Consider the following 57,671-nt stretch of genomic DNA (forward strand, 5'->3'; position numbering starts at 1 on the left):
GTCCCTGGGCACCGCGGGCCGGCGGCGGCGCGGCGGCGTGATCCGCCAGGATCACGTAGGCAACCCCCGCCAGGATGGCCAGGGTCAGGATGCCCGGGGCGATCAATGTCTTTCCAGTCACCAAAATTGCGCGAGAAGCCCCCGGCTTCAGCCGTGAGGAGGGATAGCGCTCGCCGAAGGCGGATTTTGCTATAATGGAGAACAACCCAACTCCAATACAAGGCGATAACGCGGGGAGTTTGGTTTGAGGAAATCGACGAGTCATATACCACCTAAGCCTGTTCGTGCTGTAGTCATATTGGCAACAGTAGTCCGAAGGGTAGGACAGGACTTGGAATAAGAGAATGGACCTGTCAGGCGTGTGGTACGCGCCATGACCGCGACATCAATACCGCAAGGAACATTCTCGCGCTTGGGCACAAGCGTCTCGGAGGAGGAATCCCCCGACTTTAGACGTGGGGAGGGTGTCAAGTTCAGTCCTCGGCAAAATCGAACCCCTCCGCCAGGGACGGAAGGGGGCAATCAATCCTTCTCCCCCGAGGGGAGAAGTGAATCAATGCGATCACGGCCATGGGGCGCCATGAAATCCAGCGCCGGGCCGCGGGGGATGATACCACCGGGATTCAGATGCTCATGACTGCCGTAGTAATGGGTCTTGATGTGATCCATGTTCACGGTCTCCGCCACCCCCCGCACCTGATACAGCTCCCGGGTGTACGCCCATAGATTCGGATAGTCCACCAGTCGCTGCCGGTTGCACTTGAAATGGCTGTAATACACCGCGTCAAAGCGCACCAGGGTGGTGAACAGGCGCCAGTCCGCCTCGGTGATTCGGTCACCCACCAGATACCGCTGTCGGGACAGCCGCGCCTCCAGCCAGTCGAGGGTCTCGAACAGACGGTCGAAGGCCCGCTCATAGGCGGCCTGCTCGGTGGCGAACCCGGCCCGGTACACACCATTGTTCAACGTGTCATAGACCCTTTGGTTGACAGCATCGATCTGTCCCCGCAGGGCCTCGGGATAGAAGTCCACGTGCTGATCCGTATGCGCTTCGAAGGCGCTGTTGAACATGCGGATGATCTCGGAAGACTCGTTGTTGACGATGGTCCGGCGATGCCGGTCCCAGAGGGTGGGCACGGTGACGATGCCGGTGTATTCCGGATCCGCCAGGGTATAGGCCTGATGCAGGTATTCAAAGCCGTTGACGTGATCTTCCGTGGCCCCCGGCCAGGGCTGAAAGCGCCAGCCCTGCTCCAGCATGAACGGGTTCACCACCGAGACGCCGATGACATCTTCCAGCCCCTTGAGGGCACGGAAGATCAGGGTGCGGTGCGCCCAGGGGCAGGCCAGGGACACATAAAGATGATAACGGCCGGGTTCCGCGGGAAAGCCGCCCTCGCCGGTCGGCCCGGGCGCACCGTCGGGGGTGATCCAGTGCCGGAACAGCGAGTCCTTGCGAATGAATTCACCGTCCTCGGTTTCCTCGGCCAGCCAGTCGCTGCGCAGCTGGCCCTTGATGAGCAGGCTCATGACGTCTCCTGAAAATGGGGAATGGGAATCGAGCATCCAGTGCTCTCAGGTCTGACCCGGGCCGATCGGGTTCGTTCAGGCACCGCCGGGGCCGCCGGCGGATGACTTGCCGGTCACGGCAGTCTATAACTGACGGGAAATCCACGCGCGGAGTTTTCGGCCCCTTGTCCCGCTCACCGAACCGTCCCGGCACAGGGGCACTGATCCTGATCATCGTCCTGCTGCTGACCTGGCTGGCGGGCAGTTATACCGTGCCGCTGCGTTCCCTGGAACAGGATGTCCGCCAGGCGGCCACCCAGTTGTTGCCCCGGCCGGACCGGCTACCGGGGGTGGTCCTGATCGAGATCCGCGACGAGGACGTCCGCCGTCACACCCCCTACTCCCGGGCCACCCTGGCCCGGGCGGTGGATCGGCTGCAGGTCATGGGGGCCGCGGGCATCGGCCTGCATCTGGACCTGGATCACCCGGAAACCCCGCCCCTGACACCCCGCCCCGACCAGGATACCGATGCCCGTCTGGCCCAGGCGCTGGCAGGTCACGGCAGGGCCCTGGTGGCCGCCTCCCTGCATCGGGGCAGCGGGCCGGCCTCCCTGCCGGAAGGACGGCTGGACGGCACCACTCCGGCCTGGCCGCAATGGCCGGTCCTGCGGCTGCTGGCACGCCCGGCCGTCCTGCCCGGGGCCGACAGTCACCTGCGGGTGCCGATCCCGCCCCTGTCCGGGGCCGCCACCGTGGCCGTGACACCCTCCGCGGATCGTCCGCACCCCCCGGACCCGGCCCTGCTGCCGATACGTGGCGGCCATGCGCCGGGCATGGCCCTGGGGCTGGCGGCCATCCTGGCGGGACATGCGCCCGGTGATCTGGTGGTGACACCCGGCCGGGGTGTGCGGATGGGCGATGATGTCCTGAGCCTTGGCCCTGACCTGTCGCTCCTTGCCGTGCCGCCACGGCGGGATCCCCGGGGACAGGCGCTGGATACCTGGACACTGGACGACCTGCTGATGGAACGGGTACCGGCGAGCGCGATTGAGGGCCGGGCCGTGGTCATCGGCCTCAATCAGCCGCATCAGACCCCCTTCATCACCCACGGGGGCCTGAGCCTGCCCCCCGCCGCCTGGACCGCCTGGGCCGCCGGGGCCGTCCACGAAGGTCACCGTGTTCGTGTCGGCGGCGGATTCCACGCCCTGGAGCGATGGCTGCTGGCGGCGGCGGCCCTCTACCTGCTCTGGCCGGCAAGCCGCGGGCCGGACTCCCGTCGCGCCGTCCTCGGCAGCGGCGCCCTGGTTCTCGGCCTGCTGCTGTTGACGCTGACCACCCTGACGGCAACGGGCTGGTGGCTACCGCTCATCCTCCCCGCCCTGTTCGTCGGGCTGGGGCACGGGCTGCTGGTGGTCCAGGCCCGGCTCACGCGACGCCTGGCGCGGGATCGGCTGGATGCCGCCGAGGCTCGATTGCAGTTGGGGGCGCAGTTACGGGAGCAAGGGCACCTGGAGCCGTCATTCGCGGCCCTGCAACGCTGTCATGTCCCCCTGGAGCCGCTGTTCGGCGAGCTGTACCGACTGGGCCGCGACTTTGAGCGCAGACGTCAGTACGGCCGCGCGGTGGAGGTCTTTCAGTATCTGCGGGACCGGAATCCCGCATTCCAGGATACCGAGCAACGACTGGCCCGCCTCAAGCCCTTCGCCGGCTCCAGACAGCCCCGTCTCGGTGACATGAAGCACATCCGGGGCGGCAAGGCGTTGCTGCTGTCCGATGACGGCACCGACCAGCCCATGATCGGCCGCTACCGGGTGGAAAGACAACTGGGCAAAGGCGCCATGGGCATCGTCTACCTGGGGGTAGACCCCCATATCAATCGCCGGGTGGCGATCAAGACCCTGGCCCTGGACCGGGCCTTCGAGCCGGAGGTCAGGGAGGAAGCAAAGCAGCGATTCTTTCGCGAGGCGGAGGCTTCCGGACGTCTGGATCACCGCCATATCGTGACGGTCTACGATGTGGGCGAGGAGCACGACATGGCCTTCATCGCCATGGATTATCTGGAAGGCGAGCCGCTGGAGGCCTTTACCCGTCCGGACACCCTGCTGCCCATCCCCGAGGTACTGGAGGCCTGTGCCCAGGTGGCCGAGGGACTGGCCTATGCCCATGAACAGGGCGTCCTGCATCGGGATGTCAAGCCGGCCAACATCATCTACGACCGAGAGCGACGGACGGTGAAGATCACCGACTTCGGCATCGCCAGCATCATCGGGCACGACCGCGGCGGCGGTGGTCCGCGCCAGGGCACCCCCGCCTTCATGTCGCCGGAACTGGTCACGGGTCAGTCGGTGGATGCCCGCGCCGACCTGTTTGCCCTCGGAGTGTGCCTGTACCAGCTGCTGACGGGTGAACTGCCGTTCAAGGCCGACACCCTGACCGGGCTGATCTCGCAGATCGCCCAGTCGCCGCCCGGGGACATTCTGTCGCTGCGCCCCGAACTGGGTCCGGTGATCCAGGTGATGGTGAAAAAGGCCCTGCAGAAAAACCCCGACCTGCGCTACCAGAACGGCACCCAGATGGCCAAGGCCCTGCGGGACTGCGGTGACAGCCTCAGGAGAATGCCCCGGCAAGGACAGTACAGCCTGCATGGGAATGACGATGATCATCCACTCGGGTTTTGATGTGACTCGGCCCGGACCCGGCCGTTTTCCCGGACCCGGTCTCCCGGATGGGTGATGATGGGCTCCCCCGGATTCAGGCCGTCCAGGACTTGGGTCCACAGTCCGCTGCGACGACCGATCTCCACCCGTTGCAGGCGGGCACGCCCGTTCTCGATCCGGAACACGGCCCAGGCATCTTCGTGCCGGAACAGGGCACTGGTGGGGATCTGGAGTACGTCATCCCCTTCCCAAAGCATGAAGCGGGCCTCCACCCGGTAACCATCCCCCAGATGGCGCCATTGCTCGCGGGGGGATGACAGCGTGGACCAGACATGCACCCGCTGCTCCTCCACCCCCAGGGCGGACACCTTCTCAAACCCCGCCGGTTCCACCCGCCGCACCCGGCCCTCCAGGACTTCGCCGCCGCCCCAGCGTTCCAGGATCACCCGCATCCCGGGACGCAGGCGCACGGCCTCCATGGACAGCAGATCCACCTTGACCTCCAGATCATCCAGATTACCCAGTTCCAGTACCGCCTCCCCGGCCTGAATGGGGCCTTCGTCGTGCCGGTGCCGTTGGGTCACCAGCCCCGAGACCGGGGCGCGGACGGCCACGGCCGGGCTCTCCTCACCGGCGCGACGACCATCGGCCATCTCCAGTACCAGGCGGGCAGAGGCCAGATCGAAGCCCGCCACCTCCACCCCGTACCGGGCCGCCCGCTCCGCCGCCCGGGCCGCATCCCGCACGGCCAGGCGGCGGTCCCTTTCCTCGGCGGCGATCTGGGATTGCCGGAACAGACGCTCGCCGCGTTCATGCTCCTGTCGTGCCAGACGGCTCTCGGCCTGGCGGACCTCCAACTCGGCCCGGGCGGCCTCCAGCCGGGCAGCGGCGGCCCGGACGGCCTCCCGAGCCTGTTCCCGGCTGCGCAGGTCCAGTCCCGGGGCCGGGGCCGGCTCCAGCAGGAACAGGACATCGTCGATGTCCACCGGGTCACCCGGCTCCAGGGTCACCCGCCGCAGGTAGCCATGGATGGGGGCGGTGACGGTATAGGCATGACGCAGGCGGGTCCGACCCTCCTCCTCCACAAACTCGGCGAAGGGGCCACGGATCACCTCGGTGGCACTGACCGGGACGGGCGCGGGCCGCAGGGCCAGCCCCAACAGCACCAGGATGGCCAGGGCGACGAGGGCGATCAGGATCTTCTTGAGCAAGGGCATGATGTAAGGTCTGTCGGTTATTCGTTGCTCTTGAGTGCGCTCACCATGTCCAGCCGCGCCAGCCGGCGCCCGATCAGGAGCACCGACAATACTGCCGCCAGCAAGACCCCGGCGGCGGAGAAGGCATAGGTGGCCGGGGTGATGACGAACGGTATCCGGAACAGGTCCATGCTCAGGGCCTGGTTCAGCAGCCAGGCAAACACCGTCCCCACGGCCCACCCCAGGGGGATGGCCAGCAGGGTCAGCAGGGCCATCTCGCCGATCAGGACCCAATTGACCTCGCTCCGGCTAAGCCCCAGCACCCGCAGGGTGGCCAGTTCCCGCTCCCGTTCGGCAAAGGCGATGCGGGCGTTGTTGTAGACCACGGCGAAGGTGATGGAACCGGCCATCAGCAACAGGATACCCATCATGACCAGCACCGTGTCCTGGATATAGTCCCGGAACTGACGCTCCGCATCATCGATCATGCCGATCCCCGCCACCCGGGGCATCTCCCACAACCGTTCGAACAGCCGGTCCTGCTCGTGCTCGGCCACCATGAGCCAGGCCCCGGAGAAGGCCGGCCCTTCCCGCATCAGACCGTTCAATGCCCGCCGCTCCATGTAGGCACTGACCCCGATGGGTTCATCCACCGTGCCCGCCAGGGGCACCTGCAGGGTACGGCGGTGCCCCTCCAGCACCTCCACCGTGATCCTGTCGCCGGGTCGCACTCCCAGATATTCCGCCAGATAGCCGGTGAGCAGCAGCCCCTCCGGCGGCAGGTGGACAGGCCGGTAATCCGCGTCCAGCAGGCCCCGCAGCCGGGGCCGGGCCTCCATGCCCTGGATCACGGTGCGATAGTCCCGGCGTTCGTGGACCAGGCGCACCGGGACCGAGCGATAGCCCTCCACGTACTGCACGCCCGGCAGGGTCCGCAACTCGGCCAAGGCCCGCTCCGGGGTGGGATCGGTGAAGCTCAGGTGCAGGTCCATCTTCATCACCAGTCGGTACTGGATGTCCAGCAGATGGTCCACCGCATTGAACTGGTAACTCCCCAGCAGCAGCAACCCGCCGGAGAGGGCGATGCCCAACATGGACATGAAGGCCTTGAAACGGTGTCGGGAGAGGTTGCGCACGATGATGCGGGTGGGCTGGGACAACAAGCGCCCCAGGGCCGACCGCTCCAGGAGGGAGTGCCGGAACCGTTCCGGTGCCGGTGGGCGCATGGCCTGGGCCGGCGGCAGGCTGACCGCCTGTCTCACTGCCCGCCAGGTACCCAGCAGGGCCGCCCCGGCGGCCACCGCCAGGGCCAGCAGGATCACCTGGGGTCGAAGCCGGAAACTCATCTCGGGAAACCGGTAATATTCCGCGTAAACCCCGGCCAGCGCCTCCGCCGACCAGGACCCCAGCAGGATGCCCAGCAGGGTGCCCGTCACCACGATCAGGCCGGTGAGCAGACCGAAATGCAGGGCAATGTCCCGGTCGTGGTAGCCGAAGGCCTTGAGGATGGCCACCTGCTGGCGCTGGGTGCGGATGACGCGTCCCATGAGCACGTTGAGCAGGAAGGCGGCCACCCCCAGGAAGATGGTGGGCAGGACCACCGCCATCACCCGCAGCTGATCCAGTTCCTCGGACAGGAAGCGATGGGAGACCTGGTCCTCCCGCCCCACCGCGCCGATGCCGCCGTAGGGAGCCAGCCGCAGGTCCAGGGCCTCGATCACCGCGGCCTCGATCGCACCGGCCCGCAGGGACACCAGCACGCTGTTGAAGGCGCCATCCAGGTCCATGGCCTGGGCCAGGCCCCTGCGGTTCATCCACAAGACCCCGTAGCGCTGGTAGTCGGGCAACAGATCCGCCGGCCCCACCTGGTAGATGAACTCCGGCGACAGGGCCACCCCGCTGATGATGAGCCGTTCCAGGCGGCCGTTGATAATGGCGGTGAGCCGGTCGCCGGGGTGCAGGTCATGGGCCTGGGCAAAGGGCTCGCTGATGACCACCTGGTCCGCCCGACCGGACTCGGGCAACCCACCCCGGCGCAGATACAGCCGGTTGAGATCGGGCTGGCGGCCGTCGGGCAGCGACAGGATCATGCCCCGCACCGGTTCCTGGAATCCCGGCACTTCCAGGCGTACCGGCGCCTTGATCCGGGTCTGCACCCGGTTGACGCCGGGGATCGCCTCCAGGCGCGGGGCCAGCCCTTCCGGCGCCCGCCTGAGATCGGCAAAGACATCGGCAAACTGATGACTGTCGTAAAAGCGATCCTTGGACAGGGTGAGGGCATCCAGGGTGGTGACGGAGAGGATCAGTACCATGATGCCGGCGGCGATCACCACGGCAATGGCGGCCACCTGCCCCTTGAGCCGGGCCAGATCACGCCACAGCTTGCGGTGGATGGCCCGCATCACCACACCAGCTGATCGGGAGACTTGCGGATCGGGTTATCCTCCACCGACTGGACCCGGCCATCCGCCAGCCGGACCACCCGATCCGCCATCTCGCCGATCACCGCGTTATGGGTGATCACCGCCGTGGTCGTTCCCAGTTCCCGGTTGATGTCCTGGATCACCCGCAGAACCCGAATCCCGGTGCGGGAATCCAGGGCACCGGTGGGTTCATCGCACAGCAGCACGTCGGGCCGCTTGGCCACGGCACGGGCAATCGCCACCCGCTGCTGTTCCCCGCCGGAGAGTTGGGCGGGAAAGTGATCCATGCGGTCCTCCAGCCCCACCAGGGCCAGGGCATCTTCGGGCGACATGGGGTCGCGGGCGATCTCGGTGACGATGGCCACGTTTTCCCGGGCGGTCAGGCTGGAGATGAGGTTGTAGAACTGGAACACGAACCCCACATGGTGTCGCCGGTACCGGGTCAGTGCCCGGTCGTCGGCCCGGACCAGATCCTGGTCCCGGTAGCGCACCTCGCCGCCGTCGGCATGATCCAGGCCACCCAGGATGTTGAGCAGGGTGGACTTGCCGGAACCCGATGCCCCTAGCATCACCACCAGTTCACCGGCATGGAGTGTCAGGTCCACCCCCCGCAGTGCCTGGATACGGACCTCGCCCATCAGGTAGGTCTTGGTGACCCCTCGGGCCAGGAAGACCACTTCGCGCTTTTCGTCCATAGATAGTCTGAAGATAGCGGCTCTTGAATCACACAGCCCGTGGAGGCAGTATCCCAGGACATAAAGACCCCACTCAAGGAATGTTTCTGCATGACTCATCCTCGTGAAAGCCGGGACTCCGGTCATGGACCGAAAGTCCTGGACTCCCGCCTGCGCGGGAGTGACGATGATGAACAGGTCATGATCCAGTCAAGTGACGGCGCGACACTTTTTTGAAACTCAAACACCGGAGATCTCCATCTGTGACCACGGCAAATCCTGAAACCGCCGCCACCGGCATTCAGGGACTGGACTTCCTGCTGCAGGGCGGCCTGCCGCGCGGCCGCCCCACACTCCTGCGCGGAGGACCGGGGACGGGCAAGACCGTCATCTCCCTCACCTTTCTCTGCCACGGTATCCGGCAGGGGGAGAACGGGGTGCTGGTCACCTTTGACGAATCCCCCGAGGCCCTGATCCGGCATGCCGCCGGATTCGGCTTCGCCGCCGACCGTTTCATCGAAGAAGGACGCCTGCGGATTCTGGACATGCGCCCCGATCGCAACGAAGTGGTCGGCGACTACGTGGAACTCACCGCCGTCATGGCGCGTATCGATCACGCCCTGCAAAAGACCGGCGCCCAGCGCCTGGTGGTGGATGCCATGGACGTGCTGGAGGGGGCCTTTTCCGCCGAGATCTCCCTGCGCGGGGAGCTGGCCCGGGTGTTCGACTGGCTGCGGGAATGCCGGACCTCATCCCTGATCACCATTGGTGAACAGGAAGAGTTCACCACGCGCTACGGCCTGGAAGATTACGTGGCGGACTGCGTGATCTCCCTCAAGCAGGACCTGGACCACCGGGTCATGACCCGACTGCTGCGGGTCGTCAAGCGCCGCGGCGGTGGCCACGGCACCAGCGAGGCACCGTTCCTGCTGGATGGCGACGGGATTTTCATGATCCCGGTGACCGGATCGGTACTCCGCGCCCGGGTGTCCGATGAACACTTATCCACCGGCATTCCGGGCCTGGACGCCATGCTGGGCGGCCAGGGACCTTATCGGGGCTCCACCCTGCTGTTCTCGGGCCAGGCCGGCACCGGCAAGACCAGCATGGCCGCCGCCATGACGGTCAACGCCTGCGAGCAAGGCAGAAAGGTGCTCTACATCAGCTTTGAGGAGAGCGTGGACGAACTGGTACGCAACCAGTTGAGCATCGGCGCCGACCTGCGCCGACACACCGAGGGGAGCGAGGCCGACCGCCGCCTGATCCTGCAACCGGTGCGTGCCGTGGAGCTGGGGCTGGAGGAACACCTGATGCGCATCATGCGTTCCATTCGCCGCCATCAGCCCGATCTGGTGGTGCTGGACCCCATCAGCAGCCTGGCCACCCGTCGCACCGGCGACAGTGCCAAGGACATGCTGCTGCGCCTGATCCACCTCATCAAGGAGGCGGGCATCACCGCCGTGGCGACGGAACTGCTCACCGATGACAGCCAGGGCGTGAGTCACCTGGATGTCTCCTCCATGATCGACGTCTGGATCAAGTTACGGCGCCATGAGAACAACGGCGAGATGAATCGTCTGATCACCGTGGTCAAGGCACGGGGTCTGCCCATCTCCAGCCAGGTGAAGGAATTCCGTTTCACCGACCAGGGACTGGTGATCGAGGACCCGTACATCGGTGAAAGCGGCATTGCCTATGGTACGGTCCGCGAGGCACGCCAATCCGAGGACGAACAGGTGATCGAACAGCTGCACACCGAGCTGTCCCGGGCCATGCAGCGACGCCATGAACTGGATGAGATCAACGCCGCGGCGGAACGGCTGGCACGGGCGGAACGGGATACCCGGGCGCTGGACATCGAGCGGGAGATTGCCGGGATCGAACGCCGTCTGGCCAATATCCAGCGGGCACGCTCCGCCATCTCCAGGAGCCGTCAATGACCACCGGCCACTACCAGCTCAGACTCTACATCGCCGGCATGACCCCGGCGGCAAGGCGGGCCATCGAGAACCTGGAAACCCTGGCCAGGGAACTGGGACGGCAGGGGGAACAGGTGGAGATTCAGGTGGTGGACATCATCGAGCGCCCGCAACTGGCGGAAGACGAGCGCATCCTGGCCACCCCGGTGGTGATCCGCAAACTACCGCCTCCCATCCGCCGGGTGGTGGGAGACCTGTCGGAGCGGGAACGGGTGCTGGTGGGCCTGGACATCCGCCCACTCTGAAAGGGCCTATCGAAAATAACGCCGCAGATACTCGGGGAAGGACACGTCATCCTCAGCCTCCATGCGCTGCTGCCGCGCCAGAGACTCCCGGGCCTCGGCCTCCAGCATCGCCTCCCGCTCCGGGGCCAGCCCCGCTTCCCGCAGCCAGGCCGCATGGGCCAGGGACATCTGCCGGGCAAACTCGTGGAAGCCCTGCTCGTGCTCGCACATCAGGGCCAGCATGCGGGCGGAAGGCGTCAGCGCCGCATCGGCCACCTTGGCCTGTTGCTCCGCCAGGGATCGGGAATAGGGCTGTTCCGCATGGCCGTCATCCAGCACCCGGCACAAGGGCACCATCTGCTCCAGTACCTCGGCGGCCCAGACACGCAGCGGTACCCGCTCATCATTGCGCATGAGCTGCAGCGACGGGTCCCTGCCCCGGTGGGCGGTGGCACTCTGGTTGTGATCAATGGCAAAACGCTCCAGCTCGCCGATGGGCGGGCTGTCCAGCAGCAGGGCATGGATCATGAAAGCCTCCAGGAAACGAAGCTGGGACTCATTGACACCCAGGGGATCAAAGGCGTTCACGTCCACCGAACGCAGTTCCACATAGGCCACGCCGCGCCGCTCCAGGGCCACCGTGGGCCGTTCATCCCCTTCCGTCAGGGGTTTGGGACGCACGGTACTGTAATATTCGTTCTCGATCTGCAGGATGTTGGCATTGAGCTGGCGGTATTCGCCGTCCACCTCCACACCGATGCGGGCATACTCCGGCGACGGGGTATTGATGGCGTGGGACAGGCCACGGACATAGCCCTCCAGGCTGTCGTAGTTGGCCTTGATGCCGCTTTCTTCTTCCTTGCGGTTCTGATACCCGATGTCTCCCATGCGCAGGCTGGTGGCCCAGGGTTCATAGCAGGTGCTCTCGTCGAACTCCGCCAGGGTGGTGGGCTTGCCGGCGAGGAAGGATCGGCACACCGCCGGAGAGGCGCCGAAAAGATAAGGGATCAACCAACCCAGGCGCTGCAGGTTGCGGATCATGCCGAAATAACCGCGGTCGCGGAACCGGCGGGCATCTTCGCCCGGCACCCCGAGTACCTGCTGATAGATGGGCCAGAAACAGTCCCCCATGGAAAAATTGAAATGCACCCCGGCGATCACCTGCATCAGGCGGCCGTAACGGTGCCCCAGGCCCAGACGATAGACGGTCTTCATGCGCCCGGCGTTGGAATCGCCGTAGCGGGCCACCGGAATCCCCTGCTCCCCCGCCAGCACGCAGGGCATGCTGGTGGCCCAGAGGTATTCAGTGCCGATGCGGGGATAGGTGAAGGCGTGCAGATCCCGCAGGAAGGCCAGCGCCTCGCCCGGGGTGTCACAGGGCGGGGTGATGAACTCCAGCAGGGCTTCGGAATAGTCGGTGGTGATCCAGGGGTGGGTCAGCGCCGATCCCAACGCCCTGGGGTGGGGTGTGCGGGCGATGCTGCCGTCCGCGTCCACCCGCAGGCTCTCCTTTTCCAGACCGATGCGGGTACCCCGCAGGCATCGGGCACCGCCCAGGTTCAGGATCTGCTGCAGGCGTGTTTCACAGTGGGTGTACAACGTCGACGTCTCCATGGGGGCCTTCCTGAATACCCCATCATCATACTATGGTCATGGCTGAAAACTTCAGTGCCACACGCCATAATCCCCCCTGATCCGCCCCGACCTGGCGCAGCCCCGCATGATCCCCCTGTTCAAATCCTGGCGCAGACACCGCACCCTGGCCCGGGCGCCCATCCCGGACAGCCTCTGGCATGCCGGGCTGGCGGCCCAGCCCATGCTCGTCGGCTTCAATGGTACCGAGCGGGCGGAACTGCGCCGCCTGGCCACCCTGTTCCTGGACGAAAAGCACCTCCATGGCGCCCATGGCCTGGAGATCACGCCCGCCATGGCCCTGCATATCGCCCTGCAGGCGTGCCTGCCCATCCTCCGGCTGGGTATCGACTGGTACGACCAGTGGTCCACCATCATCGTCTATCCGGACGACTTCCTACCCCGACGGGAGATCATGGACGATGACGGCATCCTGCACCTGGACGAGAGCCCCTACAGCGGCGAGGCCTGGGAACGGGGACCGGTGCTGCTATCCTGGGCGGCGATGGCCGCGGGGGAGCCGCTGGCCATTCATGAATTCGTCCATACCCTGGACCTGCGCAACGGCGTGGCCAACGGCATGCCGCCCCTGCACCCGGAAATGTCCATCCAGGACTGGACCCGGGCCATGAGCAGGGCCTACGATGAACTCCATGCCCGGCTGGACCGGGACGAGCCGGTGGAACTGGATCCCTATGCGGCCAGTGATCCGGGTGAATTCTTTGCCGTGATGAGCGAATATTTCTTTGCCGAACCCTGGACCCTGGCGCAATCCTGTCCGGATGTCTACGGGCAATTCCGCCAATTCTACCGTCAGGACCCGTTGGCCAGGCTGCCGCGGGGTCCCGGCATCTTGCACGTTAAGGAGTAAGACATGACCCAGAGCCTCCGCGAGCAGTTGCTCCAGGCCGGACTGGTCACCGAAGAACAGGTCAAGCAGGTCGAACAGGCCAAGGCCCCCAAACCCCGTCAGGGCGAACGCGGGGGACCACGCAACGGCAAGCCGGGCAAGGGTGGCGGCCATGGGGCCGGGCCCGGACGCCGGGACCCGCGGACCCGGAACCGCGGGTCCGGCAAGTCCCGGGAGCAGACACCTCCCGGCACCCCCCGAAGACAACAGGCCTCGACGGCGGCACCTCGGGCCGGCGCCGCTCCCGATGCCCGCGCCCTCAAGCAGCAGCTACGGACACTGGTGGCCGCCCATCGGGTGAACAAGGAGGAAGCCGATGTGGCCTATCATTTCCAGGTGGGCACCACCATCAAGCACCTCTACGTGACGGCCGAACAACAAGCGGCCCTGGCGGAGGGGCGGCTGTGCATCGCCTTTCTGGATGGCCGACGCAACCTGCTGCCCGTGGAGCAGGGGCGCGAGATCCTGCGCATCGATCCAAGCCGCACGGTGATCTTTCCCGGCGATGACGACGCCACCCCATGACCCGGCCACTGAATCGACCGGGGCCGGGACCCTCACTGCTCTTCATACAGGCTCAAGACATGCGACGCCAAAGAACTAAGCCGACCGTTTTTCTCACGGCCCTGCTGCTGATCGCCCTGACGGGATGGCACATGACGGCCTGGGCCGCACCCTCCGGCGGGGGAGCCACCTGGCCGGGCTATATCCCCCTGCAGCCGGCCCTGGTGGTGAACCTGGACAACCCCCGGCGGGCCCAGTATCTACAGCTCAATGCCCAGCTCTATGTGGAGACGGCACAGGAGGCCCAACTGGTGGAACACCACATGCCGGTGATCCGGCATCACCTGATCCTGTTCTTCGGCGGCCGCGACCCGGAGCTGGTGCAGACCGCCGCGGCCCGGGAGCAACTGCGTACCGAGGCCCTGGAGACCCTGCGTCGGGTCATGACCGAGCACACCGGCTCACCGGCCGTCAATGGACTTTACTTCACCGGTTTCATCGTGCAGTAGATCCGCAGCCGCCGCCTCAAGGGCCTCGCAGGCCTCCAGCCAGGCGGATTCCACCTCGGCCAGCCGCCGGGCGGTTTCCGCCTGGCGGCCCAGCAATGACTGCAGGCGTTCCCTGGCGGATGCCTCATAGATCGCCGGGTCCGCCAGAGACTGATCCAGGGTCTGCTTTTCCCGCTCCAGGGTTTCGTGTTCCCGCTCCAGGCGCTTCACCTGGTCCCGCAGGGGCTTGAGCCGCTGCCGGAGCGCCGCCTCGTCCCGCTTGCGCGCCTTGCGCGCCGCCGCGCTCTGTTCGCCGCCGGTCTCCCGGGCATCACCGCCCCCCTGGGTTCGCTCCCGGGCCGCCAGCCAATCCCGGTAATCGTCCAGGTCGCCCGCAAAGGTCTGCGCGCCGCCATCGGCCACCAGCAGGAATTCATCACAGACACTGCGCAGCATGTGCCGGTCATGGGACACCAGCACCACCGCCCCCTCGAAGTCCTGCAGGGCCTGCTCCAGGGCATGACGCATCTCCATGTCCAGGTGGTTGGTGGGTTCGTCCAGCAACAGCAGGTTGGGTCGCTGCCAGACCAGCAGGGCCAGCACCAACCGGGCCTTTTCCCCGCCGGAGAAAGGTGCCACCGGGGCCAGGGCCTGATCCCCCACGAAACCGAAACCACCCAGAAAATTGCGCAGTTCCTGTTCCCGTATCCGGCTGTCCAGGCGCTGCAGATGCAGCAGGGGGCTGGCCTGGGGATCCAGTTGCTCCAGCTGGTGCTGAGCGAAATATCCCACCGCCAGATCGGGCGCCGGTTCCCGGGTGCCGGTCAGGGGCGCCAGGTCACCGGCCATGATCCGGATCAAGGTGGACTTGCCGGCCCCGTTGGGGCCGAGCAATCCCAGGCGAGCCCCCGGGTGCAGGGAAAATTTCACCGCCTGGATCACCGCCGTCCCGCCGTACCCGCCGGCCACCCGATCCAGCTTCAGCAGGGGATCGGGTAATCGCGCCGGTTCACGAAAGGCAAAGCGAAACGGCGAGTCCGCATGGACCGAGGCCACCCGGGTCATGCGCTCCAGGGCCTTGAGGCGGCTCTGGGCCTGGCGCGCCTTGCTGGCCTTGGCCCGGAATCGGGCCACGAACTTCTCCATGTGCTCGATTTCCCGCTGCTGGCGTTCATGCAGGGCCTGCTGACGGGCAAGGGCCTCGGCGCGGGCCAGTTCGAAGGCGGAGTAGTCGCCGGTGTAGAGCCGGATGCCGCCCTGTTCGATATGGGCCACATGGGTCACCACCCGGTCCAGGAAGTCGCGGTCATGGGAGATCAGCAGCAACGTGCCCGGATAGGCGGCCAGCCATTGTTCCAGCCACAGCACCGCCTCCAGATCCAGATGGTTGGTGGGTTCGTCCAGCAACAGCAGGTCCGACCGGCACATGAGGGCGCGGCCCAGGTTCAGGCGCATGCGCCAGCCGCCGGAAAAGGAAGCCATGGGACGCCGTTCGTCCCCCGGCTGGAAACCCAGGCCATGGAGCAGCCGCCCGGCCCGGCTTTCCGCGGTCCAGGCGTCAATGGCGTCCAGACGGGCATGCAGTTCCCCCACCCGGGTGCCCTCCCCGGCGGCCTGCGCCCGAGCCAGTTCCTCCTGTAGTCGACGCAACTCGCCGTCACCGTCCATCACGTAATCCAGGGCGCTGCGCTCGCTGCCTTCCACTTCCTGGGCCACATGGGCGATGACCCAGTCCGAGGGCAGACTGCATTCCCCCTGATCGGGGGCCAGTTCCCCCCGCAGCAGGGCAAACAGGCTGGACTTGCCGGTGCCGTTGGCGCCGGTCACGCCCACCCGCCAGCCCGGGTGAATGGTGAGGTCCGCGTCCTGGATCAGGACCCGGGTGCCACGTCGCAGGGAGAGATGTTCGAGTCTGAGCATGGCGACGGAGTGTATCAGTCCGGCCGGGCGGACCGCAGCACGACTTTCCGGCGCCGGTGGGGAAAATCCGGCCCACGGCGGCGTCATTTTTCCGCCACACATCCACCTTTAAAACTCAAGTATATGTTTTTACTTAAAAACAATTAGTGGCATGGAATTCGCTTAACTGTTTGCACAGAGGAACAGCGCCGAGACAGGACCCATGATCCGTCACATCATCCAGGCCCCGATTGAATCCCGCTACCAGGCAGGCAATGCCGTGGTCAAGACCCCGCGTTTCCTGGGTGGCCCCGTCACACCCCCCGGCCCGGCCGAGCTGATCGACACCCCCAGGCTGCTGCACCGGCTGCAGACCACCCTGGACCTGGACGAACTGATGGATATCTTTTCCAACTCCATCGCCTGGCGTATTCCCCACGACGGCCTGACCTTCGACCGCGAAGACCGGGGCATCCATCTGAGCCGTGGGCGCCTGTCCCGGCACAGCTGCCGCTACCACCTGATGGTGGATCAGCATGAACTGGGAGAACTCAGGCTGCTGCGGGGACGCAAGTTCCGGGAATCGGAGCTGGCCGCCCTTGAGGAGGCCCTGACCGCGCTGATCTATCCGCTGCGTAATGCCCTGCTCTATCACGAAGCCCTGCAGGCCGCCCAGACGGACCCGCTCACCGGTCTGCAGAACCGGGCCGCCATGAACCGGGCCGTGGAGCGTGAACTGGCCGTGTGCCGCCGTACCGCGCAGCCCCTGGCCATGCTGGTGCTGGACGTGGACCATTTCAAGCGCATCAATGACCATCACGGCCATCATTCCGGCGATCAAGTGCTGATGGCGGTGGCGCGGCGTCTACAAGAGGTGACCCGCAAGAGCGACATGGTGTTCCGCTTCGGGGGCGAGGAGTTCGTCATCCTGATGGCCGGCACCGACACCCAGGCCGCGGCCCAGGGTGCCGCCCGCGTCCATGAGGCCATCCGCAACCACCCCCTGTCCCTGGGGGACGGGGGCCACGTGGAGGTCACCGCCAGCATCGGCGTGACCGCCTACCGGGAGGAAGATACCCCCCACAGCCTGTTCCAGCGGGCAGACCAAGCCATGTACCGGGCCAAGCAGACCGGCCGCGACCGGATCGAATGGGCGGACTGAGCCGACTCAGGCGACGCCCCTGATACGCTCCAGGCAGGGCACATGGGTCTCCAGGATGGCCTGCCGGATCACCTCGATGGCACGCGGGCGCGGGAAACTGCTACGCCAGGCCAGGGCCACCTGGCGCTCGGGTACGGGGTCATTGAAACGCCGGATGGCCAGCAGGTGCTGGGCATAGCGATCGGCCCCCGCCGCTGAACAGGGCAGGATGGTGACCCCCATGCCGGTCACCACCATGTGACGAATGGTTTCCAGGGAACTGCCCTCCACCGAATGCTGAATGCGGTTGCCCGACGTCACCGCGGAATGACAGGCGGGACAGGCTCGCAGCACCTGCTCCCGGAAACAGTGCCCCGCTCCCAGCAGCAGCAGGTTCTCCTCGGCCAGTTCATCAATGTCCAGCTTCTGCCGGCGGGCCAGCGGATGATCCGCCGGCAGCACGGCGACAAAGGGCTCGGCATACAGGGGCAGGGTCACCACCCCCGGCTGCTCGAAGGGCAGCGCCACGATAATGGCGTCCAGATCCCCCTGCCGAAGTCCCTCGGCCAGCCGGGAGGTATAGTTTTCCTCGATGATCAGGGGCAGTTGCGGCGCCCGACGGTGCACCTCCGGCACCAGATGAGGGAGCAGATAGGGGCCGACGGTATGGATGGCGCCCAGGCGCAGGGGTCCGGCCAGCTGATCCTTGCCCTGGCGGGCCAGATCCACCAGGGTATCCACCTCCTCCAGGATGCGCTGGGCCTGCTGTACCACTTCCTCGCCCACCGGCGTGATGGACACCTCGGTCTTGCTGCGTTCGAACAGCATCACCCCCAGTTCCTCCTCCAGCTTCTTCACCGCCACGCTCAGGGTCGGCTGGCTCACATGACAGGCCTCGGCGGCCCGGCCAAAGTGCCGCTCCCGTGCCACCGCCACGATGTAACGCAATTCTGTCAGGGTCATGAGATCATCCCGTCATTGATCAACCAGGGGCGTCGCTGCTGCTCCCCGAGTGTAACCCAGCGCATCGGCAAGTCATCCTGTCCGGAACAAAACCCGTGATATCATCACGCCATCCATACCGCCACCCCATGCATCCGAGACTGCCATGGCATCTCCCCTCCTCAGGCTGAGGCGCCATCTCACCGCATATCGGCCGGCTCACCTACCGGTTGCCCACAAGCTTGGCCTGAGCATTTCGCTGCTGATCATCGGTTGCGTGACCCTGCTCGGTCTGGTGATCATCAACCAGCAGAGCCGGCTGCTCCATGAACAGATGGACGGCTTCGGCCAGGCCATGGTGGAACAGCTGGCGGCAACCTCCAGGGAACTGGTGCTGGCCGATGACAGCCTGGCCCTGAATGCCCTGATCATCAATCTGGCCGGCAGCCCCAGAGTCATGGGGGCCGCCGTCTACCATCGCGACGGTCATCCCCTGGCCCGTTCGGGACTGGTCCCGGAGACATTGGACCAGCCGGTGGCGCCCCCCCATCACCCCCAGGTCTCCGGTTATGCGGGCGACATCCGGTTTCAGGATGTCCGTCTGGGCAGCGCGGTGGTGACCCTCAGCCAGGTGGAACAGTACACCGCCGTCCGCCATGCCGTCACCGCCATCGCGCTCTCCACCCTAATCATCAGTCTGCTGGCCGGGATTGCCGCCTTTCTCATGGGCAAGCACCTCTCCCGCCCCATCGACCAACTGATGCTCGCCACCCGGGCCATCGGCGCCGGTGATTACCGCTATCGGCTGGAAACCCGACGCCGGGACGAGATCGGACAACTGATGACGGCCTTCAACCGGATGGCCCGGGGACTGGAGGAAAAATCCCAAGTGGAAGGGGCGCTGAGCCGCTATGTCTCGGTCGGCGTGGCGCGCAAGATCATGAACAATCTGGATCAACTGGAGCTGGGCGGCCATCAGGTGGAAGCTTCCGTACTGTTTGCCGACATTGCCGGCTTCACCTCCCTGTCCGAGCAGCTACCGCCCGATCAGGTGGCACGACTGCTGAACGAGTATTTCAGCTACGTGAGTCGCATCGCCCATTGCTACCGGGGTACCATCGACAAATTCCTGGGTGATGGGGTGATGGTGGTGTTCGGTGTCACCGAGGAAGACCCGGACCACCGTTTCCATGCCATCGCCTGCGGGGTGATGCTGCAGCGACTGGTATCCCGGCTGAACCGAATACGGGTCGCCGCCGGTCAGTTGCCGGTGCGCTTCCGGGTGGGCGTGAACAGTGGTCTCATGCTGGCGGGCAACATGGGGGCGGACGATCGCATGCAGTACACGGTGGTGGGGGACACGGTCAATCTGGCGGCTCGCCTGATGGGTTCGGGAGACCCGGGGCAGATCATCATCCCCGCGGCCCTGATGGAGGACACCGAGCTGGCAAGGGCCCTCCACACCCGACCCCATGGCTATCTGTCCCTGCGCGGCAAGGAGGCCCCGGTCAATACCTGCGTGGTCGAGGACGTGAGCGAACCCCATCGCCCGCTGATGGAACGTCATATCCATGCGCTGATCACCGGGGAATCCCCCTCATGACCCTGCTACGGACCCTCGTGACGTTGCTGCTTGCCCTGGGCCTGACGGGTTGCGCCATCGTGCTGGTCCAGCCCTACAGCCCCGAGCAACGCCTGCAACTGGCCCTGCAACGGGGCGACATCGTCCTGGTGCGGGAGATCATGGCCGTCCTGCCGGCGGACGAGGATGATGCCGACCGGGCCGCCCTGCGGGCCTGGCTGGAGCGGGCCGAACGACACGTGGAGCAGGCCATGCTGATGCAGGCGGCCGGACACCTGCGGCGGGAACAGTGGACCCAGGCCCAGGCAAGTTACGACCATGGGCTGGCGGTGCGCCCCGACAGCGAGATCCTCAAGGCGGCCCGGGCCCGTGCCATCAAGGAACAGCAGGAGCATCTCCAGCACCTGCGGGTCAGACTGCTGCTGTCCCAGGGGCGCGCCCTGACCACCCTCACCCCCCTCTATGCGCAGGTCCTGAGGGCCGATCCCGACGACCCGTCGATACGACAGGCACTGGCGCAGGCACAACAGGATACCGGACAGGTGGCCGAGGGCCTGCTGCAACTGGGCCTGTCCGCCATGGACGAAGCGGATCTTGCCCTTGCGGTGGAAGCCCTGAGCCTGTCCCAGGCCCTGGTTCCCGACGCAACGGCGGAAGCGGCGCTGCAGTCGGCCCAGGCCGCACAGACCCGGCAACAGGCCCTTGAGCGGCGGGCCCACCAGGCCCAGTTGCAGGCCCAATGGGCACAACGCACCCAAGTGCTGTTCAGCAATTTCGAGGGTGCAATGGAAACCGGCGACCTGCCCGCGGCCCGGCGTCACCTGCTGGCACTGGAACAGGCCCAGCCCCGGGATGCCACGGTGCGACGCCTGCGTCGGGAACTGGCCAAGGCGGTGGATGCGGAGGTGACCCTGGGACTGGAGACGGGACGGCGCCTGTATCTGGACGGCAAGATCCCGGAAGCCCTGGAAACCTGGCGCAACCTGCTGGAGCTGCGCCCCGACCATCCGGACCTGCAGGCGCACATCAACCGCGCGGAGCGGGCCCTGGAGTCCCTGCGCCGCCTGGAACCCGGCGGCCCCGGGGCCGCCGGCACGCCATAGTCGGGTCAGCTCCCCAGCAAACGCTCGGCGATGCGAAAGCCCGCCGCGTAGGTGCCGATGGCCGAACCCAGGGTCGTGAACAGGAATACCAGCAACACCCGCGAAACCCGGTTCCTCCACCAGCCCCGCAAGTGGGCGGTGTCCTGTCGCAGTCGGGAGAAATCCCCCACCGTGGGCTTGCGCAGGAAGGTTTCCACCGCCGCGGCCACGAAACCGACCCCGATGGTGGGATTGAGGGAGGTGAGCGGCGCGGCCAGGGCGGCCGTGATCACGGTGATCGGATGCCCGCCGGCAATCAGGCCGCCGATGCCGGCCAGGGTGCCGTTGATGAGCACCCAGTCCCTCACCAGTTGCCAGCCCAGATCCGGATTACGGCTGAAACCCAGGATGAAGCCCGATATCACCAGGGCCACGATCAGCCAAGGCAGAACCTTGGGCCACAGGGCGGGGGGGGGCTCCTGATCCAGCCGCTGGATCAGCGCCGCCGGAGATTCAGTGGCGGTGCCGACCAGGGCCTGGCGGATGCCCTGCAGATGACCCGCCCCCACCACGGCCAGGATGTGCCGGTATTGCCCTTCCCGGGCCTCCTGTCGGAGACGGGCGGCCATGTACTCATCCCGTTCCTGGATCAGGGGCGTGTAGAGGGCCCGGGATTCCTCGGCGAACTGGGTGAAGGTGGATTCCAGCACGTCACCCTGCTTGAGGCGCTCGATTTCCTCCTCCGAGATCTTTTCCTTGCTCACCACGCTGGCCATCAGGCCCGTGAACAGGTTCATGCGCCGCCACCAGGGGACGTTGCGGTAGCAGCGCTTGAGGGTGGTGCCCACTTCCCGGTCGATGAGCAGTACGGGCAGGTGAGCGGCACGGGCCTCGTCAATGGCTGCCCGCATCTCGGCACCGGGCTCGATGTCGAACTGCTCCGCCAGGCGCTGCTGATAGGCCCCCAGGGCCAGGCTGGCGGTCACCATGGGGACCTTGCCCTGGCGCAACACCTGGAACAGATTCATCCGCGACAGGGCGTCCGGATCCAGAATGGCATGATGGCGACTGGGACACAGCTCCACCGCCACCGCATCGAAATCCCCGCTCCGCAGCAACCGGCTCACGGTATCGGCGGACACCCGGGAGACATGGGCGGTACCCAATACCGTAATCCGGGTACCATCAAGGGTCAGGGTGAACCGGGGTTCATCCGCGGAAGAAGCGACTTGAAGATCCATGCAGGGTGTCCAGGGCGTGAAACGGAAGACGGCCCCGACGGGGCCGGGGTCGTCACCATAGCAGGGTGACCGGGGTTAGACCATCCTCGGCGAGTCAGGGCTCCAGACACGTCCCCACGGAACCGGCGGCACAGATCCTGCCGTCCACCCAGACCGCCCGTCCGAGGTTGGCGCCGGAGAGGTCCGCCCCGCTCAGGTCGGCACCCCGCAGATCGGCATAGCTCAGATCCGCTCCCGTCAGTCGTGCCCGGATCAGGCGGGCCTCCACCAGGATCGCCCCGGTGAGTCGGGCCTCGCTCAGATCCGAGTCCGTGAGGCGGGTCTGGCGCAGGTCGGCATAGCTCAGGTCCGCACCGACCAGGCGGACCTGCTCCAGACGCCCGGCAAGCAGGTCCGCATTGCTGAGCACGGCCCCACTCAGGTCGGCCCCGCGCAGGTCGATCCCCACCATACGGCAATAACTCCAGTTCACCCCGGGCGCGGCGGGGGCCAGACAATCCGGTGGCGGCGGGGGCGGCGCGCGCCCCGACGAAGCCACCCACAGCCCGGCCAGCAGGAGCACTCCCAGCACCCCGCCCACGCCCCAGACCACCCAGGGCCTGGGAGGACGGTCACGGGCAGGTCGTTCCAGAAGCTCCGCCCTTTGCTGGCGGAAACTCAGGATCTCGGCCGGTTCGGGCCGACGGCGATCCTGACTTGCGCGGGCTTCCAGGGGCACCTCGTCCTCCCCTTCCGGCATCTGCGCGCGCCGCTCCCGCAGGCGTTCATCCTCCCGCAGACGGGCCTGCAGGAGCCGCAATCGGCCTTCCGGCGAGTGGGTATCCAGCAATTCCTCGGGCACCAGATGGGGGTGCTCGGCGATGCACTTCCAGTGCTCGCCGTCGGTGCTGATCTGATCCTCGATATCCAGGCGACCCAACAGCAGGTAACGGGATACCAGGCGACCGGGATGGGGACCGCTGACCCGGCCGTCGCGGCGCGTGAACCACAACTGGTGACCACTGTCCTTGGAGGCGTCCATGGGGGAGATATTGACGCCGGAGGCACCGGCAACGCAAGCCGCAAGGCGGCCCATGGGGCCGGGTCAGTTCCTGAAGATCACACCGATGCCGATGTTGAAGCGGGGACCGGCAGGGGCCGGGGCGACCAGTTCCCGGGGCCAGAGGTGGAATTCCTCCACCGCCACAAGGGGATAGAGGTAGGGCGATTCCCCGACCTTGCCCGATACCGTGCCCTCGATCCGGCCGGTCACGGTCAGGCGCCGGCCGGGCTCGAAGTCCACGGTCTCCAGATAGCCGGGAACATGGGCCAGGAACCGGCCCTGGGGCATGCGGGTGGTCGCGGGGCCCTGGCCGCGGTCGAGGGGATAGCCCAGCACCTCGAACTCGGTGACGTCCGCCAGATTGCGGGCATGGACGATGACTCCACCCCACAGCACCCGGGTACCGGCCGGCACCCCGGCATCCCGGACCGCCGCCACCGGTGTCAGGTCGGCATCCACCCCACCGGCATCGAAACGGGGGCCGGTGGCGCAACCGGCAAGGAACAGCAGGAACGACATCGGCAGCCACCACGGGAGCACTCCCCGGGGCGACGTTTTCCTGGCAAGGGCATCATGCATCATCAGTACCGCCATGGCCGGTAATAGGGGTGATGGAAGGGATACCAGGGATCATACAATGGAGAATGGAAGGGGGGCGGATAATGGTAATAGGGATCGCGAACCGGCACCGGCCGCGGGGCCCACAGGTGGGTGCCGATGGTCCGGACCAGGGGGAAGGCATACCGGTACTCACCGATGGGTCGATGCACCACCCCGTCCAGTCGACCGGTGACGGTGAACTCCCTGCCCTCGGCATGGACCACCGGGTCCAGAAAACCCTGGACATGGGCCAGAAAACGCCCCTCGCTCGCATCCACTTCCCGGGGGCGCCCCCGCCCGTCCAGGGGTCTGGCCACCACTTCCACCAGGGTGTGATCCGGACGGTTCTCCACCGCGGCGATCACGCCGCCCCAGCGCACCTCCCGTCCCTGCCAGCCCTCGGGGTCGGCCCGCACCACCGAAAGCACCGGGATCTCCTCGGGGACATCGGCAATGGCCGCGGGAGGCCGGGACGCGCAGCCGCTCAGCAGGACACCGCAAAGCAGCAGGACAAACATCCAGATGCCGTATCTCATGGACCTCACCTCACGCACGGGCAATCTCCGCCACGGCCGGCATACCCGGTACAGGCCGACATGGCGTTAGAATCCGTGTTTCCTTCGACAGCCCAGCGGCAGAAACATTCCCCGTCATGCCCCACCCTCCCCAGCCCATTGATACCGTCCTGCCCCAGGTCATGCAGGCCCTTGCCGAGCAGGGTGCCGCCGTGCTGCAGGCCCCGCCGGGGGCCGGCAAGACCACCCGGGTGCCCCTGGCGGCCCTGCATGCCCCCTGGTGCACCGGCACCATCCTGATGCTGCAGCCACGACGGCTGGCCACCCGGGGCGCGGCCCGGTTCATGGCCGAATTGCACGGGGAGGCGGTGGGCGAAACCATCGGCTATCAGACCCGGCTGGAGCGCCACGTCGGTCCCCGCACCCGGGTGCAGGTGATCACCGAAGGCATTCTCACCCGCCGCCTGCAGCAGGATCCTGCTCTGGAGGGGGTGAGCCTGGTGATCTTCGATGAATTCCATGAACGCAACCTGGCTTCGGATCTGGGACTGGCCCTGTGCCTGCAGTCCCGGGGCCTGCTGCGGGAGGATCTGCGGATACTGGTGATGTCCGCCACCCTGGACGTGGCCCCGGTGGCCCGGCTCATGGGCGACGTACCGGTGATCCATAGTGAGGGACGCCGATTCCCGGTGGACATCCGTCACCTGGAACCGTCGCGACGGGGTCATGCCGATCTGGAAACACGGATGACCGCGACCCTGCGGCAGGTGCTGACGGAGGAAACCGGCAGCGTGCTGGCCTTCCTGCCCGGACAGCGGGAGATCGAGCGGGTGGCCCAGGCCCTGGACGGCACCGACCTGCCCACGGACGTGAACATTCACCCCCTCTACGGCAACCTGCCCCCGGAAGCCCAGCAGGCGGCCATCGCCCCCTGCCCCGCCGGACGCCGCAAGGTGGTGCTCACCACCGACATCGCCGAAACCAGCCTGACCATCGACGGCGTGCGGGTGGTGGTGGACAGCGGCCTGGCCCGGCGGCCCCGGTTCGACCCCGCGTCCGGTCTGACCCGACTGGAGACGGTTCGCATCAGTCGCGCCTCGGCCGTCCAGCGCAGCGGGCGGGCGGGCCGCCTGGAACCGGGCGTGTGCCTGCGCCTGTGGACCACCAGTGACGAAGCCGCCATGCCGGAACACAGTCCGGCGGAGATCCTGGAAGCGGATCTGGCCCCCCTGGCCCTGGAACTGGCCCGCTGGGGCGCCGATGCCGGGGAACTGGCCTGGCTGGACCCGCCGCCGACGGCGGCACTGGCCCAGGGCCGTGATCTGCTGCAGAGACTGGGGGCGCTGGACGATGACGGACGCCTGACCGCCCACGGCGAGGCCATCGCCGCCCTGGGGACCCATCCCAGGCTCGCTCATCTGATGCTCGGTGGTCGCCGTCTGGGACTGGACACCCTGGCCTGCCGGTTGGCGGCCCTGCTGGAGGAACGGGACATTCTCGGCGGCCTGGACGGCCCCGCCGAGGCGGACGTGCACCTGCGACTGGAAGCCCTGGAGGGTCGCGGCGTGCCCGGTCACCGGGTCCACCGGGGTAGTCGGGAACGGGTGCTGCGGCAGGCCCGGCGCTTTGCCGCCGCCCTGGCGCGCCGCCCCTCGCCCCCGTCCGAGGGGGTGGCCCCGCCCCGGGAACCCGCCGGACTGCTGCTGGCGCTGGCCTATCCGGACCGGATCGGACAACGTCGTCCCGGCGGCGAGGCCCGTTACCGGCTCTCGGGAGGGCGCGGGGCCGCCTTCAGTCGCCATGAATCCCTCTCCGGCCAGGAATGGATCGTGGTCCCCAACCTGGACGGTGCCGGACGGGAGGCACGGATCTTTCTGGCCGCGACGCTGGACCGGCAGGACCTGGAGGTCCATCTGGCCCGGCTCATGGAGCGACGGCAACAGGTGGTCTGGGACGGCCGGGCCGGGGCCGTCACTGCGCGGCAGGACATCCGCCTGGGGGCACTGACCCTGGAGACCCGACCGCTGTCATCACCGGACCCGGAGCGGATCCGCGCCGCCCTGCTGGAGGGCATCCGGGACACGGGACTGGCCTGTCTGCCCTGGAGCCGGGACACGCAAGGGCTGCGGGAACGGGTTAACTTTCTGCACCGAACCTTGGGACCCCCCTGGCCGGATCTGTCGGACGCGGTCCTGCTGCAAGGCCTGGAAGATTGGCTGGGGCCCTGGCTGGAGGGCATGAGCCGGCTGACCCACCTGGACCGCCTGGACCTGACGGCCATCCTGCGCGGCTGCCTGGACTGGCCGCTGCCCCAGGAGTTGGACCGGCTGGCCCCCACCCACCTGTCTCTGCCGGGGGGACAGCGGGTCAGGCTGGATTACGGCCAGGGGGAGGTGCCGGTGCTGGCGGCCCGCCTGCAATGGCTGTTCGGCATGAGGGAAACCCCCTGCATCGCAGGCGGCCGGGTCCCGCTGCTGGTGCATGTCCTGTCGCCGGCCCAGCGACCGGTCCAGATCACCCGCGACCTGGCCGGTTTCTGGACACGGACCTATCCGGACGTGAAGAAGGATCTGAAGGGACGCTATCCCAAACACGCCTGGCCGGACGATCCCCTGGCAGAGACCTCGGGCCGGCGCTGAACAACGGGTCAGGACGGGTGCAGGACCAGGGCCTCCACCTCCACCACCTGCTGCTGGGCCCGTTCGATGAGGGAGCGCACCACGCCGGGTTCCAGACCGACCCGCTCCCAGACCCGGGGGTCGATCGGTGGGGCATCGCCGGGGTCCTGGGTATCCAACTCGGCCATGTGGGCCACGCTGTTGGCAATGTGGACCAGGGCCACCTCCACGGGATGATCCGTGGCATTCATGGGTTCGTGGTGATAGCGGATGCAGTCCTGAAGCTTTTGCGGCAGATTGAGGCGGGCCGCCAGCGCCCCACCCACCTGGGCGTGATCATGACCGAGGATCTTGCGCTCGGCTTCGTGGGGCGGCAGGGTACTCAAATGCTGCAGACCCAGCAGGAAGGCCTCATGGGCCTCGTCCGGCTCCCGATTGAAGATCAGCAACCGGCCGATGTCATGGAGCAGGCCGGCGATGAACATGGACTCGCCGTGACGCAGGTTCAGGTCTTCGGCCAGGATCCGGGCAATGAGGCCGCAATAGACACTGTGCCGCCAGAAGGCCTCCATGGACATGAGTTCGTTGGGGATGCGGTCAAAGGCCCGGCCCACGCTGGTGGCCAGCACCAGATCCCGGATCTGGGAGGTCCCGATCACCGCCACGGCGCGGGTGATGGTCTCCACCCGATGGGACAGACCGTAGAAGGGACTGTTGGCCAGTTGCAGCAGACGAATGGTCAGGGCCGGGTCCTGGCTGATCAGGCGGCCGATATCCGCCGCCGTGCTGTCCGGGTCATTGACCATGGCATTCAGGCGCACCGCCACCGCCGGCAACGAGACCAGTCCCGTGGCTTCTTCCACCAGTTGTTCGATGCTCAGTGACATGCTCACCCCCGCCGTGGTTGCCCACCTATCATACACCCGGGAACCCGGGCCGCCATGTCGGCATCGCTCATCCCAGCAGGGTCCCCAGCCAGAATGCCAGACCCAGCGCCGCAAGGCCCCCCACCGAAACGATCAACCAAAGCCGGCGGCGCCGGGCACGGCTGCGCTCCTCTTCCCACCGCGCCACCGATTCCGCACCCTTGCGATCGCTTCTGGAGGTCTCCCCCATGCCGGCGGAGGGCGTGGGGGCCGGTTGTTCGGCGCCCGCCGACGGCGAAGCCTCCGCCGGCGCCCGGGGGGCCGCTTCGGCGACCTGGGTCATGACCTGAGCCAGCCGCGCCTCCAGTTGCCGACAACGTTCCTCCAGCTGCTGCTCCCGCTCCCTGTGGGCGCCGCGCAACCGCCCCGCATCCGCCCGGGCCTCGTGCACTTCCTGATGGGCGGCGGCCAGCGCCTGTTCCAGCTCTTCCAGACGGCGGCTGACACTCAGTAGCTCGTCCTCCGCCTGCAGACGGGCCAGTTCCTCCGCCTTGATCCGGGCTTCCTGATTGCGTGCCTGACGATCGGGGCCATCCCCTCGCCCGCGGGCCTGAGCCAGTTCCGTGGCCGCCTGCTCCAGGTCCCGGTTCAGACCCTGGATACGCGCCTCCAGCTCGTTGTTGCGGGCCTGCTGCTGTTCCAGCGCCGCCGCCAATCGCTGCTCACCGGCACGGGCCGTGGTCAGGGCCTGTTCCTGCTGCTTCAGACGCACCTGCATTTCCCGTTCATCCGAGGTCTGCTGACGCAGCATCAGCTCGGTGCGCACCTGCTTGAGTTCCTTCTCCAGCTGGTCCCGCGCCTTGAGCGCCGCCGCGGCCTGACTCAGGGCCTGAGACAGCTGATCACGCAGGGACTGCAGTTCCCCCGCCGGGGCCGGCGCGACCGCCGGGGAGGGAGCCCCCAATAGTCGCTCCGTGAGCTTGAGCACTTCCTCGCCACGAAACGGCTTTTTCAGCATCTCGTCGGCGCCATGCTCGCGGACCCGTTGCGCGGTGCCCACGTCATCCTCGTTGCCGGTCACCACCACCACCGGCAGCTTCCGGATATGCGCATCCTCGCAGTCACGCACCCGCTTGAGCAGGCCGTAACCGTCCAGTCCCGGCATGGACAGATCGGTGAAGATAGCGGCGATGGCGGGTTCGCCCCGCAGCAGGCGCCAGGCCGCCTCCCCGTCCTCGGCCTCAAGGACTTGATAACGGGTATTGAGAATCTTGTTCAATGCCTGTCGCATGACCCTGGAATCATCCACGACCAGAATCGTGACTGCATGCGCTGATGAACCCATCGATCCTTTCTCCTGCCCGACATGAGCATTGCTGTTGTTTTAACGGTTGAGTGTAGCGCCTGACACCCCGGGTTGCCCTTCGACTGGTCAGTGCACGGCCTCCTTCCGTCGGTCGCTTGATCCCTTGCGGCACTCAAGCCATTATCGGTCAGGTCATTTTCGTGCTGAAGGAGAAACCGGCATGACGGAAACCGTCGTCATCACGGGTGCCAATCGGGGCATCGGACTGATGTTTGCACAGCAGTACGCCGAGGCGGGCGCCCGGGTGCTGGCCGCCTGTCGCCACCCGGAGCAGGCCCGGGAGCTGAGCCGACTGGCCGCCAAGACCCGGGGCCGGGTCAGCGTACACCCCCTGGATGTCACCAATCCGGCACAGATCCAGGCGCTGGCGGGCATCCTGACGGATACGCCGGTGGACATCCTGATCAACAATGCCGGCAGCTATGGTCCCGCGAGTGCCTTCGGCGACACGGACGTGGAAGGGTGGCTGGAGACCTTCCGGATCAATACCGTGGCACCGCTGAAGATCATGGAGGCCCTGGTGGAGCCGGTGGCCTCCGGCCGGCGACGCCTGATGGTGAACATCTCCAGCAAGATGGGCAGCATGGCGGACAACGGTTCCGGCGGTTCCTACATCTACCGTTCCACCAAGGCGGCCCTGAATGCCATCACCGTCAGTGCGGCACGCGACCTCGGGGCGCGGGGCATCACGGTGGTGGCCCTGCACCCCGGCTGGGTGCGGACGGACATGGGCGGCCCCGATGCGGAGATCACCACGGAGCAGAGCGTGACCGCCATGCGTCAGACCATCAGCCATCTCACCCTGGTGGACAGCGGCCGGTTCATCGACATCGACGGCAGCGACATCCCCTGGTGACCCGGTGCTGAGTCTACTGCGCAACGTGCTGTTCCTGGCGGCCCTGAGCCTGGTGCTGCTGGTGGCCCTGTTCCTGGGCGCCCGCAGTTGCGGACTGACGCCGGAACAGGCCGAGGAGGCCCGCCTGTTGGTGGAGATGAACATCGAGGACGGCGAGGCCTATCGCAGCCGCAACGGCCGGCGGGACGGCGTGGTGACCCTGTCCAGCGGCCTGCAGGTGGAGATGCTGGCCCAAGGTGACGGACCCGTGCCGACCCTGGAAGACCGGGTGGTGGTGCATTACCGGGGCCTGCACCTGGACGGACGGGTGTTCGACAGTTCCTGGCGCCGGGCGGTGCCGTCGGTGGTGGCGGTACGGGATACGATCCCGGGCTGGCGGGAGGCCCTGGTGCACATGCCGGCGGGCAGCCGGGCCCGGCTGGTGGTGCCCCACTGGCTGGCCTACGGCGAGGGACGGGCCGGCGCCGTCATCGGGCCGGGGGAAACCCTGATCTTCGAACTGGAACTGCTGGAGGTGCTGGTTCCCGGCGAACCGGAAGACCCGCCCCCGGCGGACCCCATGCAGCAGACGGTACCGGGCATCGGCTGAAAGCCGACCCCCGGCGCCGGCCCTCAACGCTTCCAGCGCACCTCGTACAGGTCCAGCCGCCGATCCACCAGGTTGCGCACGGCCCCGTGGGTGCGCAGTTCCTTGAGATTGTCCAGATCCAGGTCGGCGATCAGGGTCATCTCGGTGTTGGGGGTGGCCTCGGCGGCCACCGCGTCATGGGGGAAGGCGAAGTCCGAGGGCGTGAACACCGCCGCCTGGGAATACTGCATGTCCATGTTCTCCACCTTCGGCAGGTTGCCCACGCTGCCGGAGATGACCACATAGCACTCGTTCTCGATGGCCCGGGCCTGGGCACAGCGACGCACCCGCAGGTAGGCGTTCTTGGTGTCGGTCCAGAACGGCACGAACAGGATCTGCAGACCCTGGTCCGCCAGCAGGCGGGGCAACTCGGGGAACTCCACGTCGTAGCAGATCAGGATGCCGATCTTGCCGAAGTCGGTCTCGAAGATGCGAACCTCGTCCCCCCCCTTCAGGCCCCAGTAGGATCGCTCGTCCGGGGTGATGTGCAGCTTGTACTGCTTGTCCCAGCTACCGTCCCGGCGGCACAGGTAGGAGACGTTGCGCAGTTCCCGACCATCGTACTCGGGCATGCTGCCGGCGATGATGTTGATGTTGTAGGCCAGGGCCAGGTTGACCATCTCCTGGCGCAGGGTGTCGGTGTAGTCGGCCAGATGACGCACCGCCTCGGCGGTGTTGTCCTGGTTGAACTGGCCCATCAGCGGACCATTGAAGAATTCCGGAAACAGCACCACGTCGGCCTGATAGCCGGACACCGCGTCGACGAAATATTCCACCTGCTGCAGCAGTTCGTCGAGGGATTTCAGCGGCCGCATCTGCCACTGCACCGCCCCCACCCGCACCACCTGCTTGGTGGCGCCGATCAGGGTTTCCTTCTCCTCGTAGTAGATGTTGATCCACTCCAGCAGGGTGGCGTAGGCGTGGGATTCCTTGTCGTCGGGCAGGTAGTCGTTGATGATCCTGCGCACATGGAAGTCGTTGGACAGCTGGAAGGTAAGCACCGGGTCGGTGACCTCATGGGACTTCACCAACTCCACATACTGCTGGGGGCTCATCTCCTCCCGGTAACGGGCATAGCCGGGGATGCGGCCGCCGGCGACGATGGCCCGCAGGTTGAGCTTTTCGCACAGTTCCTTGCGGGCGTCGTAGAGACGGCGCCCCAGGCGCATGCCCCGGTATTCCGGATCCACGAACACGTCCACGCCGTAGAGGGTGTCGCCGTCCGGGTCATGGGTGGTGAGAAAGCCCTTGCCGGTGATCTCCCAGTATTTGTGACGATCGCCCCAGCGCCGGTAGTCCACGATCAGGCTGATGGCCGCCGCCACCACCCGGCCATTGTCCTCGATGCAGATCTGGCCTTCGGGAAAGCGCTGGATCTGGGATTCGAACTGCTCCCGACTCCAGGCGCCGTCCAGATTGGGATAGACGGCCTCCATGATGTGATGGATGTCGTCGTAATCGGCCAGACGGGTGTTGCGCAAAAGCAGGCGATGCGAGTCGTATTCCGTGTCGCGGGACTCAGGCATGGGAACTCCGATGGATGTGGCGGTGTGGATACGGTTCAGTCCGGATCATAGCCCAGGTTGGGGGCCAGCCAGCGCTCGGCGACCTCCAGAGGCATGCCCTTGCGCCGGGCGTAATCCTCCACCTGATCCCGGTTGAGCTTGCCCACGGCAAAATAGCGGGACTCCGGATGGGAAAAATAGAATCCGGACACGGACGAGGCGGGAGACATGGCATAGCTGTCGGTGAGGGTCATGCCGGCATGGGTCACCGGGTCGATGAGTTCCCACAACAGGCCTTTCTCCGTGTGCTCCGGGCAGGCGGGATAGCCGGGGGCCGGTCGGATGCCCTGATACTTTTCCTTGATCAGGTCCTCGTTGGACAGGGCCTCGCCGGCGGCATAGCCCCAGAACTCACGCCGCACCCGTTCGTGCAGGTGCTCGGCAAAGGCCTCCGCCAGACGGTCCGCCAGAGCCTTGATCATGATGGCGGAGTAATCGTCATGGGCGGCCTCGAAGCGGGCGACGTGTTCGTCGATGCCGCCGCCGGCGGTGACCGCAAAGGCCCCCAGATAGTCCCGCGGACCGCTCCCCTGGGGGGCGATGAAATCGCTCAGGCACATGTTCGGGGCCTGACGGGGCTTGCGGGTCTGCTGGCGCAGGTGGTGCAGACGCATCAGCGGCTCATGGCCCGCCGCGTCCCGGTAGAGCTGGATGTCGTCGGCATCCACCCTGGCGGCCGGGAAGAAGCCCACCACCGCCCGGGCCCGGAGCCAGCCCTCGTCGATGATCCGGCGCAGCATGGGCCGGGCATCGGCAAACAGCCGGGTGGCTTCCTCGCCCACGATCTCGTCTTGCAGGATGCGGGGATAGGCGGCATGCAGATCCCAGGCACGGAAGAACGGGGTCCAGTCGATGTAGTCCACCAATCGGTCCAGGGGATAGTCGTCAAATCGCAGCAGGATGCTGTCGGGACCATGAAGACGCAGGATCTCCGGGGCCGGCCCGCCCACGGACGGGGCCTGATCCGCATCCAGGACGGCGGGGCGCGGCGGGGTGTAACCGGACCAGTCCACCGGCGTCCGGTTGGTCCTGGCCTCCTCCAGGGTAAGCCAGTCCTGGGTCTTGCGGCGGGCGGCATGCTGTTCGCGCACATCCGCGTATTCGGCACGGATCTTCTCCCCATAAGGGCCGCGCAGCTCCGGGCTGACCAGACTCTGGGCCACGCCCACCGCCCGGGAGGCATCCTTCACCCAGACGGTGACCCCTTCATAGGCAGGGGCGATCTTCACCGCGGTATGGGCACGAGACGTGGTGGCACCACCGATCATTAGCGGCGTGCCGAAGCCTTCCCGCTGCAGTTCCGCCGCCAGATGGGCCATCTCCTCCAGGGACGGGGTGATCAGGCCGGACAGGCCGATCACGTCCACCTTGTGTTCCCGGGCCGCCTCCAGGATCTTTTGCGCGGGCACCATGACCCCCAGGTCGATGACCTCGAAATTGTTGCACTGGAGCACCACGCCGACGATGTTCTTGCCGATGTCGTGGACATCCCCCTTCACCGTGGCCATGAGGATGCGACCGTTGTTCTTCGAGTCGTCGCTCTTTTCCGCCTCGATGTAGGGGATCAGGTGGGCCACGGCCTTCTTCATCACCCGGGCGGACTTGACCACCTGGGGCAGGAACATCTTGCCGGCGCCGAACAAATCCCCCACCACGTTCATGCCGTCCATGAGGGGGCCTTCGATCACCTGAATGGGCCGGTCGAAGGTCAGGCGCGCCTCTTCCGTGTCTTCCACCACGTAGGCATCGATCCCCTTGACCAGGGCATGCTCCAGACGCTTGGCCACGGGCAGCGACCGCCAGGCCAGGTCTTCCTTGCGGGTCTCGCCGCCGGTGTCGCGGAAACGGTCGGCGATCTCCAGCAAGCGCTCGGTGGCATCGGGACGGCGGTTGAGGACCACGTCCTCCACCCGCTCCCGCAGTTCCGGCTCGATCTCGTCATAGACCGCCAGCTGACCGGCATTGACGATGCCCATGTCCATGCCCGCGCGGATGGCGTGGTAGAGGAACACGGCGTGAATCGCCTCCCGCACCGGGTTGTTGCCGCGGAAGGAGAAGGAGACGTTGGAAACGCCCCCGGACACCAGGGCATGGGGCAGGGTTTGCTTGATGCGGCGGGTGGCCTCGATGAAGTCCACGCCGTAGTTGTCATGCTCCTCGATGCCGGTGGCGATGGCGAAGATGTTGGGGTCGAAGATGATGTCCTCGGCCGGGAACCCCACCACTTCGGTGAGAATCCGGTAGGCCCGCCGGCAGATCTCCACCTTGCGGTCCTCGGTATCCGCCTGGCCGGTCTCGTCGAAGGCCATGACCACCACCGCCGCGCCGTAGCGTCGCAGCAGGCGGGCCTGATGGATGAAGCTCTCTTCCCCTTCCTTGAGGGAGATGGAGTTGACGATGCCCTTGCCCTGGATGCACTTGAGTCCGGTCTCGATCACCTCCCATTTGGAGGAATCGATCATCACCGGCACCCGGGAGATGTCCGGCTCGGCGGCGGCCAGGCAGAGGAACCGCCGCATGGCCTCCACCGCGTCCAGCATGCCCTCGTCCATGTTCACGTCGATGACCTGGGCACCGCTTTCCACCTGCTCGGCGGCCACTTCCAGGGCAGTCTCGTAGTCACCGTCCTTGATCAGGCGCTTGAAGCGGGCACTGCCGGTGACGTTGGTGCGCTCCCCCACGTTCACGAACAGGGTGTCGGCGGTGATGTTGAAGGGCTCCAGGCCCGACAGGCGGCAGGCGGGGGTGATCTTCGGCACCGGACGGGGAGGATGTTTCTCCACCGCCTCGCGAATGGCCCGGATGTGGTCCGGGGTGGTGCCGCAGCAACCACCGACGATGTTCAGCAGGCCGCTGCCGGCCCACTCACTGATCTCCCGGGCCATCTGCGCCGGGGTTTCGTCATAGCCGCCGAACTCGTTGGGCAGACCCGCGTTGGGGTGGGCGGAAACGTGGGTGTCGGCGATGCGGGAGAGTTCTTCCACATAAGGCCGCAGTTCCTTCGGTCCCAGGGCGCAGTTGAGACCGATGGAGAAGGGCCTTGCGTGGCGCAGGCTGTTCCAGAAGGCCTCGGTGGTCTGACCGGTGAGGGTGCGGCCGGAGGCATCGGTGATGGTGCCGGAGATCATCACCGGCCAGCGTTCGCCCCGATCCTCGAACAGGCCTTCCACGGCAAACACGGCGGCCTTGGCGTTGAGGGTGTCGAAGACGGTTTCGATCATCAGGATGTCCACCCCGCCGTCCAGCAGGGCCTCGGCGGCCTCCCGGTAGGCGGCCACCAGTTCGTCGAACCAGACGTTGCGAAAACCCGGGTCGTTGACATCCGGGGAAATGCTGGCGGTGCGGTTGGTGGGACCGAGGATGCCGGCCACATAGCGGGGACGGTCCGGGGTCTTGCGGGTGTATTCGTCGGCCACTTCCCGAGCCAGGCGGGCGGCCTCCCGGTTGATCTCCGGCACCAGGTCTTCCATGCCGTAGTCGGCCATGGCGATGCGGGTGGCGTTGAAGGTGTTGGTTTCGAGAATGTCGGCGCCGGCCTCCAGGTAGGCGGCGTGGACCTCGCGGATGATGCCCGGCTGGGTCAGCACCAGCAGGTCGTTGTTGCCCTTGATGTCAGACGGCCAGTCAGCGAAACGCGCTCCCCGGTAATCGGCTTCCTGCAATCCATAACCCTGGATCATGGTGCCCATGCCACCATCCAGAATCATGATGCGGCGCTGGATCTCCTGGTGCAGCTGAGTGAGTCTGTCGGAATTCATGAACATCTATCCGGTTGCGTCAAAGTTTTCCAGCATAACATGCTTGCCGGAACCATTCGTAGGCGCCCGCAACTGATCCAGGTCAGAGATTTACGGCTGACTCTGAACTAGCCTCGAAGCATGGTTGAAGGATGTTTACCGGGTCTCCTGGTCCTTGACCATCCGCCCGTTTGATTGGCGGGTTTCCATCCTCACACGGTTTCGGGCCGCCCCTGGCGGCCCTTTTTTTACCTTCTCACTGGCCAAAGGATCCGGACTCACACCGTGTCCCGACATGAATCCCTGATCTTCTACGCCACGGCGCCGGATACCTGTCCTTATCTGGAAAACAGGAAGATGGTGAGCCTGTTTGCCGATCCGGGCGGACCGATGAGCGTGGCCGTCTACGGGGAACTGCTTCAGCACGGATTTCGTCGCAGTGGCAGTCATGTGTATCGGCATCAGTGCCCACAGTGTCGGGCCTGTGTGCCCTACCGGATACCGGTGGCGAAATTCACGCCGGATCGCGGTCAGCGCCGGGTGCTCAAGCGTAATGCCGGGCTGTCGGTCACGATCCGGGAAGTGGGTTTTGATCCGGCCCATTACCGCCTGTACACGGCCTACGTGAACCACCGCCACCGGGGCGGCGGCATGGACAACCCCACGCCGGAAAGCTACCTGGGATTCGTGACCAGTCGCTGGTGCCGCACCTGGCTGGTGGAGTTCAGGGAAGAGGATTCGCTGCTGGGTGTTGCGGTGGTCGACCGGCTGCCGGATGCCCTGTCGGCGGTATACACCTTCTTTGACCCGGCGGCCCAGGCACACAGCCTGGGTACCCTGGCGATCCTGTGGCAGATCCGGCAGGCGCGGGAGGAAGGCCTGACCCATGTCTATCTGGGCTACTGGAATGCCCAAAGCCCCAAGATGGCCTACAAGAACCGCTTCCAGCCGGGGGAAGGACTGATCAACGGCATCTGGACACCCGTCACCACCTGAAGGCGCCCCCCGAACCACGCATCCCGGCAAACATCGGTTGTCGGCCCGGCTTTCTTACGGGTTGAGCAGCGTCAGGGCCTCGGCATGCAGCTCCGGGGTGGCCGCCGCCAGCACGCTGGTGGTTTCCAGACTCAGGGGACCGCCCTGAAGATCGGTGAAGATTCCACCCGCTTCACGCACAATCACCGCCAGTGCCGCAATATCCAGGATGTTGACGTCCGATTCCACCACCAGATCGATGCGCCCGGAGGCCAGCAGGTGGTAGTGGTAGAAATCCCCGTAACCCCGGGTCCGGTTGACCCGCTGGACGATGCGCGCCAGGCCCTGCCAGCCGGGACCACCGGCCAGAGTCTTGACATTGCCGATGGACAGGGTGGCCGCCTCCAGGGTGCGAATATCGCTCACCCGGATGGCCTCCCCGGCCAGGAAGGCGCCGCCGCCCGTTTCCGCATAGGCCATCTCCTCGAACTCGGGGGCATTGGAGACGCCGGCCACCAGTTCGCCGTCACGGCGCAGGGCGATCTGGGTGGAGAAGAAGGGATAGCGACGCACGAAGCTCTTGGTGCCGTCGATGGGGTCGATGAGCCACAGACAATCCGAATCCATGCGCTCCTGCCCGGTTTCCTCGCCATAGATGCCATGATCGGGAAAGGCGGCGGTGATGATGGACTTGATGGCCTTTTCCGATTCCAGATCGGCCACCGTCACCGGCGTCTGGTCCGGCTTGATCTCCACCGCCACATCCTGGCGATAGTAGCGCTGGATCACGTCCTGGGCACTCAGGGCGGCGTCGATGGCGGTCTTCAGGAATGGGGTCATGGCAGCTCCCGGCAGCGATGGAAAGGGCGCAAGGTTAGCATGAGCCGCGGGGGCTGCGATCAAGCGGAGTCGGCCAGATGCCGGCGATTGACGAATTCCAGCATCATGCCCCGGTCATCCCGCCGCAGGCGCGTCACACCCGCGTAGGGAATCTTGATGCGGTACATGGCCTCGGTGGGCACCTCCAACGCGGCACAGACGGCCGCCCGGATCACCCCCGCGTGGGTCACCACCAGCAGGTGCTCCCCCTCATGCCGGCGGATCAGGTCATCCAGCGCCCCATCGACCCGTCGGCGAAAGTCTTCCAGTGGCTCGGCGCCCCGGGGGCGGGCCCGCATGGGATCACGGAAGAAGGCGAGGAACGCCTCCGGGCTGTTTTGCCGAAGCTCCGTCGGGGTACGCCCCTCCCAGCTGCCGAACCCCACTTCCCGCAGATCCGGTACCTGGGTGAGCGGCAGATTCAGGGCACGGGACAGCGGCGCCGCGAAATCCAGGCAGCGACGCATGGGGGAACTGATGATCCGGCTCCAGGGACCCGAGGTCGGGGCGCGACCGCCCACGGCCCGCCACATCTGCTCCAGGCCCTGCTCGCTCAGGGGGTCATCCACGCCGCTGCCCCGGTAGCGTTCGCCGCCGGCCGGTTCACCATGGCGCAGAAGGTCGATACATGTCATGGGGGAAAATCCTGCTCAAGCCCTGCCGGGCCATGGGGCACCGGCAGGGCCATCGAAACGACGAGGCGCTAGCCGCTCACCCCGACGATGGTGAGCAGCGCCAGAATGGCCACGAAGGCGATCACGCTGCGAAATACCAGACTGGAAGCACGCTCCACCGCGGAACGGGCCTCCAGGGGCGCCTTGAGTTCTTCCTCGGTGAGCTGGATGGCCTCGCAACCGGCATCCCGCAACAGGGCCTCGTTCTCGGCCGCCATGTTGCCCCAGCTGCCCAGAATGCCGGCACGCAGCACGGGGAAGGCCCGGTCGAAGCTGCCGGTCAGGGCGTAGAACAGGGCCACCAGACGGGCGGGAATCCAGTCCAGCAATCCCTGCAGCTGGGTGGCGGTCTGCTGGAAGCCGTCCGGCTCCGCCCCCCGGGGTGCGCGCATCAGGTTGGCCAGACGATACAGCAGGGCACCCACGGGCCCCAGCACCACGAACCAGAACAGCACGGCAAAGAGACTGCCGTTGCTGCCGGTGAGCATTGTCTGCAGGACGGCCCGGGCGCGCTCGGCGGCATCATCCGGGACCTGATCTCCCAGCAGGTTGCGGGCATGCTTCATCTCCCGCTCCTCGTCCTTCATGGCACCGGCCTCCAGGAAGGCGTCCACTTCCTTGCCCAGGTTGCGGGGCCCGATGCTCAGCAGCAGCACGGCCAGGGCGATGAGCACGCCCACCAGGCCACCCAGGATCCCGCCGACAAGTTGCATGAGAATGACCAGCACCACCAGCGGGATGGCCACGGTGATGACCAGTGTCGGCGTGGCGCCAAGACCGAACCCTTCGCAACGTCCTCGTACCAGGCTGGTGTATCGATCCAGCCAGGAGAAGTGTCTCAGGTTTTCGACGGCATTCGTGAAGCGTTCCACAAATAGTGTGACAAGTATGATGAACAGTGACATGACGGGCTTCCCGGGTTTGAAAAGGTGACTAAAGTTTCGTTGCTCAAAATCCTGCTTGCAAGTTTCGGCGCTACCGGATTCACTACGAAATCACATGATTTTCTCCAAGCAAAAAACTTGGATTTACTTTTAAAAAGTCCTGAATGCGCCCATCTGTTGTCGCACCCGCGAAAGCGGGAGCCCAGTGACTCCAGTTGATCGCCTGTTGTAGATGCACGTCACTCCCGCGAAAGCGGAAGTCCAGAACATCCAGTCCGCGATGGATTCCCGCTTGCGCGGGAATGACGCATTCAGAACTTCCCATGTCCGGAGATCAGGCATCCGACAATACTTGCAACCTGGACCATTCAAAACAAGGTCCTGGATCAGTCTTTCGGCCCGGAGCGATATCGGAATGCCCCACCACCGGGGCATCGGCCAGGCCGGTATAGGTCTTTTTCAGGACGGTGATGAGTCGGGCCAGCCGCTCATACTGGGCACCGGTAAAGGGATGAACATCACTGCCTTCCAGTTCGATGCCGATGGAAAAGTCATTGCAGCGTTCCCGCCCCTGAAAGCAGGACACCCCCGCATGCCAGGCCCGCTGGAGAAAAGGGACATACTGCACCATTTCACCATCGCGCCGGATCAGGACATGGGCGGAGACCCTGAGCCCCTGGATCTGGGCGAAGAAGGGATGCCCCTCCGGCGGCAGGGCATTGGTGAACAGCCGGTCGATCCAGGGTCCCCCGAACTCCCCCGGCGGCAGGCTGATGGCGTGGATGACGATGAGTTCCGGCGTCATCCCCGGCGGACGCGCATCCTGATTGGGGGAAGGCACCCGTGTTGCGATGTCCAACCAGCCGGTGGTGTCGATGTCCATAAAAGCCCTGAAAGCCTTGAAGTCCTGATAATTTGATAAAATGCCGCCCCGCCCCACACCCCCGCCGCCATGGACACCCTCAACCCGCAACAACGCGCCGCCATCGAGTATGTGGATGGCCCCTTGCTGGTGCTGGCCGGTGCCGGCAGCGGCAAGACCCGGGTGATCACGGAAAAGATCGCTCATCTGATCCGTCATCGGGGCCTGTCCCCGAAACGGATCGCCGCCATCACCTTCACCAACAAGGCCGCCCGGGAGATGAAGGCCCGGGCCGGCAAGCTGCTGTCCCGGGAGGAAAGCCAGGGCCTGACGGTCTCCACCTTCCATACCCTGGGCCTGGACTTCATTCGCAAGGAGATCAGGACCCTGGGCTACAAGGCGGGATTTTCCATCTTTGACGCCGCCGACGCCCTGTCCCTGCTCAAGCAACTCACCCACCGGGACGACGATGGGGTGGAGGCCGAATCCGCCCGCCATCGCATCAGCCGCTGGAAGAACGACCTGCTCACCCCGGAACAGGCCCTGTCCCGCGCCGAGGATGACCTGGAAGCCGCTCAGGCCCGCCTGTATGCCGCCTACCAGCGGGCGCTCAAGGCCTACAACGCCGTGGACTTCGATGATCTGATCGTGCTGCCCGTGCGCCTGCTGGAAGAGAATCCGGAAGTGCGCGAGCGCTGGCGTCATCGCCTGCGCCACCTGCTGGTGGACGAGTATCAGGATACCAATACCTGCCAGTACCGTCTGGTCCGCCTGCTGGTGGACGTGGACGCGGGACTCACCGCGGTGGGTGACGACGACCAGTCCATCTACTCCTGGCGCGGTGCCCGGCCCGAGAATCTGGTGGCCCTGCAACAGGACTACCCTCACCTGAAGATCATCAAGCTGGAGCAGAACTACCGCTCCACCAACCGCATCCTGCAGACCGCCAACCACCTGATCGCCAATAATCCCCATGTGTTTGAAAAGCGCCTGTGGAGCGGCCTGGGCCAGGGCGATCCCATCCGGGTGCTGCCCTGCAAGGACGCGGACCACGAGGCAACCCGGGTGGTGTCCGAGATCATGAAGCATCGCTTCAAGCACCGCCTGGAATTCAAGGACTACGCCATCCTCTATCGGGGCAACCACCAGGCCCGGGTATTTGAAAAACTGCTGCGGGAAAACAACATTCCCTACAAGGTCAGCGGCGGCCAGTCCTTCTTCGAGAAGGCGGAAGTCAAGGACATCCTGGCCTACCTGCGTCTGCTGGCCAACCCCGACGACGACAGCGCCTTTCTGCGCATCGTCAATGTGCCGCGACGGGAGATCGGTGCCGCCACCCTGGAAAAACTGGGAGAGTATGCCGGTCGCCGCCATGTCAGCCTGTTCACCGCCTGTTTCGAGTTCGGCCTGACGGAGACCCTGTCCGCCCGGGCGGCGGAGCGGCTGCAGGCCTTTGCCCAGTGGCTGCAGGACAAGTCCCGGGCCGCGACCACCGGCGATCCCGCCGCCGTCGCCAAAAGCCTGGTGGAGGAGATGAACTACGAAACCTGGCTGCTGGACCAGAGCGCCAACCCCAAGGCGGCCTCGAAACGCATGGAAAACGTGCAGGAAGTGCTGGACTGGATGGGACGCCTGGCCAAGGAAGGGACCGGCGACGGCAAGAACATCGGGGAAATCGTCGCCCACATGACCCTGATGGACATCCTGGACCGGGCTGGCGGCGAGACCGAGGCCGACGGAGTGCATCTGATGACCCTGCACGCCGCCAAGGGGCTGGAGTTTCCCTGCGTCTTCCTGGTGGGCATGGAGGAGGAACTGCTGCCCCATCGGGTCAGCCTGGAGGAAGACACCCTGGAGGAGGAACGCCGCCTGGCCTATGTGGGCATCACCCGGGCCAGGAAGGCCCTGACCCTGACCTATGCCTGCCGACGCACCCGTTTCGGCGAGACGGTGGAGTGCGAACCCAGCCGCTTCCTGGCGGAACTGCCCGAGGAACACCTGGAATGGCCCGACGCAAAACCACCGGACCCGGAAGAAGTCCGGCTGACGGGGAAGGCCCACCTGAATAACCTCAAATCCCTGCTGGGCTGAGGGTATCGGTCAGCGGCTGAGCTTCAGGCCCACCCTGGCAATCCGGTTCGCCGCCATCTCCCGCACCACCAGCTCCACCTCACCGCACTGCAGCCGGTCCCCCACCACCGGCTGGGTGTTCAGGCGATCCAGGATAAACTCCTCCAGAGTCATGCCCGAGGCGGACGCGGGCAGCTTGAGCCCGTAGATCAGGGACAGATCCTCCACCTTGGCGTAGCCGTTGAGCACGAACTCACCGAAGAACTTGCGTTCGGACAGGCGCTCCGGCGCCGTACTGGCCACGAACAGGCGATCCAGTACCGGAAGGTCATCCGTTGAGGCCAGCAGGTAGAGGTAATCTCCCGCCCGCAGATCCAGCATGTTCAGCGCCTCCAGCATGACCTTGTCGCGGACATGGGCCACCACCCGCACGCTGCGCGGCAGGGTGAAGCTGGTCCATTTCTCCCGTACTACCGGGGTGTTCTCCGCCAGCCGGTAGGCCACCAGCTCCAACTCATGCTGACCGGGGATATCCAGCTCCACCCGCTGCACCACATGGGTGGTGGGCGGCACCTCCAGCCGCAGCCAGCGGGCCACCGGTGTGATGGTCCAGCCCTGGACCATCAGCGAAATGATGACCACAAAGAAGACGATGTTGAACAGCATCCCCGCCGCCTCGATGCCCGCCAACAGGGGGAACAACGCCAGGATGATGGGCACGGCCCCCCGCAGGCCCACCCAGCCGACGAAGACCTGCTCCCGCCAGGGAAAGTTGAAGGGCAGCAGACACAGCCACACCGCCAGGGGACGGGCCACCAGGATCAGTACGGCGGCGATCAGCAGGGCATCCACCGCCACGGGCATCAACTCAGAGGGGGTTACCAGCAGCCCCAGCATCAGGAACATGCCGATCTGGGCCAGGCTGGCAATCCCGTCATGGAAGCGGTTCACATACTGGGCGGCCTGCATGGGCCGGTTGCCCACCACCAGACCCGCCAGATAGATGGCCAGAAAACCGCTGCCCTGCAGCACCGAAGCCAGGCCGAAGATGGACAGCCCTCCGGCCAGGGCCACCAGGGGATAGAGGCCCTGGGAGATCTCCAGCCGGTTGATGAGCCAGACCAGCCCCAGGCCGCCAAGGATACCCACCAGGGCACCCAGGCCCATCTGGCGGATGAACTCCCACAACACGGTGAGTCCCATGTTGCCGTGGCCGCCCACCAGCAGCTCGATGAGCACGATGGTGAGGAAGATGGCCATGGGGTCGTTGGAGCCGGACTCGATCTCCAGGGTGGAGCCCACGCGCTGCTTCAGTTCCAGGCCCTGGGAATGCAGCAGGGAAAACACCGCGGCGGCATCGGTGGAGCCGACGATGGCCCCCAGCAGGAAGCCCAACATCCAGTTGATCTCCAGCCACCAGGCGGCGAAGGCGCCGGTGATGCCGGCGGTGATGATCACACCGATGGTGGCCAGCCCCAGGGCCGGACGCAACCCCACCCGGAAGCTGTCGATGGGGGTACGCATGCCGCCGTCGAAGAGGATGATGGCCAGGGCCAGGCTGCCGAACAGGTGGGCCATCTGGATGTCTTCGAACTCGATCCCGCCCGGACCCTGCTCCCCCAGAAGCATCCCGATGAACAGGAACACCAGCAACAGGGGCACTCCCAGGCGTCGCGTGATGACGCTGGAGAGGACGCTGCCCAGCAGGATGAGGCTGCCGAAGAAGATGATCTGGTTAGTGAGATCCATGCATAAACTTTATCAGCCTTATTAAAAAATGGCATGAGTTTAAAAACGTTCTGAGCAGACCCATTACTGCCACAGGCACGTCATCCCAGCGCACGGGCAACTCACCTCCCCCCCCCCCACGGGCACGTCATTCCCGCGAAAGCGGGAATCCAGAGGGAGCCTGCAGGAAACTCCTGGGCTCCCGCTTTCGCGGGAGTGACGACGTGGAGAAAGTGATGATGTGAGGGAGGTGACGATGTGGGGGAAGGATATCCCGCGCAAAAAAAAGGGCCGGATATCCGGCCCCAAGCGTGCGAGAAGAGGAGAAATGCGACACACGACTTGAATAATAATCCTTCTCATTTTCATGTCAACAGTTTTTTGCAAATTTATCCTTCCGGCTTAAAGCGCTTGAGCCGCAACGCGTTGCTCAGTACCGAAACCGACGACAGGGACATGGCCGCAGCCGCAAAGACCGGCGACAGCAACAGCCCGAAGAACGGGTAGAGCACGCCGGCCGCCACCGGCAACAGGGTGGCGTTGTAGGCAAAGGCCCAGAACAGGTTCTGCTTGATATTGCGGATGGTGGCCCGGGACAGGGCGATGGCATGGGCCACCTGGCGCAGATCGTCGGACATCAGCACCACCCCGGCCGATTCCATGGCCACGTCCGTACCGGAACCAATGGCCAGCCCCACGTCCGCCGCCGCCAGGGCCGGCGCATCATTGATGCCGTCGCCGACGAAGGCCACCTTGTCCCCGGAGGCCCGCAGACGCTGCACCGCGTCCACCTTGCCCTCCGGCAGCACCTGGGCCACCACCTCGTCAATGCCCAGTTGCCGGGCCACCGCCCGGGCCGTGCGCTCATCGTCGCCGGTGATCATCACCACCTTGAGTCCCAGTGACTTGAGACGGGCCACGGCCGCGGCCGACGACGGCTTGGGCGGGTCGGAGATCCCCAGCAGGGCCGCCGGTCGGTGATCCACCGCCACCAGCACCGGGGTACTCCCCTGCCCCGCCAGCCTTGCCACGGCTTCCTGGGCGTCTCCCAGGTCAACGCCCGCTTCGGCCAGGAAACGGGGCGAACCGATGATCAACGCATGACCGTCCACCCGGCCCTGAAGTCCGCGTCCGGTCAGGGACTCGAATCGCTCCACCTCAGGCAGGGTCAGCCCCCGCTCCCGGGCACCACGCACCACCGCCTGGGCCAGGGGGTGTTCCGAGCGGGACTCCAGGGCCGCCGCCAGGGTCAGGACCCGGGCCTCGTCCCAGTCCTCCAGCACCGTGATCCCGGTCAGTTCGGGCCGCCCCCGGGTCAGGGTGCCGGTCTTGTCCAGGGCCACCACCTGGACATCCCGCAGGGACTGCAGGGCATCACCGCCCCGGAACAGCACCCCCATCTCCGCCCCCTTTCCGGTACCCACCATGATCGAGGTGGGGGTGGCCAGCCCCATGGCGCAGGGGCAGGCGATGATGAGGACCGCCACCGCATTCACCAGGGCCAGGGTGAGTGCCGGCGCGGGACCGAAGAAGAACCAGACCAGGAACGTGACCAGGGCGATCCCCATCACCGCCGGGACGAAATACCGGGTCACCTGGTCCACCAGATTCTGGATCGGGAGCCGGGCGGCCTGGGCGGACTCCACCATGCGAATGATCTGGGCCAGCACGGTGTCCGAACCCACCCGCTGCGCCTTCAGGGTCATGGCACCCTGGCCGTTGATGGTGCCGCCCACCAGGGCGGCACCAACCGGCTTGTCCACCGGTACCGGTTCGCCGGTGATCATGGACTCATCCACCCAGGACCGGCCTTCCTCCACCACCCCGTCCACCGGGATGCGCTCCCCCGGCCGCACCTGAACCCGGTCACCGGGCAGGACCTGATCCACGTCCACCTCGGTCCAGTCGCCGTCGCGCCAAACCCGGGCGGTGCGGGGACGCAGGCCCATGAGCGTGCGGATGGCCTCGGATGTGGCGCCCTTGGCGCGGGCTTCCAGATACCGCCCCAACAGCACTAAAGTGATGATCACCGCGGAGGCCTCGTAGTAGACGTGCACCGACTCCGCCGGCAGGATCCCGGGCAGGAAAGTGGCCACCACGGAATAGCCATAGGCGGCGGAGGTCCCCAGCATGACCAGGGAGTTCATGTCCGGCGCGCCCCGGATCAGGGCCGGGCCGCCCTTGCGATAGAAACTCAACCCCGGGCCGAACTGCACCCCGGTGGCCAGCAGGAAGAACAGCAGATACACGGTCTGGGTACCCAGCGTCCCGTGCACCATGTGATGAAAGGCGGGGAAGACATGCCCCCCCATGTCCAGCACCAGTATCGGCAGGGTCAGGACGGCCGCCAGGCTCAGGGCTTGGCGCACCCTGGACAATTCCCGCTTGCGTGCCGCCCGCTCCCGGTCTTCCCGGTCCGGCCCGGCCTCGTGGACCCGGCTCTCGTAGCCGGCTTCGGTGATGCGCCGGGCCAGGTCCGCGGCGGAGAGGGTGCCGGCGGGGATGCGCACCCGTGCCTGGCCGGTGGCCAGGTTGACCCCGGCCTCCAGTACGCCCGGGGTCCGCTCCAGCAGGGTCTGCACCCGACTGCTGCAGGCTGCGCAGCTCATCCCGGAGACATCCAGGATCAGGATATCTTCGGCCACGTCATAACCGGCCTCGCGGACGGCATGGACCAGGGCGACGGCATCGGGCGCGGAAGAGGCGGTGACAACGGCCTTTTCAGTGGCCAGGTTGACGCTGACGGTATCGACGCCCGGAAGGGGTTTCAGGGCATCTTCCACCCGCGTGACGCAGGCGGCACAGCCCATGCCGGTGATGGGCAGGGTCAGTGTGCGGGAAGGGTCATGACTGGAACGGGACATGGGGCTTGCCGAAAAAGGGCCGGTGTCCAGATTAATGCCTGAGCGGGATCCATGGAAACTCCCGCGGTCGTTCTCCCCTCACCCCAACCCTCTCCCACAAGGGGAGAGGGGCTTTTACAGGCGCTCTGACTTAATTGACCCGCTCGGTCACTTCGATGCGGATCTCCACGCGCCGGTTGGCGGCACGGCCTTCCGGGGTGGTGTTGTAGGCCACCGGACGGTCATAGGCATAACCGGCGGCTTCCATCAGACGAGCCGGGATGCCGCGCTCCACCATGAAACGCTTCACGGACTCGGCACGATCCCTGGACAGGCGTTCGTTCAATGCCCGGGAGCCGGTATTGTCGGTGTGACCACTGATCACCACCCGCTCCAGGCGGGAGCCTGCCTGACGAATCCGGTCGGCCACCCGGTTCAGTTCAGTGGCGGCGGCCGGATTGAGCTGATGGCTGCCGATGGCAAAGAGAACCTCGGAACCCAGGGTGATGGTTTCATAGACAGGCTCCGGCGCCGGGGCCGGCACTGCAGGGGCAGGCGGCGGAGCACGCTCGGCACGCGGCTCCGGCGCGGAGGCCACATAACCGGCACAACCTTCGATGGCGCGATCCATCAACCAGCGGGGCGTACGCACACAGTCACCGGAACCATCACGCACCACGGCACCACGGGGGTCCGAAGCATAGCCGGTGTCCGCAAGGACCACCGGTGTCCCGGCCACCAGCAGGGACGAGGCCAGAGCCAAAGTGCCGGCGAAAGTTGTCTTACGCATGTCGTATGCTCTCCTGAAATAGGTCGGATAATGTGGCACTGCCACAAGCGCAATACTAACTCCAAACACAAAGCCCCGCACGGGGCGGGGCTTTGCCTGCCGTCATGAAAAGACGGCATTCACTGCGACCTTTCGGGTTGCAGGGCTTACATCATGCCCATGCCGCCCATGCCGCCCATGTCGCCGCCCGGCATGGCGGGCTCGTTCTTCTTGGGCAGCTCGGCCACCATGGCTTCGGTGGTGATGATCAGACCAGCCACGGAAGCGGCGTTCTGCAGCGCGGTACGGGTCACCTTGGTGGGGTCCAGGATGCCCATCTCGATCATGTCGCCGAACTCACCGGTGGCGGCGTTGTAGCCCTGGTTACCCTTGAGCTCGCGCACCCGGTTCATGACCACCGCCGGCTCTTCGCCGCAGTTGGCCACGATCTGGCGCAGGGGCTCTTCCATGGCGCGTCTGGCAATGGAGATGCCCACGTCCTGATCACGGTTGATGCCCTTGACCTCGCCCATGCCTTCCAGGGCACGGATCAGGGCCACGCCACCGCCGGGGACCACGCCTTCTTCCACCGCGGCACGGGTGGCATGCAGGGCGTCTTCCACGCGGGCCTTCTTCTCTTTCATTTCCACTTCGGTGGCGGCACCCACCTTGATCACTGCCACGCCGCCGGCCAGCTTGGCCACGCGCTCCTGCAGCTTTTCCTTGTCGTAGTCGGAGGTGGCGTCTTCGATCTGGGCACGAATCTGCTCCACGCGGGCCTTGATCTCGTCGTGCTTGCCAGCGCCATCGATGATGGTGGTGTTTTCCTTGGTGACCACGATGCGCTTGGCCATGCCCAGGTCATCGATGCTGGCCTTCTCCAGGGACAGGCCCACTTCTTCGGAGATGACCTGGCCGCCGGTGAGGATGGCGATATCCTGCAGCATGGCCTTGCGACGATCACCGAAGCCGGGGGCCTTGACGGCGGCCACCTTGACGATGCCGCGGATGGAGTTGACCACCAGGGTGGCCAGCGCTTCGCCTTCGATGTCCTCGGCAATGATCAGCAGGGGCTTGCCGGACTTGGCCACGCCTTCCAGCACGGGCAGCAGGTCGCGGATGTTGGAGATCTTCTTGTCGTACAGCAGCACGAAGCAGTCATCCAGCTCGGCGCTCATGTTCTGCTGGTTGTTGACGAAGTAGGGGGACAGGTAGCCGCGGTCGAACTGCATGCCTTCCACCACTTCCAGGGCGTTTTCCAGGGAGGAACCTTCCTCCACGGTGATCACGCCTTCCTTGCCCACCTTCTCCATCGCACTGGCGATGATCTCGCCCACGGACTCGTCGGAGTTGGCGGAGATGGTGCCCACCTGGGCAATGGCCTTGCTGTCGGTGCAGGGCTTGGACAGGTTGGCCAGTTCGGCCACGGCGGCGGTCACGGCCTTGTCGATACCGCGCTTGAGGTCCATCGGATTCATGCCGGCGGTGACGGCCTTCATGCCTTCGCGGACGATGGCCTGGGCCAGCACGGTGGCGGTGGTGGTGCCGTCACCGGCCACGTCGGAAGTCTGGGAGGAGACTTCCTTCACCATCTGGGCGCCCATGTTCTCGAACTTGTCTTCCAGTTCGATCTCCTTGGCCACGGACACGCCGTCCTTGGTCACGGTGGGGGCACCGAAGGACTTTTCCAGCACCACGTTGCGGCCCTTGGGACCCAGGGTGACCTTCACTGCGTTGGCCAGGACGTTCACGCCCTTGACCATGCGGGCACGGGCGTCATCACCGAAGCGGACTTCTTTCGCGCTCATACTTGTCTCATCCTCTAAAATGTATTCTGTGTGGGGAGCAGGGCTGGATCAGCCTTCGATGACGGCCATCACGTCTTCCTCGCGCATCACGAGGAGTTCCTGACCGTCCACCTTGACCTCGGTGCCGGAGTACTTGCCGAACAGCACCTTGTCACCCACCTTCAGGTCCAGCGGGCGCACATCACCATTGTCCAGGCTCTTGCCCTTGCCCACGGCAACCACTTCGCCGCGGATCGGCTTCTCGGTGGCGCTGTCGGGGATCACGATCCCGCCGGGGCTGGTGCGCTCTTCTTCCATGCGCTTGATGATCACCCGATCATGCAACGGACGGATATTCATGGGCCTTGACTCCTTAGAAGCAGGTTTTGGATTGACTGTGTCTGATCCCAGGGGCTGTTAGCACTCCCCCTTGGTGAGTGCCAATAATAGGGGCGGACTTCCGGATGTCAAGGGGGAGAGGGTGACTACTCCCGGTCCCGGTTACGCTCCGGGGACTCCACCTCCGGGCGAACCGGCTCTTCCCGCTCCCATTCCCCTTCGATGGTGCGTCCACGGCCACCCTGCTCCGGCGGCTGCCGGCCCTGGGCCTGATACTGGGCGTGCACATGGGCCTGGGCGGCGAAGACCCCGCGCCGGATCATCCATGCCGCCAGCAATCGGCGGGTGAACGGGAGCAGGCAGGCAAAGCCGATGGCATCGGTGAAGAAGCCGGGCGTCAGCAACAGGGCACCGCCGATGACCAGGAAGAAGCCCTCCACCAGTTCCCGGGCCGGCAACTGCCCCTGATCCATGCTGCGCTGGACCCGGGTCAGGGTGGCGATCCCCTGCTGCTTGAGCAGGTAGGCGCCGATCACGGCGGTGAGGATGACCAGACCGACGGTGGGCCAGACACCGATGATCCCCCCCACCTTGATGAGCACGAAGATCTCGATCAGGGGGATGGTGAAGAACAGCAATAACAGGATGGGGAAGACAGGCATGATGGCGATATCCGCAAATGGTGGATGAGCGTCGGATACACCGACAGGTAGAAAGGTCACTTTGGCGGCCTGCCCCCATGAATTCAAGGCATACCGTTCCCGTTTTTCGGGATCTCAATCCGAAAACATCCACTTGCCAGTCACCCCCGGGATTGGGTAAAACACAGTTATTGACTTATTTCGATTGGAAATATAAAGCCTGGAGGCCAGTCATGCGCGTTAACGGATCACTGCCAGGGCGTCGGTTCGGCACGGGCCTGTGCCTGCTGATCCTGCTGTGGAGCCTGTCCGTCCACGGCATGGAACGGGACCCTTACGAGCACTTCTTCCAGTTCACCTTCGGCGATTTCCAGGAAGAGCTGGACACCGCCCGGGAGGCGGGCAAGAAGGCGGTACTGATCTTCTTCGAGATGGACGAGTGCCCCTTCTGCCACCGCATGAAGGACACCGTCCTCAACCAGCCCGAGGTCCAGGACTTCTACCGCGAGCACTTCGCCGCCTTTGCCGTGGACGTGGAAGGCGCCATCGAGATCACCGACTTCCAGGGCAACCCCACCACCCAGAGCGAATGGGCGTTTCAGGAGCACCGGGTCCGGGCCACGCCGGTATTCCAGTTCTTCGACCTCGACGGCAGGCCCATCGCCCGCCTGACCGGCCCCACCTCGGGGACCGAGGAATTTATCTGGTTCGGCGAATACGTGGTCGAGGGCCATTATCGGGAACAGCCCTTCAGCCGTTACCGGCGCGAACGCCAGGAGCAGGCGCGGGGGTCATGAGCCGACGCATCCTGCCCCTGCTGATCGCCCTGTGCCTCTCCGGCCCGGCCGGAGCCGACGTCCCCCTGCCCTCACCCCTGACCCTGGAAGCGGCACTGGCCCTGGCCGATCCGGCACACCCCCGCCTGGTCCTGGCCCGCGCAGGGCTGGACACCGCCCTGGCCGAAAGGCGGCTGGCAAACAGCCGCAACGACCTGGAACTGGGCCTGCAACTCAACCCCCGCTGGGTGGAGCCCAATGACCTGGCGCCGATGCAGGACCATGACGACTCCCGGGCCATCCTGCACGCCCGCAAGACCCTCCATGATTTTGGCCGCACCCGGCATCACCTGGCCGCCGCGGAATCCGCCGTGCAGTCCGGAACCTGGGAACAGGATCATGTTCTGGCCGATCACCGCCTGCGGATCATGCAGGGCTTTTTTGAAGTGCTGCTGGCGGACCTGACCTACACCCGGGACAACGAGGCCATGGCGGTGGCCTTTGTCGAACTCAACCGCCTGCGGGAACGCCACGGGCTGGGACAGGTCTCCGATATCACCCTGATGGCCCAGGAAAGCCATTACCAGACGGCACGCCTGCAGCGGCTGGCCAGCCAGCAGCAGACGCGCATCACCCGCCAGCGTCTGGCGGCCCTGCTGGGACGGCCGGACCAGGTGCCCGGACGTCTGCGCACACCGGCCCTGACAGGCAATGACCGGGCGTTGCCCGATGTGGACACCCTCTGGACATTGGCCCGGGACCACAACCCCCGACGCCGGTCCCTGCAGTTGGCCGTGGAGGCGGCCACGGCCCGGGTGGGCGCACAGCGGGCAGAGCGCAGGCCCACCCTGAGCGCCGAGGCCCAGGCCGCCTGGTGGCAGCGGGAGTTCGGCGGCGACCGCAATCCCCTCGCCCTGGGGCTGGTACTGGACATCCCCCTCTACGACGGGGGCCGGGTGGACGCCCGCACAGCCCGGGAACAGGCCGGCCTGCACGAGGCCCGCGCCCGCCTGCGGGATTTCGACCTGTCCCTGCGCCAGGCGATGCTGGAGACCTGGCTGGAGATCCAGCGCCTCGGGATCCAGCGGGAACAGGCCCGGGTGCAGGCGGATTACCGCGACCTGTATCTGGATCGCAGCCGCAGCCTCTATGAAATGGAAGTGGCCACGGACCTGGGCGATGCCATGACCTGGCAATCGGAGGCCATGCTGTTTACCGCCAGCACGGAGTTCCAGCTCGCCCTGGCCTGGGCTCGCCTGGCCCTCCTGACCGGGCAGGCCACGGCAGACCCACTGGCACCGGAGCCGTTTTCACCCGCGACCGTGCGGGAGGAGGATTCGTGATGCGTTCCAGGACTCGCCCCGGCCCGGCCATCCTGCTCCTGCTGGTGCTGACGGCCACGGCACCGGCACTCCAGGCCGAGGAGATCCCCGCCCGGCTGGCCTGGGCCGACCGCCTGGAACTGGGCACCCCCCTCTCCGGCACCATCACCCGGGTGCTGGTAAACCCGGGAGACCGGGTACGCCGGGGCCAACCCCTGATAGAGATGGACACCCGTGCCCTGCAGGCGGAGGAACAACAGGCCGGCGCCCAGGAACACCGTCTGCGACTGGCCCGGGACGAGGCCCGCCGGGAGCATGATCGAACCCGTGAGATGTACGACCGCACCCTCATCGCCGAACGGGAACTGGCCCTGGCCGAGATCGCCCGACGCATGGCCGAGGCGGAACATCAGGCGGCGCAGGCGGCCCTGACCCGGGTGCGGCTGGACCTGGAACATGCCCGGGTGATCGCCCGCCATGTCGCCCCCGGACAGGTGATACACAATGCCCTGCGGGTACAGCCGCTGCTGACCCTGGCGGCGGACGGGCCCATGCTGGCGGTGGCGGACGTGGAGGCCGCCGTGCTCGACAGGCTTTCGCCCGGCACCAAGGTAGAGGTGCGCGTGGGAGATCGACGCCTTGCCGGACGGGTGCAGGGGCTGGGGCTGGAACCGGTGGACGAATCCCTGCCCCGCTTCCGGCTGGAGGTGGTATTTTCACCGCCGGAGGCGCTCGGGCTGCGGGCCGGGTTGACGGCGGTGGTGGTCTTGCCCTGATGATGTGCGGGGATCGGGGAAGAAGGGAGAACCGACGCATCTTCTGATCCGAACATTTTTCCGATCTGAAAAGGGCTACCCCATGAGCGACAAGCTGCTGATCCTCACCACCCTCAAGGACCCCGTCCATGCCCGCGAGATTGCAGGGGAACTGGTCAGGCGCCGCCTGGCGGCCTGCGTCAGCATCCTGCCCGCGGCCACCTCCGTCTATGTCTGGGAAGACGAAGTGCAGGAAGACGCGGAACATGTCCTGCTCATCAAGTCCCGGGCCGACTGCTTCGACACCCTGCAGAGAACCCTTCAGGCCCTGCATCCCTATGAACTTCCGGAAATCATCGCGGTTCCAATCACCCATGGCCTGGAAGGCTACCTGCGCTGGATAGACGACAACACCGACTCATGATGCGACGCTCACTGCGATTCCTGCTGCTTCTGGCACTGCTGCTGCCCGCCCTCCCCGCCCTGGCCCAGTTCGGCATGGGAGACGAACTCCTGCCCCCGGACAAGGCTTTCGCCTTCGATGCCTACCTGGAGGACGGGAACACGGCGGTGGCCCGCTGGCGCATTGCCGAGGGCTACTATCTTTACGGTGCCCAGTTCCGGTTCGAGTCGCAGACCGAGGGCATCGAACTGGGCGAACCCCGCCGGCCCGCCGGCGTCATCAAGGAAGATGAATTCTTCGGCCAGGTGGAAACCTACCGTCATGACATCCGCGTCCACATTCCCCTGCTGCGCGGCGAGGATGCCCCCGACACCCTGACCCTCAAGGCCCGCTCCCAGGGCTGTGCCGACATCGGGGTGTGCTACCCCCCCCATTTCCAGACCGTCAGCCTGGATCTCACCGACATCCGCGGCCCCCAGGCCCTGGAACCCCGGCCCGCGGCGGGCGGCACACCGGTGACGGAACAGGACCGTATCGCCGCCCAGCTGGCGGACGGGCGCATCTGGCTGGTGGCCCTGGTGTTCTTCGGTTTCGGCCTGTTGCTGACCTTCACCCCCTGCGTACTGCCCATGATCCCGATCCTGTCCAACATCATCGTGGGCCAGAAGGATCTCACCACCCGCAAGGCCTTCTTCATCTCCCTGGTCTTCGTCCTGGCCATGGCGCTGACCTATACCGTGGCCGGGGTGTTCGCCGGCCTGGCGGGGGCCAACCTGCAGGCGGCCTTCCAGAACCCCTGGATCATCGGCGGCTTCGTGGCCGTGTTCATCGCCCTGGCCATGGCCATGTTCGGCTTTTATGACCTGCAGATGCCCTCAGGCATCCAGACCCGGCTGTCCGCCCTGTCCGGCAAGCAGCAGGGCGGCACCCTCATCGGCGCCGCCATCATGGGCTTTCTGTCGGCCCTGATCGTCGGTCCCTGCGTCACCGCGCCCCTGGTGGGCGCCCTGCTCTACATCAGCCAGACCGGCGATGCGGTACTCGGCGGCCTGGCCCTGTTCTCCCTGAGCATGGGCATGGGCCTGCCCCTGCTCGTCATCGGCACCTCCGCCGGCAAGCTGCTGCCCCGGGCCGGGGCCTGGATGGATACCGTCAAGGCCGTGTTCGGCGTGCTGCTGCTGGCCATGGGCATCTGGCTGCTGGAACGGGTGGTGCCCGCCCAGGTCACCCTGTTCCTGTGGGCCACCCTGCTCATCGTCTCCGCCGTCTACATGGGCGCGGTGAAGTCCCTGCCGGAGAACGCCGGCGGCTGGCGGGTGCTGTGGAAGGGGCTGGGTCTGGTGATCCTGATCTACGGGATCCTGGTGATGATCGGTGCCGCCTCCGGCGGCCGGGACGTGCTGCGGCCCTTGAGCGGCATCACCACCGGTACCTCGGCAGCGGTCCAGGCCGAACTGCCGTTTCGCCCGGTGGACAGCCTGGCGGACCTGGAACGGGAACTGGCCCAGGCCCGGGAGCTGGGTCAGCCGGTGATGCTGGACTTCTATGCCGACTGGTGCGTGGACTGCGTGCGCATGAAGCGCACCACCTTCCAGGACGGCGACGTGGCCCGGGCCCTGTCCGGGGTCCGTCTGCTCAAGGCCGACGTCACCGCCAACACCGGCGATCACCGGGCGCTGATGCGGGCCTTCAATCTGTTCGGCCCACCGGCCCTGGTCTTCTATGACGGACAGGGACAGGAGCTGGCCCATGAACGGGTGGTAGGCTACATGAACGCCCGTCAGTTCACCGACCATCTGCAACGTGCCCTGGGGAGATCCTGAGCATGTCATCACCACAATCCGGTCCTTCGCGCCGTTACCTGCTGCCGATCCTGCTGACGCTCGCCCTGATTTCCGGCACCGCGGCCAGTTTCGGTTTCAGCCTGTTCTCCTCCGGCAAGCAGGCAGACAGCGCGCTCACCGGGTCCGGGATGCTGGGCCAGCAACGCCCCGACTTCATCCTGCCCGACATGCAGGGCCGGGAGCGCACCATCTCCGAATGGGACAACCAGGTGGTGCTGGTCAACTTCTGGGCCACCTGGTGCCCCCCCTGCCGCAAGGAGATGCCCACCTTCGTGGAAATGCAGGAAGCACATGAGGCCGCCGGCTTCACCATCGTGGCGGTGGCCATCGACGAACATCAGGCGGTCCGTGACTTCATGGACACCCACATGGTGAATTTCCCGGTGCTCATCGGCGAGGACACCGCCATGGACGTGGCGCGCCGCTACGGCAACCGCTTCGGCAGCCTGCCCTACAGCGTGCTGCTGGACCGGGAGGGTCGAATCCGGTATATCCATGCGGGTGAACTGACGCGGGCGACGCTGGAGCGGGAACTGCGGCCGCTGCTGTGAAGGCGCAATCCCCGACGAGGCGATTCGCCGGCAAGCCGGCACCCACGACGCACGAAAAACCGCCACAACCTGGACGAGCCCCGCAAAACCTCTCGGAAAATTATTAGAACATGCCGGAAACTTCGGCAAAAACCCCATGATCCGGCATATCCTCTGGACACCACCCCAACCATGAGGCACAATCCCCTGCACCTTGGGGGTATTCATCTTTCCTGCGTCTGACCGCGGCTTTCACCCCGCAAGGCCCTGCATTTTCCAGTCCTCGCGATGTTGTGAAGCCCATGGCCAAGTTCCTGCTGCTCAACGGTCCCAACCTGAACCTGCTCGGCACCCGCGAGCCGGGCGTATACGGCAGCAAAACCCTGGATGACATCGTCCAGGCCCTGACCGAACAGGCCCGACAGGCCGGCCATGACCTGGACGCCTTCCAGTCCAACGCGGAACACGCCCTGATCGACCGCATCCACGCCGCCCGTCACGAAGGCGTGGACGGCATCCTGATCAATCCGGGCGCCTACACCCATACCAGCATCGCCCTGCGCGACGCCCTGCTGGGCGTGGCCATACCGTTCATTGAAGTGCATCTTTCCAACACCTTTGCCCGCGAGTCCTTCCGCCACCACTCCTACCTGTCCGACGTGGCCGCCGGTGTGATCATCGGCCTGGGCCCCCACGGGTATGCGCTGGCGCTGCAGGCCGCCATGCAACTGACCAACCGAAGCTGAGACGCCATGGATATCAGAAAAATCAAGAAACTGATCGAACTGCTGGAAGAATCCGGCATCAACGAGATCGAGATCCAGGAAGGTGAAGAATCGGTCCGCATCACCCGGGCAGCCCCCAACAGCGGCACCGCCTTCATGATGCCGCCCCAGCAGTACATGGTTCCCGGCGCCGCGCCCGCCGCCGCACCGGCCGCGCCGGCACCGGCGCCCGCCGTGGAAGACAAGCCCGCCCTGCCCTCCGGCCACCAGGTCACCGCCCCCATGGTGGGCACCTTCTATCGCGCTCCCACCCCCGGCGCCCGCGCCTTCGTGGAAGTGGGCCAGTCGGTGAATGCCGGTGATACCCTGTGCATCATCGAAGCCATGAAGATGCTCAACCAGATCGAGGCCGACAAGGCGGGCGTGATCAAGGCCATCCTGGTGGAAAACGGTCAGCCGGTGGAATACGGCCAGCCCATGTTCATCATCGACTGAACGACGACCAGGGGCCAGACAAGCACATGTTCAACAAGATACTGATTGCCAACCGGGGTGAGATTGCCCTGCGGATCCTGCGGGCCTGTCGCGAGATGGGCATCAAGACCGTGGCGGTACATTCCGACGCGGACCGGGATCTCAAGCACGTGCGCCTGGCGGACGAGTCGGTGTGTATCGGCCCGGCCCGCTCCATCGACAGCTATCTCAACATCCCCGCCATCATCAGCGCCGCCGAGGTCACCGACGCCGAGGCCATCCACCCCGGCTACGGTTTTTTGTCGGAAAACGCCGACTTTGCCGAACGGGTGGAATCCAGCGGCTTCGTCTTCATCGGCCCCCGGGCCGACACCATCCGCCTGATGGGTGACAAGGTCTCCGCCAAGGACGCCATGATCGCCGCCGGCGTGCCCTGCGTCCCCGGCTCCGGCGGCGCCCTGGGGGACGATCCGGAAGAGAACCTGGCCCTGGCGCGCAAGATCGGCTACCCGGTC

General features: G+C 65.9%; 50 protein-coding genes (2 of these 50 only partly in view). 24 read left to right on the forward strand and 26 right to left on the reverse strand.

Features of this window, described 5'->3' with window-relative positions; translation table 11 throughout:
- Positions 1-121, reverse strand: partial view of an efflux RND transporter periplasmic adaptor subunit gene (locus ACLF6L_RS13250; RefSeq protein WP_412851852.1) — the beginning only. It extends 962 nt beyond the left edge of the window; 121 of the gene's 1,083 nt are visible here — the first part of the coding sequence; the start codon lies at positions 119-121; its stop codon lies off the left edge, out of view.
- A gap of 176 nt (positions 122-297) precedes the next feature.
- Between ACLF6L_RS13250 and ACLF6L_RS13255 the strand changes: the two genes are divergently transcribed.
- Positions 298-453, forward strand: coding sequence for a zinc ribbon domain-containing protein (locus ACLF6L_RS13255; protein ID WP_412852792.1), 156 nt, complete (start codon positions 298-300; stop codon positions 451-453).
- 69 nt (positions 454-522) lie between these two features.
- Here ACLF6L_RS13255 and ACLF6L_RS13260 read toward each other — a convergent pair whose 3' ends face one another.
- Positions 523-1,530, reverse strand: coding sequence for a glutathione S-transferase family protein (locus ACLF6L_RS13260; RefSeq protein ID WP_412851853.1), 1,008 nt, complete (start codon positions 1,528-1,530; stop codon positions 523-525).
- Between the two features lie 164 nt (positions 1,531-1,694).
- Between ACLF6L_RS13260 and ACLF6L_RS13265 the strand changes: the two genes are divergently transcribed.
- Positions 1,695-4,187 carry a protein kinase domain-containing protein gene (locus tag ACLF6L_RS13265; protein WP_412851854.1) on the forward strand — a complete coding sequence of 831 codons (2,493 nt, stop codon included), beginning with the start codon at positions 1,695-1,697 and terminating at the stop codon, positions 4,185-4,187.
- On the opposite strand, the gene ACLF6L_RS13270 is transcribed toward ACLF6L_RS13265, so the two are convergent.
- From ACLF6L_RS13270 to ACLF6L_RS13280, 3 genes are read right to left on the reverse strand one after another with little or no spacing between them, the layout of a single operon-like run.
- Positions 4,169-5,383 carry an efflux RND transporter periplasmic adaptor subunit gene (locus ACLF6L_RS13270; protein ID WP_412851855.1) on the reverse strand — a complete coding sequence of 405 codons (1,215 nt, stop codon included), beginning with the start codon at positions 5,381-5,383 and terminating at the stop codon, positions 4,169-4,171. The two genes, ACLF6L_RS13265 and ACLF6L_RS13270, sit on opposite strands and share 19 nt — an antisense overlap.
- A 17-nt stretch (positions 5,384-5,400) precedes the next feature.
- Complete coding sequence (locus ACLF6L_RS13275; protein WP_412851856.1) at positions 5,401-7,764, reverse strand: ABC transporter permease; 2,364 nt, start codon at positions 7,762-7,764, stop codon at positions 5,401-5,403.
- Positions 7,764-8,480, reverse strand: a complete 717-nt coding sequence (locus ACLF6L_RS13280) for an ABC transporter ATP-binding protein (protein ID WP_238616225.1) — start codon at positions 8,478-8,480, stop codon at positions 7,764-7,766. The genes ACLF6L_RS13275 and ACLF6L_RS13280 overlap by 1 nt, the downstream gene beginning before the upstream one ends.
- A gap of 242 nt (positions 8,481-8,722) precedes the next feature.
- Between ACLF6L_RS13280 and kaiC the strand changes: the two genes are divergently transcribed.
- Complete coding sequence (gene kaiC, locus ACLF6L_RS13285; protein WP_412851857.1) at positions 8,723-10,399, forward strand: circadian clock protein KaiC; 1,677 nt, start codon at positions 8,723-8,725, stop codon at positions 10,397-10,399.
- A complete protein-coding gene (locus tag ACLF6L_RS13290; RefSeq protein ID WP_238616227.1) occupies positions 10,396-10,683 on the forward strand; it encodes a circadian clock KaiB family protein in 288 nt (95 codons plus the stop codon). The genes kaiC and ACLF6L_RS13290 overlap by 4 nt, the downstream gene beginning before the upstream one ends.
- Before the next feature lie 6 nt (positions 10,684-10,689).
- Here the strand turns inward: ACLF6L_RS13290 and gshA are convergent, their stop codons facing one another.
- Positions 10,690-12,276 carry a glutamate--cysteine ligase gene (gshA, locus tag ACLF6L_RS13295; RefSeq protein ID WP_412851858.1) on the reverse strand — a complete coding sequence of 529 codons (1,587 nt, stop codon included), beginning with the start codon at positions 12,274-12,276 and terminating at the stop codon, positions 10,690-10,692.
- A 106-nt stretch (positions 12,277-12,382) separates the two neighbouring features.
- Between gshA and ACLF6L_RS13300 the strand changes: the two genes are divergently transcribed.
- From ACLF6L_RS13300 to fliL, 3 genes are read left to right on the forward strand one after another with little or no spacing between them, the layout of a single operon-like run.
- Positions 12,383-13,165, forward strand: a complete 783-nt coding sequence (locus tag ACLF6L_RS13300) for a zinc-dependent peptidase (RefSeq protein ID WP_238616229.1) — start codon at positions 12,383-12,385, stop codon at positions 13,163-13,165.
- A gap of 3 nt (positions 13,166-13,168) precedes the next feature.
- Positions 13,169-13,729, forward strand: coding sequence for a DUF2058 family protein (locus tag ACLF6L_RS13305; protein ID WP_412851859.1), 561 nt, complete (start codon positions 13,169-13,171; stop codon positions 13,727-13,729).
- A gap of 59 nt (positions 13,730-13,788) precedes the next feature.
- Positions 13,789-14,217: a flagellar basal body-associated protein FliL gene (gene fliL / locus ACLF6L_RS13310; RefSeq protein WP_238616231.1), complete on the forward strand. Its 429-nt coding sequence runs from the start codon at positions 13,789-13,791 to the stop codon at positions 14,215-14,217.
- Here the strand turns inward: fliL and ACLF6L_RS13315 are convergent.
- Complete coding sequence (locus ACLF6L_RS13315; RefSeq protein ID WP_412851860.1) at positions 14,170-16,116, reverse strand: ATP-binding cassette domain-containing protein; 1,947 nt, start codon at positions 16,114-16,116, stop codon at positions 14,170-14,172. The genes fliL and ACLF6L_RS13315 overlap by 48 nt on opposite strands.
- Positions 16,117-16,318: 202 nt before the next feature.
- On the opposite strand from ACLF6L_RS13315, the gene ACLF6L_RS13320 reads away from it, so the two are divergent.
- On the forward strand, positions 16,319-17,257 hold the full coding sequence (locus ACLF6L_RS13320) for a GGDEF domain-containing protein (protein ID WP_412851861.1): 939 nt from the start codon (positions 16,319-16,321) through the stop codon (positions 17,255-17,257).
- Positions 17,258-17,263: 6 nt separating this feature from the next.
- On the opposite strand, the gene ACLF6L_RS13325 is transcribed toward ACLF6L_RS13320, so the two are convergent.
- Complete coding sequence (locus ACLF6L_RS13325; protein WP_238616234.1) at positions 17,264-18,199, reverse strand: hydrogen peroxide-inducible genes activator; 936 nt, start codon at positions 18,197-18,199, stop codon at positions 17,264-17,266.
- Positions 18,200-18,344: 145 nt separating this feature from the next.
- Between ACLF6L_RS13325 and ACLF6L_RS13330 the strand changes: the two genes are divergently transcribed.
- Together ACLF6L_RS13330 and ACLF6L_RS13335 are read left to right on the forward strand one after the other, a co-directional pair.
- Positions 18,345-19,781 carry an adenylate/guanylate cyclase domain-containing protein gene (locus tag ACLF6L_RS13330; RefSeq protein WP_238616235.1) on the forward strand — a complete coding sequence of 479 codons (1,437 nt, stop codon included), beginning with the start codon at positions 18,345-18,347 and terminating at the stop codon, positions 19,779-19,781.
- On the forward strand, positions 19,778-20,863 hold the full coding sequence (locus ACLF6L_RS13335; RefSeq protein ID WP_412851862.1) for a hypothetical protein: 1,086 nt from the start codon (positions 19,778-19,780) through the stop codon (positions 20,861-20,863). The genes ACLF6L_RS13330 and ACLF6L_RS13335 overlap by 4 nt, the downstream gene beginning before the upstream one ends.
- Before the next feature lie 5 nt (positions 20,864-20,868).
- Here the strand turns inward: ACLF6L_RS13335 and ACLF6L_RS13340 are convergent, their stop codons facing one another.
- The 4 genes from ACLF6L_RS13340 to ACLF6L_RS13355 all read right to left on the reverse strand — a co-directional run bounded on the left by ACLF6L_RS13340 (position 20,869) and on the right by ACLF6L_RS13355 (position 24,261).
- On the reverse strand, positions 20,869-22,083 hold the full coding sequence (locus ACLF6L_RS13340) for a TraB/GumN family protein (protein WP_412851863.1): 1,215 nt from the start codon (positions 22,081-22,083) through the stop codon (positions 20,869-20,871).
- 94 nt (positions 22,084-22,177) lie between these two features.
- On the reverse strand, positions 22,178-23,158 hold the full coding sequence (locus ACLF6L_RS13345) for a pentapeptide repeat-containing protein (RefSeq protein WP_238616238.1): 981 nt from the start codon (positions 23,156-23,158) through the stop codon (positions 22,178-22,180).
- A 9-nt stretch (positions 23,159-23,167) separates the two neighbouring features.
- Positions 23,168-23,644 carry a Slp family lipoprotein gene (locus tag ACLF6L_RS13350; RefSeq protein ID WP_412851864.1) on the reverse strand — a complete coding sequence of 159 codons (477 nt, stop codon included), beginning with the start codon at positions 23,642-23,644 and terminating at the stop codon, positions 23,168-23,170.
- 62 nt (positions 23,645-23,706) lie between these two features.
- Complete coding sequence (locus ACLF6L_RS13355) at positions 23,707-24,261, reverse strand: Slp family lipoprotein (RefSeq protein ID WP_412851865.1); 555 nt, start codon at positions 24,259-24,261, stop codon at positions 23,707-23,709.
- A 116-nt stretch (positions 24,262-24,377) separates the two neighbouring features.
- Between ACLF6L_RS13355 and hrpB the strand changes: the two genes are divergently transcribed.
- The gene (gene hrpB, locus ACLF6L_RS13360; RefSeq protein WP_412851866.1) at positions 24,378-26,879 is read left to right on the forward strand and encodes an ATP-dependent helicase HrpB; all 2,502 of its coding nucleotides are present in this window, start codon (positions 24,378-24,380) and stop codon (positions 26,877-26,879) included.
- Between the two features lie 8 nt (positions 26,880-26,887).
- On the opposite strand, the gene ACLF6L_RS13365 is transcribed toward hrpB, so the two are convergent.
- Positions 26,888-27,745 (reverse strand): HDOD domain-containing protein, encoded by an 858-nt coding sequence (locus ACLF6L_RS13365; protein ID WP_238616242.1) that lies wholly within the window; start codon positions 27,743-27,745, stop codon positions 26,888-26,890.
- 67 nt (positions 27,746-27,812) lie between these two features.
- Positions 27,813-29,069 (reverse strand): response regulator, encoded by a 1,257-nt coding sequence (locus ACLF6L_RS13370; protein WP_238616243.1) that lies wholly within the window; start codon positions 29,067-29,069, stop codon positions 27,813-27,815.
- 181 nt (positions 29,070-29,250) lie between these two features.
- Here ACLF6L_RS13370 and ACLF6L_RS13375 point away from each other — a divergent pair, with 181 nt between their 5' ends.
- Positions 29,251-29,946, forward strand: a complete 696-nt coding sequence (locus ACLF6L_RS13375) for an SDR family oxidoreductase (protein WP_238616244.1) — start codon at positions 29,251-29,253, stop codon at positions 29,944-29,946.
- A 4-nt stretch (positions 29,947-29,950) separates the two neighbouring features.
- On the forward strand, positions 29,951-30,535 hold the full coding sequence (locus tag ACLF6L_RS13380; protein ID WP_238616245.1) for an FKBP-type peptidyl-prolyl cis-trans isomerase: 585 nt from the start codon (positions 29,951-29,953) through the stop codon (positions 30,533-30,535).
- Between the two features lie 23 nt (positions 30,536-30,558).
- Here ACLF6L_RS13380 and ACLF6L_RS13385 read toward each other — a convergent pair whose 3' ends face one another.
- Complete coding sequence (locus ACLF6L_RS13385; protein WP_238616247.1) at positions 30,559-32,100, reverse strand: bifunctional GNAT family N-acetyltransferase/carbon-nitrogen hydrolase family protein; 1,542 nt, start codon at positions 32,098-32,100, stop codon at positions 30,559-30,561.
- Between the two features lie 35 nt (positions 32,101-32,135).
- Complete coding sequence (gene metH, locus ACLF6L_RS13390) at positions 32,136-35,897, reverse strand: methionine synthase (protein ID WP_412851867.1); 3,762 nt, start codon at positions 35,895-35,897, stop codon at positions 32,136-32,138.
- 264 nt (positions 35,898-36,161) lie between these two features.
- Here metH and ACLF6L_RS13395 point away from each other — a divergent pair, with 264 nt between their 5' ends.
- Positions 36,162-36,872 (forward strand): arginyltransferase, encoded by a 711-nt coding sequence (locus ACLF6L_RS13395; RefSeq protein WP_238616249.1) that lies wholly within the window; start codon positions 36,162-36,164, stop codon positions 36,870-36,872.
- Between the two features lie 54 nt (positions 36,873-36,926).
- On the opposite strand, the gene ACLF6L_RS13400 is transcribed toward ACLF6L_RS13395, so the two are convergent.
- The 4 genes from ACLF6L_RS13400 to ampD form a co-directional block, all read right to left on the reverse strand.
- Positions 36,927-37,691, reverse strand: a complete 765-nt coding sequence (locus ACLF6L_RS13400; protein ID WP_412851868.1) for an inositol monophosphatase family protein — start codon at positions 37,689-37,691, stop codon at positions 36,927-36,929.
- A gap of 59 nt (positions 37,692-37,750) precedes the next feature.
- Entirely contained in the window at positions 37,751-38,365 is a 615-nt protein-coding gene (locus ACLF6L_RS13405; RefSeq protein WP_238616251.1) for a histidine phosphatase family protein, read from the reverse strand.
- 68 nt (positions 38,366-38,433) lie between these two features.
- A complete protein-coding gene (gene ampE, locus ACLF6L_RS13410) occupies positions 38,434-39,309 on the reverse strand; it encodes a regulatory signaling modulator protein AmpE (RefSeq protein WP_238616252.1) in 876 nt (291 codons plus the stop codon).
- Between the two features lie 313 nt (positions 39,310-39,622).
- Positions 39,623-40,171, reverse strand: coding sequence for a 1,6-anhydro-N-acetylmuramyl-L-alanine amidase AmpD (ampD, locus tag ACLF6L_RS13415; RefSeq protein WP_238616253.1), 549 nt, complete (start codon positions 40,169-40,171; stop codon positions 39,623-39,625).
- A 69-nt stretch (positions 40,172-40,240) separates the two neighbouring features.
- On the opposite strand from ampD, the gene rep reads away from it, so the two are divergent.
- Complete coding sequence (gene rep, locus ACLF6L_RS13420) at positions 40,241-42,241, forward strand: DNA helicase Rep (protein ID WP_200173530.1); 2,001 nt, start codon at positions 40,241-40,243, stop codon at positions 42,239-42,241.
- Positions 42,242-42,250: 9 nt separating this feature from the next.
- Here the strand turns inward: rep and ACLF6L_RS13425 are convergent, their stop codons facing one another.
- The 6 genes from ACLF6L_RS13425 to ACLF6L_RS13450 all read right to left on the reverse strand — a co-directional run bounded on the left by ACLF6L_RS13425 (position 42,251) and on the right by ACLF6L_RS13450 (position 50,348).
- Entirely contained in the window at positions 42,251-43,969 is a 1,719-nt protein-coding gene (locus ACLF6L_RS13425; RefSeq protein ID WP_200173532.1) for a potassium/proton antiporter, read from the reverse strand.
- Positions 43,970-44,337: 368 nt separating this feature from the next.
- The gene (locus tag ACLF6L_RS13430; protein ID WP_200173534.1) at positions 44,338-46,812 is read right to left on the reverse strand and encodes a heavy metal translocating P-type ATPase; all 2,475 of its coding nucleotides are present in this window, start codon (positions 46,810-46,812) and stop codon (positions 44,338-44,340) included.
- 130 nt (positions 46,813-46,942) lie between these two features.
- On the reverse strand, positions 46,943-47,581 hold the full coding sequence (locus ACLF6L_RS13435; protein ID WP_412851869.1) for an OmpA family protein: 639 nt from the start codon (positions 47,579-47,581) through the stop codon (positions 46,943-46,945).
- Between the two features lie 146 nt (positions 47,582-47,727).
- The gene (gene groL, locus ACLF6L_RS13440; protein ID WP_412851870.1) at positions 47,728-49,368 is read right to left on the reverse strand and encodes a chaperonin GroEL; all 1,641 of its coding nucleotides are present in this window, start codon (positions 49,366-49,368) and stop codon (positions 47,728-47,730) included.
- 48 nt (positions 49,369-49,416) lie between these two features.
- Complete coding sequence (gene groES / locus ACLF6L_RS13445; protein WP_008931806.1) at positions 49,417-49,707, reverse strand: co-chaperone GroES; 291 nt, start codon at positions 49,705-49,707, stop codon at positions 49,417-49,419.
- Between the two features lie 125 nt (positions 49,708-49,832).
- A complete protein-coding gene (locus ACLF6L_RS13450) occupies positions 49,833-50,348 on the reverse strand; it encodes an FxsA family protein (protein WP_200173539.1) in 516 nt (171 codons plus the stop codon).
- 212 nt (positions 50,349-50,560) lie between these two features.
- Between ACLF6L_RS13450 and ACLF6L_RS13455 the strand changes: the two genes are divergently transcribed.
- The 9 genes from ACLF6L_RS13455 to accC all read left to right on the forward strand — a co-directional run.
- On the forward strand, positions 50,561-51,124 hold the full coding sequence (locus tag ACLF6L_RS13455) for a thioredoxin family protein (RefSeq protein ID WP_412851871.1): 564 nt from the start codon (positions 50,561-50,563) through the stop codon (positions 51,122-51,124).
- Positions 51,121-52,446: a TolC family protein gene (locus ACLF6L_RS13460; RefSeq protein ID WP_412851872.1), complete on the forward strand. Its 1,326-nt coding sequence runs from the start codon at positions 51,121-51,123 to the stop codon at positions 52,444-52,446. Before ACLF6L_RS13455 ends, ACLF6L_RS13460 begins: the two co-directional genes overlap by 4 nt.
- Complete coding sequence (locus ACLF6L_RS13465; protein WP_412851873.1) at positions 52,446-53,201, forward strand: efflux RND transporter periplasmic adaptor subunit; 756 nt, start codon at positions 52,446-52,448, stop codon at positions 53,199-53,201. Before ACLF6L_RS13460 ends, ACLF6L_RS13465 begins: the two co-directional genes overlap by 1 nt.
- Positions 53,202-53,283: 82 nt before the next feature.
- Positions 53,284-53,604, forward strand: coding sequence for a divalent-cation tolerance protein CutA (gene cutA / locus ACLF6L_RS13470; RefSeq protein WP_200173546.1), 321 nt, complete (start codon positions 53,284-53,286; stop codon positions 53,602-53,604).
- Positions 53,601-55,406: a protein-disulfide reductase DsbD gene (locus tag ACLF6L_RS13475; protein WP_412851874.1), complete on the forward strand. Its 1,806-nt coding sequence runs from the start codon at positions 53,601-53,603 to the stop codon at positions 55,404-55,406. Before cutA ends, ACLF6L_RS13475 begins: the two co-directional genes overlap by 4 nt.
- Positions 55,407-55,408: 2 nt before the next feature.
- Positions 55,409-55,978 carry a TlpA family protein disulfide reductase gene (locus ACLF6L_RS13480; RefSeq protein WP_412851875.1) on the forward strand — a complete coding sequence of 190 codons (570 nt, stop codon included), beginning with the start codon at positions 55,409-55,411 and terminating at the stop codon, positions 55,976-55,978.
- 281 nt (positions 55,979-56,259) lie between these two features.
- Positions 56,260-56,703, forward strand: a complete 444-nt coding sequence (gene aroQ, locus ACLF6L_RS13485; protein WP_200173551.1) for a type II 3-dehydroquinate dehydratase — start codon at positions 56,260-56,262, stop codon at positions 56,701-56,703.
- 6 nt (positions 56,704-56,709) lie between these two features.
- Complete coding sequence (gene accB / locus ACLF6L_RS13490; protein ID WP_200173553.1) at positions 56,710-57,177, forward strand: acetyl-CoA carboxylase biotin carboxyl carrier protein; 468 nt, start codon at positions 56,710-56,712, stop codon at positions 57,175-57,177.
- Between the two features lie 26 nt (positions 57,178-57,203).
- Positions 57,204-57,671 carry the 5' end (the start) of an acetyl-CoA carboxylase biotin carboxylase subunit gene (gene accC, locus ACLF6L_RS13495; protein WP_200173555.1) on the forward strand. Its footprint extends 879 nt past the window's final position, so 468 of the gene's 1,347 nt are visible here — the first part of the coding sequence; it begins with the start codon at positions 57,204-57,206; its stop codon lies beyond the right edge, outside the window.

Source organism: Ectothiorhodospira shaposhnikovii, assembly GCF_047222355.1.
Classification (GTDB): Bacteria; Pseudomonadota; Gammaproteobacteria; order Ectothiorhodospirales; family Ectothiorhodospiraceae; genus Ectothiorhodospira.

Bases quoted from the DNA above. Each gene is read 5' to 3' on its own strand.
- ACLF6L_RS13260 (WP_412851853.1), bottom strand. From the start codon at position 1,530: ATGAGCCTGCTCATCAAGGGCCAGCTGCGCAGCGACTGGCTGGCCGAG.
- ACLF6L_RS13270 (WP_412851855.1), bottom strand. From the start codon at position 5,383: ATGCCCTTGCTCAAGAAGATCCTGATCGCCCTCGTCGCCCTGGCCATC.
- ACLF6L_RS13275 (WP_412851856.1), bottom strand. From the start codon at position 7,764: ATGCGGGCCATCCACCGCAAGCTGTGGCGTGATCTGGCCCGGCTCAAG.
- ACLF6L_RS13280 (WP_238616225.1), bottom strand. From the start codon at position 8,480: ATGGACGAAAAGCGCGAAGTGGTCTTCCTGGCCCGAGGGGTCACCAAG.
- ACLF6L_RS13290 (WP_238616227.1), top strand. From the start codon at position 10,396: ATGACCACCGGCCACTACCAGCTCAGACTCTACATCGCCGGCATGACC.
- gshA (WP_412851858.1), bottom strand. From the start codon at position 12,276: ATGGAGACGTCGACGTTGTACACCCACTGTGAAACACGCCTGCAGCAG.
- ACLF6L_RS13300 (WP_238616229.1), top strand. From the start codon at position 12,383: ATGATCCCCCTGTTCAAATCCTGGCGCAGACACCGCACCCTGGCCCGG.
- ACLF6L_RS13305 (WP_412851859.1), top strand. From the start codon at position 13,169: ATGACCCAGAGCCTCCGCGAGCAGTTGCTCCAGGCCGGACTGGTCACC.
- fliL (WP_238616231.1), top strand. From the start codon at position 13,789: ATGCGACGCCAAAGAACTAAGCCGACCGTTTTTCTCACGGCCCTGCTG.
- ACLF6L_RS13315 (WP_412851860.1), bottom strand. From the start codon at position 16,116: ATGCTCAGACTCGAACATCTCTCCCTGCGACGTGGCACCCGGGTCCTG.
- ACLF6L_RS13320 (WP_412851861.1), top strand. From the start codon at position 16,319: ATGATCCGTCACATCATCCAGGCCCCGATTGAATCCCGCTACCAGGCA.
- ACLF6L_RS13325 (WP_238616234.1), bottom strand. From the start codon at position 18,199: ATGACCCTGACAGAATTGCGTTACATCGTGGCGGTGGCACGGGAGCGG.
- ACLF6L_RS13330 (WP_238616235.1), top strand. From the start codon at position 18,345: ATGGCATCTCCCCTCCTCAGGCTGAGGCGCCATCTCACCGCATATCGG.
- ACLF6L_RS13335 (WP_412851862.1), top strand. From the start codon at position 19,778: ATGACCCTGCTACGGACCCTCGTGACGTTGCTGCTTGCCCTGGGCCTG.
- ACLF6L_RS13340 (WP_412851863.1), bottom strand. From the start codon at position 22,083: ATGGATCTTCAAGTCGCTTCTTCCGCGGATGAACCCCGGTTCACCCTG.
- ACLF6L_RS13345 (WP_238616238.1), bottom strand. From the start codon at position 23,158: ATGGGCCGCCTTGCGGCTTGCGTTGCCGGTGCCTCCGGCGTCAATATC.
- ACLF6L_RS13350 (WP_412851864.1), bottom strand. From the start codon at position 23,644: ATGTCGTTCCTGCTGTTCCTTGCCGGTTGCGCCACCGGCCCCCGTTTC.
- ACLF6L_RS13355 (WP_412851865.1), bottom strand. From the start codon at position 24,261: ATGAGATACGGCATCTGGATGTTTGTCCTGCTGCTTTGCGGTGTCCTG.
- hrpB (WP_412851866.1), top strand. From the start codon at position 24,378: ATGCCCCACCCTCCCCAGCCCATTGATACCGTCCTGCCCCAGGTCATG.
- ACLF6L_RS13365 (WP_238616242.1), bottom strand. From the start codon at position 27,745: ATGTCACTGAGCATCGAACAACTGGTGGAAGAAGCCACGGGACTGGTC.
- ACLF6L_RS13370 (WP_238616243.1), bottom strand. From the start codon at position 29,069: ATGGGTTCATCAGCGCATGCAGTCACGATTCTGGTCGTGGATGATTCC.
- ACLF6L_RS13375 (WP_238616244.1), top strand. From the start codon at position 29,251: ATGACGGAAACCGTCGTCATCACGGGTGCCAATCGGGGCATCGGACTG.
- ACLF6L_RS13385 (WP_238616247.1), bottom strand. From the start codon at position 32,100: ATGCCTGAGTCCCGCGACACGGAATACGACTCGCATCGCCTGCTTTTG.
- metH (WP_412851867.1), bottom strand. From the start codon at position 35,897: ATGAATTCCGACAGACTCACTCAGCTGCACCAGGAGATCCAGCGCCGC.
- ACLF6L_RS13400 (WP_412851868.1), bottom strand. From the start codon at position 37,691: ATGACCCCATTCCTGAAGACCGCCATCGACGCCGCCCTGAGTGCCCAG.
- ACLF6L_RS13405 (WP_238616251.1), bottom strand. From the start codon at position 38,365: ATGACATGTATCGACCTTCTGCGCCATGGTGAACCGGCCGGCGGCGAA.
- ampE (WP_238616252.1), bottom strand. From the start codon at position 39,309: ATGTCACTGTTCATCATACTTGTCACACTATTTGTGGAACGCTTCACG.
- ampD (WP_238616253.1), bottom strand. From the start codon at position 40,171: ATGGACATCGACACCACCGGCTGGTTGGACATCGCAACACGGGTGCCT.
- rep (WP_200173530.1), top strand. From the start codon at position 40,241: ATGGACACCCTCAACCCGCAACAACGCGCCGCCATCGAGTATGTGGAT.
- ACLF6L_RS13425 (WP_200173532.1), bottom strand. From the start codon at position 43,969: ATGGATCTCACTAACCAGATCATCTTCTTCGGCAGCCTCATCCTGCTG.
- ACLF6L_RS13430 (WP_200173534.1), bottom strand. From the start codon at position 46,812: ATGTCCCGTTCCAGTCATGACCCTTCCCGCACACTGACCCTGCCCATC.
- ACLF6L_RS13435 (WP_412851869.1), bottom strand. From the start codon at position 47,581: ATGCGTAAGACAACTTTCGCCGGCACTTTGGCTCTGGCCTCGTCCCTG.
- groL (WP_412851870.1), bottom strand. From the start codon at position 49,368: ATGAGCGCGAAAGAAGTCCGCTTCGGTGATGACGCCCGTGCCCGCATG.
- groES (WP_008931806.1), bottom strand. From the start codon at position 49,707: ATGAATATCCGTCCGTTGCATGATCGGGTGATCATCAAGCGCATGGAA.
- ACLF6L_RS13450 (WP_200173539.1), bottom strand. From the start codon at position 50,348: ATGCCTGTCTTCCCCATCCTGTTATTGCTGTTCTTCACCATCCCCCTG.
- ACLF6L_RS13455 (WP_412851871.1), top strand. From the start codon at position 50,561: ATGCGCGTTAACGGATCACTGCCAGGGCGTCGGTTCGGCACGGGCCTG.
- ACLF6L_RS13460 (WP_412851872.1), top strand. From the start codon at position 51,121: ATGAGCCGACGCATCCTGCCCCTGCTGATCGCCCTGTGCCTCTCCGGC.
- ACLF6L_RS13465 (WP_412851873.1), top strand. From the start codon at position 52,446: ATGCGTTCCAGGACTCGCCCCGGCCCGGCCATCCTGCTCCTGCTGGTG.
- cutA (WP_200173546.1), top strand. From the start codon at position 53,284: ATGAGCGACAAGCTGCTGATCCTCACCACCCTCAAGGACCCCGTCCAT.
- ACLF6L_RS13475 (WP_412851874.1), top strand. From the start codon at position 53,601: ATGATGCGACGCTCACTGCGATTCCTGCTGCTTCTGGCACTGCTGCTG.
- ACLF6L_RS13480 (WP_412851875.1), top strand. From the start codon at position 55,409: ATGTCATCACCACAATCCGGTCCTTCGCGCCGTTACCTGCTGCCGATC.
- aroQ (WP_200173551.1), top strand. From the start codon at position 56,260: ATGGCCAAGTTCCTGCTGCTCAACGGTCCCAACCTGAACCTGCTCGGC.
- accB (WP_200173553.1), top strand. From the start codon at position 56,710: ATGGATATCAGAAAAATCAAGAAACTGATCGAACTGCTGGAAGAATCC.